Origin of the sequence: Streptomyces sp. NPDC048185, assembly GCF_043202495.1 — a bacterium.
In the GTDB taxonomy this organism is placed as follows: domain Bacteria; phylum Actinomycetota; class Actinomycetes; order Streptomycetales; family Streptomycetaceae; genus Streptomyces.
Genome location: NZ_JBIDAN010000001.1, coordinates 336,307 through 392,928, shown reverse-complemented (window position 1 = coordinate 392,928; position 56,622 = coordinate 336,307). Strand labels below are relative to the sequence as shown.

Annotated in this window: 54 protein-coding genes and 1 riboswitch (2 of these 55 cut by a window edge); of the genes, 36 read left to right on the top strand and 18 right to left on the bottom strand. The window is 73.0% G+C overall.

The features are described 5' to 3' along the window. Window positions 1–1,011: the 5' portion of a glycosyltransferase 87 family protein gene (locus ACGF3H_RS01820; RefSeq protein ID WP_362499812.1), read on the bottom strand. Its footprint begins 240 nt before the window's first position; the window shows 1,011 of its 1,251 coding nt (coding positions 1–1,011); its start codon is at window positions 1,009–1,011; its stop codon lies off the left edge, out of view. Between the two features lie 132 nt (window positions 1,012–1,143). Here ACGF3H_RS01820 and ACGF3H_RS01815 point away from each other — a divergent pair, with 132 nt between their 5' ends. Then, a complete protein-coding gene (locus ACGF3H_RS01815) occupies window positions 1,144–2,286 on the top strand; it encodes a glycosyltransferase family 4 protein (RefSeq protein WP_362499813.1) in 1,143 nt (380 codons plus the stop codon). Between the two features lie 39 nt (window positions 2,287–2,325). Further along, a complete protein-coding gene (locus tag ACGF3H_RS01810) occupies window positions 2,326–2,544 on the top strand; it encodes a hypothetical protein (RefSeq protein WP_362499814.1) in 219 nt (72 codons plus the stop codon). Between the two features lie 51 nt (window positions 2,545–2,595). On the opposite strand, the gene ACGF3H_RS01805 is transcribed toward ACGF3H_RS01810, so the two are convergent. Then, on the bottom strand, window positions 2,596–4,392 hold the full coding sequence (locus ACGF3H_RS01805; RefSeq protein ID WP_362499815.1) for an AMP-dependent synthetase/ligase: 1,797 nt from the start codon (window positions 4,390–4,392) through the stop codon (window positions 2,596–2,598). 351 nt (window positions 4,393–4,743) lie between these two features. Between ACGF3H_RS01805 and ACGF3H_RS01800 the strand changes: the two genes are divergently transcribed. The 6 genes from ACGF3H_RS01800 (at window position 4,744) to ACGF3H_RS01775 (ending at window position 9,796) form a co-directional block, all read left to right on the top strand. Then, window positions 4,744–5,499 carry a metallophosphoesterase gene (locus tag ACGF3H_RS01800; protein WP_362499846.1) on the top strand — a complete coding sequence of 252 codons (756 nt, stop codon included), beginning with the start codon at window positions 4,744–4,746 and terminating at the stop codon, window positions 5,497–5,499. Window positions 5,500–5,616: 117 nt separating this feature from the next. Then, complete coding sequence (locus tag ACGF3H_RS01795) at window positions 5,617–6,057, top strand: SRPBCC family protein (RefSeq protein ID WP_362499816.1); 441 nt, start codon at window positions 5,617–5,619, stop codon at window positions 6,055–6,057. A 108-nt stretch (window positions 6,058–6,165) separates the two neighbouring features. Beyond that, the gene (locus tag ACGF3H_RS01790) at window positions 6,166–7,338 is read left to right on the top strand and encodes an ArsA-related P-loop ATPase (RefSeq protein ID WP_362499817.1); all 1,173 of its coding nucleotides are present in this window, start codon (window positions 6,166–6,168) and stop codon (window positions 7,336–7,338) included. A 57-nt stretch (window positions 7,339–7,395) separates the two neighbouring features. Further along, window positions 7,396–7,902, top strand: coding sequence for a DUF5304 domain-containing protein (locus ACGF3H_RS01785; protein ID WP_362499818.1), 507 nt, complete (start codon window positions 7,396–7,398; stop codon window positions 7,900–7,902). Window positions 7,903–7,957: 55 nt separating this feature from the next. Further along, a complete protein-coding gene (locus ACGF3H_RS01780; RefSeq protein WP_189228211.1) occupies window positions 7,958–8,911 on the top strand; it encodes an ROK family glucokinase in 954 nt (317 codons plus the stop codon). Window positions 8,912–9,049: 138 nt separating this feature from the next. Then, complete coding sequence (locus ACGF3H_RS01775; protein ID WP_362499819.1) at window positions 9,050–9,796, top strand: endonuclease/exonuclease/phosphatase family protein; 747 nt, start codon at window positions 9,050–9,052, stop codon at window positions 9,794–9,796. Window positions 9,797–9,825: 29 nt separating this feature from the next. Here ACGF3H_RS01775 and ACGF3H_RS01770 read toward each other — a convergent pair whose 3' ends face one another. Continuing rightward, on the bottom strand, window positions 9,826–10,488 hold the full coding sequence (locus tag ACGF3H_RS01770) for a hypothetical protein (RefSeq protein ID WP_362499820.1): 663 nt from the start codon (window positions 10,486–10,488) through the stop codon (window positions 9,826–9,828). Further along, window positions 10,481–11,284, bottom strand: a complete 804-nt coding sequence (locus ACGF3H_RS01765; protein WP_362499821.1) for an alpha/beta fold hydrolase — start codon at window positions 11,282–11,284, stop codon at window positions 10,481–10,483. The genes ACGF3H_RS01770 and ACGF3H_RS01765 overlap by 8 nt, the downstream gene beginning before the upstream one ends. A gap of 193 nt (window positions 11,285–11,477) precedes the next feature. Here ACGF3H_RS01765 and ACGF3H_RS01760 point away from each other — a divergent pair, with 193 nt between their 5' ends. The 5 genes from ACGF3H_RS01760 (at window position 11,478) to ACGF3H_RS01740 (ending at window position 16,360) form a co-directional block, all read left to right on the top strand. Continuing rightward, window positions 11,478–12,272: a lysophospholipid acyltransferase family protein gene (locus ACGF3H_RS01760; protein WP_362499847.1), complete on the top strand. Its 795-nt coding sequence runs from the start codon at window positions 11,478–11,480 to the stop codon at window positions 12,270–12,272. A gap of 25 nt (window positions 12,273–12,297) precedes the next feature. After that, window positions 12,298–13,548, top strand: a complete 1,251-nt coding sequence (macS, locus tag ACGF3H_RS01755; protein ID WP_362499822.1) for a MacS family sensor histidine kinase — start codon at window positions 12,298–12,300, stop codon at window positions 13,546–13,548. Next, on the top strand, window positions 13,545–14,222 hold the full coding sequence (locus tag ACGF3H_RS01750) for a response regulator transcription factor (RefSeq protein ID WP_362499823.1): 678 nt from the start codon (window positions 13,545–13,547) through the stop codon (window positions 14,220–14,222). Before macS ends, ACGF3H_RS01750 begins: the two co-directional genes overlap by 4 nt. Before the next feature lie 52 nt (window positions 14,223–14,274). Then, window positions 14,275–15,303 carry a 6-phosphofructokinase gene (locus ACGF3H_RS01745; RefSeq protein WP_362499824.1) on the top strand — a complete coding sequence of 343 codons (1,029 nt, stop codon included), beginning with the start codon at window positions 14,275–14,277 and terminating at the stop codon, window positions 15,301–15,303. Between the two features lie 61 nt (window positions 15,304–15,364). After that, on the top strand, window positions 15,365–16,360 hold the full coding sequence (locus ACGF3H_RS01740) for a 2-hydroxyacid dehydrogenase (protein ID WP_362499825.1): 996 nt from the start codon (window positions 15,365–15,367) through the stop codon (window positions 16,358–16,360). Here the strand turns inward: ACGF3H_RS01740 and ACGF3H_RS01735 are convergent. After that, window positions 16,312–18,201, bottom strand: a complete 1,890-nt coding sequence (locus tag ACGF3H_RS01735; protein ID WP_362499826.1) for an anthranilate synthase family protein — start codon at window positions 18,199–18,201, stop codon at window positions 16,312–16,314. The genes ACGF3H_RS01740 and ACGF3H_RS01735 overlap by 49 nt on opposite strands. Window positions 18,202–18,304: 103 nt before the next feature. After that, window positions 18,305–18,361 (bottom strand): trp operon leader peptide, encoded by a 57-nt coding sequence (locus ACGF3H_RS01730; RefSeq protein ID WP_362499848.1) that lies wholly within the window; start codon window positions 18,359–18,361, stop codon window positions 18,305–18,307. 104 nt (window positions 18,362–18,465) lie between these two features. Between ACGF3H_RS01730 and ACGF3H_RS01725 the strand changes: the two genes are divergently transcribed. Both ACGF3H_RS01725 and ACGF3H_RS01720 read left to right on the top strand, forming a co-directional pair. Beyond that, on the top strand, window positions 18,466–19,818 hold the full coding sequence (locus ACGF3H_RS01725; RefSeq protein WP_362499827.1) for a class II 3-deoxy-7-phosphoheptulonate synthase: 1,353 nt from the start codon (window positions 18,466–18,468) through the stop codon (window positions 19,816–19,818). Window positions 19,819–19,987: 169 nt separating this feature from the next. Further along, entirely contained in the window at window positions 19,988–20,221 is a 234-nt protein-coding gene (locus ACGF3H_RS01720) for a (2Fe-2S)-binding protein (protein ID WP_362499828.1), read from the top strand. On the opposite strand, the gene bfr is transcribed toward ACGF3H_RS01720, so the two are convergent. Continuing rightward, a complete protein-coding gene (gene bfr, locus ACGF3H_RS01715) occupies window positions 20,218–20,721 on the bottom strand; it encodes a bacterioferritin (RefSeq protein ID WP_362499829.1) in 504 nt (167 codons plus the stop codon). The two genes, ACGF3H_RS01720 and bfr, sit on opposite strands and share 4 nt — an antisense overlap. A gap of 182 nt (window positions 20,722–20,903) precedes the next feature. Between bfr and ACGF3H_RS01710 the strand changes: the two genes are divergently transcribed. After that, on the top strand, window positions 20,904–21,551 hold the full coding sequence (locus ACGF3H_RS01710; RefSeq protein ID WP_362499830.1) for a sulfite oxidase-like oxidoreductase: 648 nt from the start codon (window positions 20,904–20,906) through the stop codon (window positions 21,549–21,551). An 18-nt stretch (window positions 21,552–21,569) separates the two neighbouring features. Here the strand turns inward: ACGF3H_RS01710 and ACGF3H_RS01705 are convergent, their stop codons facing one another. From ACGF3H_RS01705 to thiO, 5 genes are all read right to left on the bottom strand, one after another. Beyond that, window positions 21,570–22,448, bottom strand: a complete 879-nt coding sequence (locus ACGF3H_RS01705; protein ID WP_362499831.1) for a deoxyribonuclease IV — start codon at window positions 22,446–22,448, stop codon at window positions 21,570–21,572. A gap of 47 nt (window positions 22,449–22,495) precedes the next feature. Further along, a complete protein-coding gene (gene pknB / locus ACGF3H_RS01700) occupies window positions 22,496–24,445 on the bottom strand; it encodes a Stk1 family PASTA domain-containing Ser/Thr kinase (protein WP_362499832.1) in 1,950 nt (649 codons plus the stop codon). A 193-nt stretch (window positions 24,446–24,638) separates the two neighbouring features. Further along, window positions 24,639–25,436, bottom strand: a complete 798-nt coding sequence (locus ACGF3H_RS01695; protein ID WP_362499833.1) for a thiazole synthase — start codon at window positions 25,434–25,436, stop codon at window positions 24,639–24,641. Window positions 25,437–25,439: 3 nt separating this feature from the next. Next, complete coding sequence (gene thiS, locus ACGF3H_RS01690; protein WP_362499834.1) at window positions 25,440–25,640, bottom strand: sulfur carrier protein ThiS; 201 nt, start codon at window positions 25,638–25,640, stop codon at window positions 25,440–25,442. Continuing rightward, a complete protein-coding gene (gene thiO / locus ACGF3H_RS01685) occupies window positions 25,637–26,848 on the bottom strand; it encodes a glycine oxidase ThiO (protein WP_362499835.1) in 1,212 nt (403 codons plus the stop codon). The genes thiS and thiO overlap by 4 nt, the downstream gene beginning before the upstream one ends. Next, window positions 26,846–26,957, bottom strand: a riboswitch (TPP riboswitch). (Overlaps the previous gene by 3 nt.) 51 nt (window positions 26,958–27,008) lie before the next feature. Between thiO and ACGF3H_RS01680 the strand changes: the two genes are divergently transcribed. From ACGF3H_RS01680 to ACGF3H_RS01655, 6 genes are all read left to right on the top strand, one after another. Continuing rightward, window positions 27,009–27,359, top strand: a complete 351-nt coding sequence (locus ACGF3H_RS01680; RefSeq protein ID WP_362499836.1) for a hypothetical protein — start codon at window positions 27,009–27,011, stop codon at window positions 27,357–27,359. Window positions 27,360–27,391: 32 nt separating this feature from the next. Continuing rightward, window positions 27,392–28,633 (top strand): FAD-dependent oxidoreductase, encoded by a 1,242-nt coding sequence (locus tag ACGF3H_RS01675; protein ID WP_362499837.1) that lies wholly within the window; start codon window positions 27,392–27,394, stop codon window positions 28,631–28,633. A 66-nt stretch (window positions 28,634–28,699) separates the two neighbouring features. Then, complete coding sequence (locus ACGF3H_RS01670) at window positions 28,700–29,065, top strand: Rv2175c family DNA-binding protein (protein WP_077797631.1); 366 nt, start codon at window positions 28,700–28,702, stop codon at window positions 29,063–29,065. A gap of 126 nt (window positions 29,066–29,191) precedes the next feature. Further along, window positions 29,192–29,848 (top strand): thiamine phosphate synthase, encoded by a 657-nt coding sequence (thiE, locus tag ACGF3H_RS01665; protein WP_362499838.1) that lies wholly within the window; start codon window positions 29,192–29,194, stop codon window positions 29,846–29,848. A gap of 122 nt (window positions 29,849–29,970) precedes the next feature. Continuing rightward, entirely contained in the window at window positions 29,971–30,894 is a 924-nt protein-coding gene (gene metF, locus ACGF3H_RS01660) for a methylenetetrahydrofolate reductase [NAD(P)H] (protein ID WP_362499839.1), read from the top strand. Between the two features lie 56 nt (window positions 30,895–30,950). Beyond that, complete coding sequence (locus ACGF3H_RS01655; protein ID WP_362499840.1) at window positions 30,951–31,901, top strand: hypothetical protein; 951 nt, start codon at window positions 30,951–30,953, stop codon at window positions 31,899–31,901. A 40-nt stretch (window positions 31,902–31,941) separates the two neighbouring features. On the opposite strand, the gene ACGF3H_RS01650 is transcribed toward ACGF3H_RS01655, so the two are convergent. Together ACGF3H_RS01650 and ACGF3H_RS01645 are read right to left on the bottom strand one after the other, a co-directional pair. After that, window positions 31,942–33,432, bottom strand: a complete 1,491-nt coding sequence (locus ACGF3H_RS01650) for an NAD(P)/FAD-dependent oxidoreductase (protein WP_362499841.1) — start codon at window positions 33,430–33,432, stop codon at window positions 31,942–31,944. A 454-nt stretch (window positions 33,433–33,886) separates the two neighbouring features. Next, the gene (locus tag ACGF3H_RS01645) at window positions 33,887–34,516 is read right to left on the bottom strand and encodes a helix-turn-helix domain-containing protein (protein ID WP_362499842.1); all 630 of its coding nucleotides are present in this window, start codon (window positions 34,514–34,516) and stop codon (window positions 33,887–33,889) included. A gap of 186 nt (window positions 34,517–34,702) precedes the next feature. On the opposite strand from ACGF3H_RS01645, the gene ACGF3H_RS01640 reads away from it, so the two are divergent. From ACGF3H_RS01640 to ACGF3H_RS01630, 3 genes are all read left to right on the top strand, one after another. Beyond that, complete coding sequence (locus ACGF3H_RS01640; RefSeq protein ID WP_362499843.1) at window positions 34,703–35,281, top strand: SAV_6107 family HEPN domain-containing protein; 579 nt, start codon at window positions 34,703–34,705, stop codon at window positions 35,279–35,281. A 130-nt stretch (window positions 35,282–35,411) separates the two neighbouring features. After that, entirely contained in the window at window positions 35,412–36,239 is an 828-nt protein-coding gene (locus ACGF3H_RS01635; RefSeq protein ID WP_362499844.1) for a methyltransferase, read from the top strand. A gap of 279 nt (window positions 36,240–36,518) precedes the next feature. After that, window positions 36,519–36,929 (top strand): DUF3040 domain-containing protein, encoded by a 411-nt coding sequence (locus tag ACGF3H_RS01630; RefSeq protein ID WP_362499845.1) that lies wholly within the window; start codon window positions 36,519–36,521, stop codon window positions 36,927–36,929. 193 nt (window positions 36,930–37,122) lie between these two features. On the opposite strand, the gene ACGF3H_RS01625 is transcribed toward ACGF3H_RS01630, so the two are convergent. From ACGF3H_RS01625 to ACGF3H_RS01610, 4 genes are all read right to left on the bottom strand, one after another. After that, complete coding sequence (locus ACGF3H_RS01625) at window positions 37,123–39,465, bottom strand: DUF3488 and transglutaminase-like domain-containing protein (protein WP_362494897.1); 2,343 nt, start codon at window positions 39,463–39,465, stop codon at window positions 37,123–37,125. Between the two features lie 334 nt (window positions 39,466–39,799). Next, window positions 39,800–41,164 (bottom strand): DUF58 domain-containing protein, encoded by a 1,365-nt coding sequence (locus ACGF3H_RS01620; RefSeq protein WP_362494651.1) that lies wholly within the window; start codon window positions 41,162–41,164, stop codon window positions 39,800–39,802. Beyond that, window positions 41,164–42,237, bottom strand: coding sequence for an AAA family ATPase (locus tag ACGF3H_RS01615; RefSeq protein ID WP_393583167.1), 1,074 nt, complete (start codon window positions 42,235–42,237; stop codon window positions 41,164–41,166). The genes ACGF3H_RS01620 and ACGF3H_RS01615 overlap by 1 nt, the downstream gene beginning before the upstream one ends. Before the next feature lie 259 nt (window positions 42,238–42,496). After that, a complete protein-coding gene (locus ACGF3H_RS01610) occupies window positions 42,497–43,087 on the bottom strand; it encodes a carbonic anhydrase (RefSeq protein WP_362494653.1) in 591 nt (196 codons plus the stop codon). Window positions 43,088–43,474: 387 nt separating this feature from the next. Between ACGF3H_RS01610 and rsmH the strand changes: the two genes are divergently transcribed. The 11 genes from rsmH to ftsZ all read left to right on the top strand — a co-directional run. Continuing rightward, window positions 43,475–44,407: a 16S rRNA (cytosine(1402)-N(4))-methyltransferase RsmH gene (gene rsmH / locus ACGF3H_RS01605; protein ID WP_393583286.1), complete on the top strand. Its 933-nt coding sequence runs from the start codon at window positions 43,475–43,477 to the stop codon at window positions 44,405–44,407. Between the two features lie 58 nt (window positions 44,408–44,465). Continuing rightward, entirely contained in the window at window positions 44,466–44,930 is a 465-nt protein-coding gene (locus ACGF3H_RS01600; protein ID WP_362494659.1) for a hypothetical protein, read from the top strand. Then, entirely contained in the window at window positions 44,927–46,894 is a 1,968-nt protein-coding gene (locus tag ACGF3H_RS01595; RefSeq protein ID WP_362494661.1) for a penicillin-binding protein 2, read from the top strand. Before ACGF3H_RS01600 ends, ACGF3H_RS01595 begins: the two co-directional genes overlap by 4 nt. 185 nt (window positions 46,895–47,079) lie before the next feature. Beyond that, entirely contained in the window at window positions 47,080–48,600 is a 1,521-nt protein-coding gene (locus ACGF3H_RS01590; protein ID WP_362494664.1) for a UDP-N-acetylmuramoyl-L-alanyl-D-glutamate--2,6-diaminopimelate ligase, read from the top strand. 28 nt (window positions 48,601–48,628) lie between these two features. Further along, window positions 48,629–50,044, top strand: coding sequence for a UDP-N-acetylmuramoyl-tripeptide--D-alanyl-D-alanine ligase (gene murF / locus ACGF3H_RS01585; protein WP_362494666.1), 1,416 nt, complete (start codon window positions 48,629–48,631; stop codon window positions 50,042–50,044). Beyond that, on the top strand, window positions 50,044–51,135 hold the full coding sequence (mraY, locus tag ACGF3H_RS01580; protein WP_189228554.1) for a phospho-N-acetylmuramoyl-pentapeptide-transferase: 1,092 nt from the start codon (window positions 50,044–50,046) through the stop codon (window positions 51,133–51,135). The genes murF and mraY overlap by 1 nt, the downstream gene beginning before the upstream one ends. Before the next feature lie 8 nt (window positions 51,136–51,143). Next, a complete protein-coding gene (gene murD, locus ACGF3H_RS01575) occupies window positions 51,144–52,550 on the top strand; it encodes a UDP-N-acetylmuramoyl-L-alanine--D-glutamate ligase (RefSeq protein ID WP_362494668.1) in 1,407 nt (468 codons plus the stop codon). A gap of 75 nt (window positions 52,551–52,625) precedes the next feature. Then, the gene (gene ftsW, locus ACGF3H_RS01570; RefSeq protein ID WP_362494671.1) at window positions 52,626–53,996 is read left to right on the top strand and encodes a putative lipid II flippase FtsW; all 1,371 of its coding nucleotides are present in this window, start codon (window positions 52,626–52,628) and stop codon (window positions 53,994–53,996) included. Window positions 53,997–54,002: 6 nt separating this feature from the next. Continuing rightward, complete coding sequence (gene murG, locus ACGF3H_RS01565; RefSeq protein WP_362494674.1) at window positions 54,003–55,097, top strand: undecaprenyldiphospho-muramoylpentapeptide beta-N-acetylglucosaminyltransferase; 1,095 nt, start codon at window positions 54,003–54,005, stop codon at window positions 55,095–55,097. 24 nt (window positions 55,098–55,121) lie between these two features. Next, complete coding sequence (gene ftsQ, locus ACGF3H_RS01560; protein ID WP_362494677.1) at window positions 55,122–55,916, top strand: cell division protein FtsQ; 795 nt, start codon at window positions 55,122–55,124, stop codon at window positions 55,914–55,916. A gap of 287 nt (window positions 55,917–56,203) precedes the next feature. Continuing rightward, window positions 56,204–56,622 carry the beginning of a cell division protein FtsZ gene (gene ftsZ, locus ACGF3H_RS01555; protein WP_362494680.1) on the top strand. Its footprint extends 784 nt past the window's final position, so only the first 419 of its 1,203 coding nucleotides appear in the window; the start codon lies at window positions 56,204–56,206; the stop codon falls past the right edge of the window.

Here is a 56,622-nt window from a genome sequence, read left to right as displayed (position 1 = left end):
CACCCGCATCCGGCCGGCCCGGAAACATCCGCAGACCGCCCCGACGCCGATCAGCCACACCATGTACTGCGGGCTGATCACCCGGCTGGTGACCGTGAACATCAGCACCGCCACGAAGGCCGCGTCCGCCGCCGTGTGCGCCTCGAACCGGGACGCCGCCACCCGCCACAGCAGCAGCCAGCCGAACGCCGCGCCGGTCAGCGCCAGCGCGGCCGTGCTCACCGTCTCCACGTGCGGGCCGAGGAACTCCACGGAGCCGTAGTTGAGCAGCACCTGCCCCTCCCAGCCGGCGTGCCGGGCGACGTGGAAGACCAGCGAGCCCAGCGACTCCACCTCGGTGCCCCGGTCGCGCTGGAACGTCAGGAAGGCGAACGCCCCCGGCATCGCCGCCGCGAACAGGGCCGCCAGCCCGGCACCGGTCAGCGCGGCGGCCACCCACGTCGCCCGCCGGCGGACGCCCAGGAGGACCAGCACGGGCCACACCTTCAGCAGCGCCCCGAGAGCCGCCAGCATCCCCGCCGCCCGCGGATGCCGGCCCGCGGCCAGCAGCGCGGCCACCGCGACGGCGGTGACCATCACGTCGTAGCGGGCGTACACCGTCGGCCCGAGCAGCGGCACGCCCACCACCCACACCCAGGCGCCCAGCGCCGACCGGCCGGCACCGCGGCCCCCGTACCGCAGCAGGACGAGGACGACCAGGTCGGCCGCGCAGGCCAGGACGAAGAAGGCCGTCGGGTAGTCGAGGAAGGGCAGCAGCGCCGGGGAGAGGATCGGGAGGGCGGCGGCGGGCGGGTACTGCCAGGTGACGTCGTCCGACGGAAACGTTCCGCCGGACAGGACGTCGTACCAGCCCCGGTAGATGACCGACACGTCGCTGGTGACGTCCGGGCCCGGGAAGACCCACACCTTGAGCACGAACAGCAGCAGCACCAGCCGCGTCGCGGCCCAGGCGGCGAGCAGCCCGGCCGCCGGCAGCCAGGCCGGGGACCGCCCCGTGTCCGTCGTCTCCACGTCACTCCGCCCGTTCCGCGCCCGTCCGCGCCCGTCCTGCTGGTCGGGCCATGATGTCCCGAACACCTGTCTGTGTGCCAGCGGCACGGCCGGGCCCCGCCCCCTGCCGCCCGTTCGGTAGGGTCGGCGGCGATGCGCAAGACCTTGATCGTGACGAACGACTTCCCGCCCCGCCCGGGCGGCATCCAGGCCTTCCTGCACAACATGGCGCTGCGCCTGGACCCCGAGCGGCTGGTCGTCTACGCCTCCACCTGGAAGCGGAGCCGCGAGGGCATTGAGGCCACCGCCGCCTTCGACGCCGAGCAGCCCTTCACCGTCGTCCGGGACCGTACGACGATGCTGCTGCCGACGCCGGGCGCCACCCGGCGGGCGGCCGGGCTGCTGCGCGAGCACGGGTGCACGTCGGTCTGGTTCGGGGCGGCGGCGCCCCTCGGTTTGATGGCGCCCGCCCTCCGGAAGGCGGGCGCCGAGCGGATCGTCGCCACCACCCACGGCCACGAGGCCGGCTGGGCCCAGCTGCCCGCCGCCCGGCAACTGCTGCGCCGGATCGGGGAGTCGACGGACACGATCACCTACCTCGGCGAGTACACGCGCTCGCGGATCGCGGGCGCGCTGACGCCCGCGGCGGCCGCGCGGATGGTGCAGTTGCCGCCGGGCGTGGACGAGAAGACCTTCCACCCGGACAGCGGCGGTGACGACGTGCGGGCCCGGCTCGGGCTGACCGACCGGCCCGTCGTGGTCTGCGTCTCGCGGCTGGTGCCGCGCAAGGGCCAGGACACGCTGATCCGGGCGATGCCGCGCATCCTCGCCGCCGAGCCGGACGCCGTCCTGCTGATCGTCGGCGGCGGCCCCTACGAGAAGGAGCTGCGCCGCCTCGCCCAGGACACCGGCGTCGCCGCCTCCGTCCGCTTCACGGGTGCCGTGCCGTGGGCCGAGCTGCCCGCGCACTACGGCGCCGGCGACGTCTTCGCCATGCCGTGCCGCACCCGGCGGGGCGGGCTGGACGTCGAGGGACTCGGCATCGTCTACCTCGAGGCCTCCGCGACCGGCCTGCCCGTCGTCGCCGGCGACTCGGGCGGCGCCCCGGACGCGGTGCTCGACGGCGAGACGGGCTGGGTCGTCCGCGGCGACTCGCAGGACGAGACCGCCGACCGGGTCACCGCCCTCCTCGCCGACCCGGAGCTGCGCCGCCGGATGGGCGAGCGGGGACGGTCCTGGGTCGAGGAGAAGTGGCGCTGGGACCTGCTCGCGGACCGCCTGAAGGCCCTGCTCTGACGCCGCGTCAGGGCGCGATCCACGGAAGGCACGAGAGCCATGGCCGAGCAAGGGCCCGAGATCATCGCACGCGAGATCCTGCGCCTAGACGCCCTGTCCGAGCGGGAGGGGCACCGCATGGGCAAGGAATGGCGCAAGCGTACGCAGACCCGCCGGGAAGCCCTCGTGTGGGCGCTGCACGTCGTGCTGACGAGCGACCCGACCACGCCTCCGGGGGATGCCGCGGAGAGTTTCCTGGGCGCCCTGGCAGGTCGCTGAACGAGCGTGGGGGAGGCGCCTCGCCCGTGAGGCGGGAGGCGCCCGGCCCGGCTACTTGGCGTAGAGCGCCTCGATCTCGTCGGCGTAGTCCTTCGCCACCACGTTCCGCTTCAGCTTCAGCGACGGGGTCAAGTGCCCCGACTCCTCCGAGAACTGCGCGCCGAGAACCCGGAACTTCCGGACCGACTCGGCCTTGGACACCGCCGCGTTGCCGTCGTCGACCGCCGACTGGATGGTGGCGAGCAGGTCCGGGTCGTCCCGCAGCGACGCCGCCGTCGAGCCGGCCGGCTTGCCGTGGTCCGCGCACCAGCGGCCGAGGAACTCCTCGTCCACGGTGACCAGCGCGCCCACGAACGGCCGCCCGTCGCCGACCACCATGCACTCCGCGACCAGCGCGTGCGCCCGGATGCGGTCCTCGATCACGGCCGGGGCGACGTTCTTGCCGCCGGCCGTGACGATGATCTCCTTCTTGCGGCCGGTGATGCGCAGGTAGCCGTCCTCGTCGAGGGTGCCGATGTCCCCGGTGTGGAACCAGCCGTCGGCCAGCGCCTCCGCGGTCGCCCCCGGGTTGTTCCAGTACTCCTTGAACAGGTGCTCGCCGTGCAGCAGCACCTCGCCGTCGTCGGCGATCCGCACCACCGAGCCGGGCAGCGGCTGGCCGACCGTGCCGATCTTCTGCCGGTCCCAGGGGTTGAAGGCGGTGGCCGCGCAGGACTCGGTCAGGCCGTAGCCCTCCAGCACCGTGAAGCCGATGCCGCGGAAGAAGTGGCCGAGGCGCTCGCCGAGCGGCGCGCCGCCGGAGATGGCGTACTCGCCGCGCCCGCCGAGGACCGTGCGGAGCTTGCTGTAGACGAGCTTGTCGAAGACCTTGTGCTTGATCTTCAGGCCGACGGACGGGCCCGCCGGGGTGTCCAGCGCCTTGCTGTAGGCGATCGCCGTGTCGGCGGCCTTGTCGAAGATCTTGCCCTTGCCGTCGGCCTGCGCCTTGGCGCGCGCCGAGTTGTAGACCTTCTCGAAGACGCGCGGCACGCCCAGGATCAGCGTGGGCCGGAACGCGGCCAGTTCGTCGGTGAGGTTCTTGATGTCCGGGACGCAGCCCAGCTTGATCGGCGCGATCATCGGCGCGACCTGCACGAGGCGGCCGAAGACGTGCGCGAGCGGGAGGAACAGCAGGACGGAGCACTCGCCCGTGCGGAACAGCGGGCGCAGGCGCTCGACGACGTTGCCGCACTCGGCGAAGAAGCTGCGGTGGGTGAGCACACAGCCCTTGGGGCGGCCGGTGGTGCCCGAGGTGTAGACGATGGTCGCCGGGTCGTCGGCCTTCGCGATCGAGCTGCGCTCCTCGACCGCCTCGTCCGTGACGTCCCCGCCGAGACGTTCCAGTTCCGCCACGGCCCCGGCGTCGATCTGCCAGACGTTCTTGAGGGCGGGAAGCTGCTCGCGGACCGACTCCACGGCGGCGGCGTGCCCGGCCGACTCCACGACGCACGCCGTGGCGCCCGAGTCGCTGAGGATCCACTGCACCTGCTCCGGCGAACTGGTCTCGTACACCGGCACGGTGATCGCGCCCGCGCTCCAGATCGCGAAGTCCAGCAGGGTCCACTCGTAGCGCGTACGGGACATCAGCCCGACCCGGTCGCCCGGCTGGACACCGGAGGCGATGAGGCCCTTGGCGGCGGCGTGGACCTCGGCGAGGAAGGCGCGGGCGGTCACGTCCTGCCAGGCACCGCCGGCCTTGCGGGCGATGACGGCGACATCGGGGTGCTGCGCGGCGTTTCTGCGGACGATGTCGGTCAGATTTCCGTCCGCAGGGACCTCGTACAAAGCCGGAAGGCTGAACTCGCGCAAGACTGCTGCTCCTCATAGGGCGCCGGCGCCACGACGTTGTGCGATGCGACGGTGCGGTCCAAGGCTCGGGCAAGTGCTCGGGAAAACACATGCGGCTTTCACATGTTGAAAACCAGAGCACGACTGGACTGCCCGGACGTTACCCGCCGGTATGGCGTCTCCGACAGGGGGTCCCCGCGAGATGTTCGCTGCGTCACACGGATGGGGTTTCCTTGGCGCAGAGTAGTCGACGCCTCGACCGACCAGCCAGTAACCGCAGGTCCGGCCGCCACTGTTCACGCATGGCGCACACACTTACGCTTGATCGCCATGGCACCCACACCGGCCGGCAACACGACGACACGCGTCCACGTGGTGAGCGACGTGCACGGCAACGCACGCGACCTGGCCAGGGCCGGCGACGGCGCCGACGCCCTGATCTGCCTGGGGGACCTGGTCCTCTTCCTCGACTACGCCGACCACTCGCGGGGCATCTTCCCCGACCTGTTCGGCAAGGACAACGCCGACCGCATCGTGGAGCTGCGCACCGCCCGCCGCTTCGCCGAGGCGCGGGAGCTGGGGGCCCGGCTGTGGGCGGGCGTCGGCGACGACCGGGCACGGCTGATCGAGCGGGCCGTGCGCGGGCAGTACGCCGAGCTGTTCGCCGCGTTCCCCACACCGACGTACGCCACCTACGGCAACGTCGACATGCCGCAGCTGTGGCCGGAGTACGCCGGACCGGGCACGACCGTGCTGGACGGGGAGCGCGTCGAGATCGGGGGCCGGGTCTTCGGCTTCGTCGGCGGCGGCCTGCGCACCCCGATGCGCACGCCGTACGAGATGAGCGACGAGGAGTACGCCGCGAAGATCGAGGCCGTCGGCGAGGTGGACGTGCTGTGCACGCACATCCCGCCGGAGGTGCCGGAACTCGTCTACGACACGGTGGCGCGGCGCTTCGAGCGGGGCAGCCGCGCGCTGCTGGACGCGATCCGGCGGACCCGGCCGCGCTACGCCCTCTTCGGCCACGTGCACCAGCCGCTGGTGCGGCGGATGCGCATCGGGGCGACCGAGTGCGTGAACGTCGGCCACTTCGCGTCGACGGGGAAACCCTGGGCGCTGGAGTGGTGAGCCCGCGCGGCCGGACTGTCGCAGGCAGGTGGTGACATCCGCTTCGCCCGTGCGCGATAGCCTTCACGCGGCACACACGATCCTCAGTACCGGCCCGCATCTGGAGGAGCCACGGCGATGGCGGAACACACCAGCTCGAGCATCACGATCGAGGCGGCACCGGCCGACGTCATGGAGGTGATCGCCGACTTCGCCCGCTACCCGGACTGGACCGGTGAGGTGAAGGAGGCGCAGGTCCTCGCGAGCGACGCGCAGGGCCGTGCCGAGCAGGTGCGACTCGTCATGGACGCCGGGGCGATCAAGGACGACCAGACGCTGGCCTACACCTGGACGGGTGCGCACGAGGTGTCCTGGACGCTGGTCAAGTCCCAGATGCTGCGCTCGCTCGACGGCTCCTACCTGCTCCGGCCGGCGGGCACGGGCACGGAGGTCACGTACCGGCTCACGGTCGACGTCAAGATCCCGATGCTCGGCATGATCAAGCGCAAGGCCGAGAAGGTCATCATCGACCGGGCGCTGGCAGGCCTGAAGAAGCGCGTGGAGTCGGCCCCGAAGTAACCGGCACCGCCGTCGTCCCCGGCCGGTGCCGGCGACGCGCCGCCGGCGGGGCGGCGCGGCAGGTCGGCGCGGTCGCCCGGCGCGGCCGCGGAGGTAGCGTTCAGCCTCATGCGCACCATCCTGATCACGGGCCCGGGCGGCAGCGGGCGTACGACCCTCGCGGCCGCCACCGCGCTCGCCGCCGCCCGTGCCGGCACCCGCACCCTCCTGCTCGGCGCCGACCGGGACGACACCCTCGGCGCCGCGCTCGGGATGCGCACCGGCCCGGAACCGGCCCCCGTCGAACCCGGCCTCACGGTCCGGCGGCCCGACGCCGCCCAGGGCTTCCGGGACGGCCTCGCCGCGCTCCAGGACCGCGCCGCCTCCGCTCTCGACCTGCTCGGCGCCGCCCGCCTGGACGCCGAGGAGCTCACCCCCCTGCCCGGCGCCGAGGAGCTCGCCCTGCTGCGCGCCGTGCGCGACGCCGCCCTCGCCGAGGCGCACGACCTCCTCGTCGTCGACCTCCCGCCCGCCCCGCGCGCCCTCGCCCTGCTCGCCCTCCCCGAGGAACTGCGCCGCTACCTGCGCCGCCTGCTCCCGCCGGAGCGACAGGCCGCCCGCGCCCTGCGTCCCGTCCTCGGCCGGCTCGCGGGCGTCCCCATGCCCGCCGAGTCGCTGTACGAGGCCGCCGGCCGCTGGGACCTGGAGCTGGCCGCCACCGAGGCCGTCCTCGCCGACCGGAACACCGTCGTACGGCTCGTCGCCGAGCCCGGCCCCGCCGGCGCCGACGCCGTCCGCACCGCCCGCCTCGGCCTCGCCCTGCGCGGCCTGCGCACCGACCTGCTGGTCGCCAACCGCGTCCTGCCCGAGGACGCCCCCGCGGACAGCCCGCTCGCCGGTCTCCTCGCCCAGCAGCGCAAGGCACTGGCGGAGTGGCAGGGCACGTACGACGTCCGCGCCGTCGCCCACCTGGGGCGCGACCCGCGGGGCACGGACGACCTGGCCGCCCTCGACGTGCCGGGCGTCAACCAGGAGGTCACCCCGGTCGAGTGGCGCGTGTCCGACCGGCTGGCCGACGACGGCGTCCTCGTCTGGCACATCCCCCTGCCCGGCGCCATACGCGACGATCTCGACCTGGTGAGGCGCGGCGACGAACTGGTCGTCACCACCGGCCCGTTCCGCCGGATCGTGCCGCTGCCGTCCGCGCTGCGCCGCTGCACCGTCGACGGCGCCGCCCTGCGGGAGGGCACCCTCGCCGTCCGGTTCGCGCCGGACCCCGGGCTGTGGCCGCGGGGACGCTGATCCCGCCACGCCCGTTCGGGTAACGTCGTAAGGACGAACCGTAGTCAGGAGTCCGTCATGAGCGAAGATCTCCCCCCGTCCGAGGCCGCTCGCCACGACGAGGCCGACGCGGTCGGGCCGGCCGACGCCGACGCCTGGGCGACGGCGTGCGCCGAGGACCTGGAGGCCGAGAAGGCCCGCCGCCGCGCCGAGTACGGGCCGCAGCCGGGCTCGGCCGCCGAGGAACTGCGCAGGCTCGTCGACACGGTCGCGGAGAAGCTGTCCGGCCTCCAGTCCCCGCTGCTCGGCCAGGTCGCCGGACCCGCCGCCCAGCAGGTGGTCCGGCAGGTCGTCCAGCAGGCCAAGGCCGCCGTCGAGCCGGTCATCGAGCGCAATCCGGCTGTTTTCGACCATCTCGCGGCGGCCGGCGGTGAACTCCTCGCCGCCTACCGCTCCGCCGTCCAGAACCAGGAGCGGCGCTGGACCACCGGGACGACGGGCGTCAACGACCCTCGTGACCTGGACGAACCCCGTGACGACGGCGACGAGGGCACCGGCGGCGGCCAGCGTATCGACTTGGACTGAGGCCCCCCTCGGGTACGGTTGGCCGTAGCGGGGCTCGACCGGAACTGAGGGATTCATGGGACTCACCATCGGCGTCGACATCGGCGGCACGAAGATCGCGGCCGGCGTGGTCGACGAGGAAGGCAACATCCTCTCTACCTTCAAGGTGCCGACCCCCACCACGCCCGAGGCCATCGTGGACGCCATCGCCTCGGCGGTGGAGGGCGCACGCGCGGGGCACGAGATCGTCGGCGTGGGCATCGGCGCCGCCGGGTACGTCAACCGCCAGCGCTCCGAGGTCTACTTCGCGCCGAACATCGACTGGCGCAACGAGCCGCTCAAGGAGAAGGTCGAGGCCCGCGTCGGGCTCCCGGTCGTCGTGGAGAACGACGCCAACGCCGCGGCCTGGGGCGAGTACAAGTTCGGCGCGGGCAAGGGCCACCGCAACGTCATCTGCATCACCCTCGGCACCGGCCTGGGCGGCGGCATCATCATCGGCAACAAGCTGCGCCGCGGCCACTTCGGCGTGGCCGCCGAGTTCGGCCACATCCGCATGGTGCCGGACGGCCTGCTGTGCGGCTGCGGTTCGCAGGGGTGCTGGGAGCAGTATGCCTCCGGCCGCGCCCTCGTGCGCTACGCCAAGCAGCGCGCCAACGCCACCCCCGAGCGCGCCGAGGTGCTGCTCGCGCTGGGCGACGGCACCCCCGACGGCATCGAGGGCAAGCACATCTCGGTCGCCGCGCGGCAGGGCTGCCCGGTCGCCGTCGACTCCTACCGCGAGCTGGCCCGCTGGGCCGGCGCCGGCCTCGCCGACCTGGCCTCGCTCTTCGACCCGTCCGCCTTCATCGTCGGCGGCGGCCTCTCCGACGAGGGCGACCTGGTCCTGGACCCGATCCGCAAGTCGTACAAGCGCTGGCTGGTCGGGGGCAACTGGCGCCCCGTCGCCGACGTCATCGCGGCCCAGCTCGGCAACAAGGCCGGCCTGGTGGGCGCGGCCGACCTGGCCCGCGAGCCCGACCCGATCATGTAAAAGGCGCTCACGGCACGCCTCCAGGGGCGCGGGGCGGAGTCCCTTCGGGGCTCCGCCCCGCGGGCGCGACGAGCCACGACGCACCGGCAGTCGCCCACGCTCCTCGCGCCCCGAGCCGTGGGGCGTACTGTGATCCACATGGAGCCGCTCCCCAACTCCCGCACCGAACCCGACGGTTCCGCCGTCGTCCGGGTCCTCAGCTACAACATCCGCTCGATGCGCGACGACACCGACGCCCTCGCCCGCGTGATCGCCGCCTGCGCCCCCGACCTCGTCCTCCTCCAGGAGGCCCCCCGCTTCTTCCGCTGGCGCAAGAAGCTCGCCCGGCTCGCCGCGGCCTCCGGGCTGGTGATCCTCTCCGGGGGCGCCACGGCCGCCGGACCGGCCCTCCTGTGCTCCCTGCGGGCCACCGTGGAGCGCACCGAGGACGTCCTGCTCCCGCTCACCCCCGGACTGCACCGCCGGGGCTTCGCCACCGCGGTGGTCCGCTTCGGCGGGGCCCGTCTCGGTGTCGTGAGCTGTCACCTGTCGCTGCAGAAGGACGAGCGGCACGCGCAGGCGGGCCTGCTCCTCGACCAGGTCGCGAAGATGGGCGTGGAGCACGTCGTGGCGGGCGGCGATCTGAACGAACGCCCCGGCGGCCCCGTCTTCCGGCGGCTCGGCGACGGGCTGCGGGACTGCTGGACCGTCGCGCCCTGGGGCGGCGAGTACACCTCCACCGCCACCGACCCGCACCAGCGCATCGACGCGGTCCTCACCACCGAGGGCGTCGAGGTGCTCGGCTGCGGGGTGCCGGCGGGGCTCCCCGGGGTGGCCGAGGACGACCTGAGGGCGGCCACGGACCACCTCCCGGTCCTGACCGCCCTCCGCGTGCCCGCGGCCTGAGAGCCTCCGCGCCCGGGCCGCCGCCGGCCTCAGACCACCGCGCCCCGCCCCGGGTCGTCGTCGTCCTCGTCGCCCGTGCGCATCCGCATGACCAGCGTGGCGAACCCGCCGAGGAAACCGCCGATGCCCAGGGTCTTCAGCCACCAGGTCATGTCCCAGCCGAGCACCACCGCCAGCAGGAGCAGCACCGGGCCGCCGATCACACCCAGCCAGGCGAACTTCGCCGTGGTGTCGCCCTCGGGCAGCGGCGGCGGCTCCGGCGGCACGAAGTGGCCCTCGTCGTCCTTGCCGAGATCGTCGTCGGAGGGCTCGGCCAGGCTGTGGTCGCGCGGCCCGACCCCCGGGGCGAAGGCGACGGAGCTGCCCAGCGGACGGGCCGACGCGGGCCGCTCCGGCTCGGGGCCGTCGTCGTTCGTCTCCGGCTCCAGGAGAGCCAGGTCCTCCACCGACTTGAACGGCTTGGCGCCCGGCGGGTCCGGCGGCTCCTCCCCGTACCCGGCGACGATCGCCGCCCAGGCCGCGTCCTCGTCGAAGGGCACGGACTGCTCCTCCGGCGCGCGCTCCTCCCCGGGGCCCGGCCCCTCGCGGCCCTCCCGTTCGACGTCCCGCTCGCGGTCCCGCTCCACGTTCCGCACCTCCTCCCGCTCTCCCCGCTCCTCCCGGTCCTCGCGGTCGGAGTCGTGCTCAGTCACCTGCGGCCGTCCCTTCCTCACCGGGGCCGGGCCCCGGCTCCTTGACGGAACCGGGCGCCAGCCGGCCGATGAACGCGATGCTCTCCGCGAAGATCCGGTCCGCGTCGTGGTCCAACGTCGCCACGTGGTAGCTCTGTTCCAGCAGGATCTCCGTCACGTCCGTCGACGACACCCGGCCGAGGACGCGCGCCGAGTCGGCCGGCGGCACCACATGGTCCTGAGGGCTGCGCAGCAGCAGCAGCGGCTGCGTGACCTGCGGCAGATCGCCGTCGGCGAGGCGGAAGAACGTACGCAGCGAGTGGGCCGCGTGCAGCGGCACCTTGTCGTACCCCAGCTCGGTGCCGAGCGGCTTGGCGATGTCGCTGGCGATGCCCCTGGTCGCGGGGAGCACGTGCCGCAGCACCGGCAGGGCGTGCTGGGCCACGCCGTGCATCCGGTTCGCCGGGTTGACGACCACGACGCCCGACACCGCGTCGCCGTGCTTCGCGGCCAGCCGCAGCGCCAGGGCCCCGCCCATCGACAGGCCGGCCACGAACACGCGTGAGCAGCGCTCCCGCAGGGCGCGCAGCTCGCGGTCCACCTCCGCGTACCAGTCCTGCCAGCCGGTGACCTGCATGTCCTCCCAACGGGTGCCGTGCCCGGGCAGCAGCGGCAGCGCGACGGTCAGGTCGCGCTCCGCCAGGTACCGGGCCCATGGGCGCAAGGACTGCGGGGAACCGGTGAAACCGTGGCAGAGGAGGACGCCGGTCTCCCCGCCCTCGTGGCGGAACGGCTCGGCTCCGGGCAGGACCGGCACGTCTCGGTCTCCTGTCGTCAGGGGGCCGGCACAGCCGGACCGTCGTAAGCGATTGACGCGTGTGCGGTACTTGCGGGTACTTCACCGTACGCGACCGCACTGACACCGACCAGGGCCGTCGGGGCCATTGACGGTGCTCCGGGATAGGGTCTGACCCACAGACACAGGAGGCACTCGGTTGTTGTACGGCGCGATGAAGGTCACCGTCGGGGGTTCGCTGAAGCTCGCCTTCCGGCCCTGGGTGGAAGGCCTGGAGCACATCCCGGCCGACGGCCCCGCCATCCTGGCGAGCAACCACCTGTCGTTCTCCGACTCGTTCTTCCTGCCGGCCGTCCTCGACCGCAAGGTGACCTTCATCGCCAAGGCCGAGTACTTCAACACGCCCGGGGTCAAGGGCCGGCTGACCGCCGCGTTCTTCAAGGGCGTCGGCCAGCTCCCCGTGGACCGCTCCGGCGCGCGCGGCGCCGGCGAGGCCGCCGTCAAGAGCGGCATAGAGGTCCTGGAGCGGGGCGAGCTGTTCGGCATCTACCCGGAGGGCACGCGGTCCCCGGACGGCAGGCTGTACCGCGGCAAGCCCGGCGGCCTCGCCCGCGTGGCGCTCGCCACCGGCGCCCCCGTGATCCCGGTCGCCATGATCGACACCGAGAAGATCCAGCCGCCCGGCAAGGTGGTGCCGAAGCTGATGCGCCCCGGCATCCGCATCGGCAAGCCCCTGGACTTCACCCGCTACCAGGGCATGGAGCACGACCGCTTCGTGCTCCGCGCGGTGACCGACGAGGTCATGTACGAGATCATGAAGCTCTCCGGCCAGGAGTACGTCGACATGTACGCGACCGCCATGAAGCGGCAGCTCGCGGATGCGGCGAAGGCCGAGAAGGAGGCGGGCAAGGCCGCGAAGGCGGCGCTCGCCCAGGCGGAGAAGGAACAGACCGCGAAGGAGAAGGCGGCCGAGCGGGACGGGGCCGCCGAGCAGGGGACCGAGCCCTAGCCGGGCCGGCCGGGGGGCGGGGGACATGGCCAGGCGCGAGCGAGTCATGAGGATGTCGGTCGAGCAGCCGCTGTGGCGCGCGCTCGCCGGTTACCGCGTGCTCACCATGCTGTACGCGATCGGCTTCTTCACCACCGCATGGTCCGGCTTCGCCCGCCCCTGGCTCGCCGTGGCCTACTACGCCGTCCTCTTCGTCTGGACCCTGGCGACCCTCCCCAAGGTCTCCGGCGCCGCCGGCTGCACCAAGCGCTTCCTCGCCGCCGACCTCACGATCGCGCTCACCGGCATCCTGCTCACCCCGTTCGCCGACGCGCACGAGCGGGTCATGGACGGCGGGCCGACCCTGCCGTCGATATGGACCGCCGGCTCCGTCCTGGCCTTCGCCATCAAGGGCGGCTGGCGCTGGGCGGCCGTCGCCTCCACCCTCGTCGCCGTCGCCAACCTCGTCGAACGCGGCACCCCGGCCCGCGACACCGTCCACAACGTGATCCTCGTCTGGGTCGCCTCCATCGCCATCGGCTACGTCGTCGAGGTCGCCCGCGCCTCCGAGCGCACCCTCGCCCGCGCGCTGGAGATCGAGGCGGCGACCAGGGAGCGGGAGCGGCTCGCCCGGGACATCCACGACAGCGTCCTCCAGGTCCTCGCGATGGTGCAGCGGCGCGGCGCCGTCATCGGGGGCGAGGCGGCAGAGCTCGGACGCATGGCCGGTGAGCAGGAGGTCGCGCTGCGCACCCTGGTCTCCGGCGGGCTGGTCCCCGTCTCCCGGGTGTCGGAGGACACCACCGAGGGTGCCGTCGTCCGCGAGGTGGAGGAACCGGACGAGGACGCCCCGGCGGGACCCGTCGACCTGCGCGCTCTGCTCGCCCCGTACGCCGGCGCCCGGGTGAACCTCGCCGAGCCCGGCGCCCCGGTGCCGCTGGCCCCGGTCGCCGCACGGGAGCTCGCCGCCGCCGTGGGGGCCGCCCTGGACAACGTCCGCCGGCACGTCGGCGAGGACGCGCGCGCGTGGATCCTCGTCGAGGACGAGCCGGACGAGGTGGTCGTCACCGTCCGCGACGAGGGGCCCGGCATCCCCGAGGGACGGCTCGCCGAGGCCGAGGGCGAGGGGCGGCTCGGCGTCGCCCTCTCCATCCGGGGCCGGCTGCGCGACCTCGGCGGCACGGCCGAGCTGATCTCGGTGCCCGGACAGGGCACGGAGGTCGAACTGCGGGCGCCGAAGGCGCCGGGCACAACCACGGACACCGGCGGCACCGCACGGGGGAAGGCAGAACGATGACCGAGCGACAGGAACCGATCAAGGTCATGGTGGTCGACGACCACCCGATGTGGCGGGACGCCGTGGCCCGGGACCTCGCCGAGTCCGGCTTCGAGGTGGTCGCCACCGCCGGCGACGGCGACCAGGCGGTGCGCCGCGCCCGGGCCGCCGCACCCGACGTCCTCGTGCTCGACCTCAACCTCCCCGGCAAGCCCGGCGTGCAGGTGTGCAAGGAGGTCGTCGGCGCCAACCCAGGGCTGCGCGTCCTCGTCCTGTCCGCGAGCGGGGAGCACGCCGACGTGCTGGAGGCGGTGAAGTCCGGCGCGACCGGCTACCTGCTGAAGTCGGCCTCCACCGAGGAACTGCAGGACGCGGTGCGCCGCACGGCCGCCGGCGACCCCGTCTTCACCCCGGGCCTGGCCGGGCTGGTCCTCGGCGAGTACCGCCGCCTCGCCTCCGAACCGGCGCCCGCCCCGGAGACCGGCGAGCCCGGGGCGCCCCGGCTCACCGACCGCGAGACCGAGGTGCTGCGCCTGGTCGCCAAGGGCCTGAGCTACAAGCAGATCGCCGAACGCCTCGTCATCTCCCACCGCACCGTGCAGAACCACGTCCAGAACACCCTCGGCAAGCTCCAGCTGCACAACCGGGTGGAACTCGTGCGGTACGCGATAGAACGGGGTCTGGACGACGACTGACCCCGCGCGGGACAGTGACCCCGACCACCCGCCGTGGCAAAGGGGTTGAGCGATGAAGGTCGGAGTGCTGACCGGAGGCGGCGACTGCCCCGGGCTCAACGCCGTCATCCGGGCCGTCGTGCGCAAGGGCGTGCAGGAGTACGGCTACGAGTTCACCGGCTTCCGGGACGGCTGGCGCGGCCCGCTGCGGGGCGACACCGTGCGCCTCGACATCCCGGCCGTGCGCGGCATCCTGCCCCGCGGCGGCACCGTCCTCGGCTCCTCGCGGACCAACCCCTTCCAGCACGAGGACGGCATCCGGCGGATCAAGCGGAACCTCGCGAAGCTCGGCGTCGACGCGCTCGTCACCATCGGCGGCGAGGACACCCTGGGCGTCGCCGCCCGCCTCTCCGACGAGTACGGCGTCCCCTGCGTCGGCGTGCCCAAGACGATCGACAACGACCTGTCGGCCACCGACTACACCTTCGGCTTCGACACGGCCGTCGGCATCGCCACCGAGGCCATCGACCGGCTGCACACCACCGCCGAGTCCCACATGCGGGTCCTGGTCGTCGAGGTCATGGGCCGGCACGCCGGCTGGATCGCCCTCCACTCGGGCCTGGCCGGCGGCGCCAACGTCATCCTCATCCCCGAGCAGCGCTTCGACATCGAGCAGGTGTGCGCCTGGGTGACCTCGCGGTTCCGGGCCTCGTACGCCCCGATCGTGGTCGTCGCCGAGGGCGCGATGCCCAGGGACGGCGACATGGTGCTCAAGGACGGGTCGCGGGACTCCTACGGGCACGTCCGGCTGTCCGGCGTGGGCGAGTGGCTGGCGAAGGAGATCGAGAGACGGACCGGGAAGGAGGCCCGGACGACCGTCCTCGGCCACATCCAGCGCGGCGGCACGCCCAGCGCCTTCGACCGCTGGCTGGCGACCCGGTTCGGCCTGCACGCGGTCGACTGCGTCCACGACGGCGACTTCGGCACCATGGTCGCCCTGCGCGGCACGGACATCGTCCGCGTCCCGATCGCCGAGGCCACGGCCCGGCTCAAGACGGTCGACCCGAAGCTCTACGAGGAGGTCGGGGTCTTCTTCGGCTGACCGGCGGCCGCGGGCGGGGCGCCGTATATTCGGCCCGGAGCCCAGCGGAACGGGAGCGGTCATGCAGATCCTGGCCTTCGGCGTCCAGGCCGACGAGAAGCCCCTGATCGAGCAGGCCTTCCACGGCCGGCACGACATCCACTGCCTGGACGTCTTCCTCACCGCGGACACCGCCCCCATCGCGGCCGGCCACGAGATCGTCTCCACGTCCGTCAACGCCGACCTCGGCGGGCCCGTCCTGGAGATCCTCGCGGCCGGCGGCACCCGGATGGTCGCCCAGCGCTCCACCGGCTTCAACAACGTCGACCTCGACACCGCCGAACGGCTCGGCATGACCGTCGCCCGGGTCTCGTCCTACTCGCCGCACTCGGTCGCCGAGTTCGCCTGGACCCTCGCCATGGCCGTCAACCGCCGCGTCGTGCGGGCCTCCACCCGCACCCGCGACTTCGACTTCCGCCTGCACGGACTGATGGGCCGCGACCTGCACGGCCGCACCGCCGGCGTGCTCGGCACCGGCAAGATCGGCGAGGCCTTCACCCGCATCGCCCACGGCTTCGGCATGCGGCTGCTCGGCTGGGACGTCACCGAGAACCCCGCCTGCCTGGAGCTGGGCATGCGCTACGTCCCCAAGGACGAGCTGCTGGCCGAGTCCGACCTGGTCAGCCTGCACGTCCCGCTGATGGCCGAGACCCAGCACCTGATCGACGCGCGGGCCCTGAAGGCGATGAAGGACGACGCGATCCTGATCAACTCCAGCCGCGGCGGCCTGATCGACACCGGGGCCCTGGTCGGCGAGCTGCGCGCGGGCCGCTTCACCGGGGTGGGCCTGGACGTGTACGAGGCGGAGGCGGGCCTGTTCTTCCTCGACAAGTCCCTGGAGGCCATCGCCGACGACACGCTGGCCCGCCTCGTCACCTTCCCGAACGTCCTGGTCACCTCGCACCAGGCGTACTACACCGAGGACGCCGTCCGGCAGATCGTCGACGCCACGGTGCGCAACGTCCTCGACTACCGGGCCGGCCGCCGCTCGGAGAACGTGCTCGTGCCGCGCAGCTGACCGGCCAGCTCCCGCACGATCGCCGCGCCGTTCAGCGTCAGCACCGACTCCGGATGGAACTGCACGCCGGCGAAGCCCGGGCCCCGCAGCGCGTGCACCTCGTGCCCGGCGCTCCGGCTCACCTCCACCCCGTGCGCGGCCAGTTCGGTCGCCGCCTCGTCGTCGCAACGGGCCACGAAGCTGTTGTAGAAGCCGACCGTCTCCCGCCTCCCGAACAGGTCGATCTCCGTCTGCGCCCCCTGGTACGGCACCTCCTTGCGGTCGATGTCCAGGCCCAGCTCGGCCGCGATCAGCTCGTGTCCCAGGCAGACCCCGAGGACACCGTGGCGGCCGCCCCCGAGCACGTCGGCGGTCAGCGCGCGCAGGAAGCGCATCTTGGGATCGGCGGCGTCGGACGGATCACCGGGGCCGGGCCCCAGCACCACCGGGCCGTCGTGCCCGAGCACCGCCTCGCGCAGCCCCGGCTCGTCGTACCGCCGGACGGTGACGCCCAGCCCGGCCGAGCGCAGCACGTGCGCGAGCATCGCGGTGAAGGTGTCCTCCGCGTCGACGACCAGGGCGTGCCCGGCCAGCGTGTCCGACGGCTCCTGCATCCGCAGCCAGAACGGTGCCAGCGAGGCCCGGCGCCCGTCCAGCGCCGCCCGCACCCGGGGGTCGTCGGCCAGCTTCGGCCGCTCGGCCTCGGCACGCGGGCGGGCCGGGCGCACCCCCAGCGCCGCCAGCACCCCGGCCGCCTTGGCGTGCGTCTCGGCGACCTCGCCCGCCGGGTCCGAGCCCCGCACCAGCGTGGCGCCGACCGGCACCCGCAGCCGTCCGCCCGCGTCGATGTCGGCGGTACGGATCAGGATGGGGGAGTCGAGGGTCTGCGCCCCGCCCGCGTCCCGGCCGAGCAGCGCCAGCGCCCCCGCGTAGTAGCCCCGCCCCCCGGCCTCGTGCCGCTCGATGACCCGGCAGGCGTTCTGCACCGGCGAACCGGTGACCGTCGCCGCGAACATCGTCTCCCGCAGCACCTCCCGCACGTCCAGCGAGGACCGGCCGCGCAGCTCGTACTCGGTGTGTGCGAGGTGCGCCATCTCCTTCAGCCGGGGCCCGACGACGACACCGCCCATGTCGCCGACGGTGCACATCATCTTGAGCTCCTCGTCGACCACCATCGACAGCTCCTCGGTCTCCTTGCCGTCGGCGAGGAAATCCAGCAGGTGCTCGGGGGTCGGCCCCTCGGCGGGATAGCGGTACGTCCCGCTGATCGGGTTCATGACGACGGTGCCGCCGGACATCCGCACGTGCACCTCGGGGCTGGCCCCCACCAGCGTCCGGTCCCCGGTGTGCACCACGAACGTCCAGTACGCCCCCCGCTCGCCCTCCAGCAGCCGCCGGAACAGCGCCAGCGCGTCGGCGCGCCCGAACCCGGCCACGCGCCCCTCGTACGTCCGCCGGATGACGAAGTTGGCACCCTCGCCGCGCCCGATCTCCTCGTCCAGCACCCGCGCGACGATCCGCGCGTACTCCTCGTCGTCCACGTCGAAGCCGCCGTCCGCCACGCGGACGTCGTGCGCGGGCAACTGCTCCAGAGCGTCGGCGAGCGGGACGTCGTACCGCTCCTCGGGGGTCAGCACCAGCAGCGGTGTGCCGTCGTCGCGCACGTCGAAGCCGCGCTCGCGGATCTGCCGGAAGGGCACCAGCGCCAGCCCCTCGTCGGGCAGGCCGGCGAGCCGGTCGTGCTCCGTCACCGGGCCGAGCAGCAGCTCCACGGTGTCGTGCGCGTGGCCCGGGGTGCGGCGGCGGAGCAGGGCGAACGGGCGGTCACCGGCGGCCAGGGCGCGCAGGTCGAACTGAAGCATGGGTCCGTGTCCTTCTCTTCTCTCGGTGAGAGGGACGGCCCGGTCGCGAAAACACCGAAGGCCGCCTCTCGGGCGGCCTTCGCGAAGTCTTGCGTACGCGCAGTCAGTGGGCCGCCGGAGGAGCGGTCCACCACCAGGTCTGGATCGAGTGCGCGAACATACACCGCAGCGTACCCCACGGCGGCCTGTCCACAAGGCGTTACGCGTGTCTCACTCTTCGGGCACGGGGCGGGAGCGGCCGTCCGACCCCGTAGTGTTGAGGCCGTGACCGTGAACGCTAAGACCAGCGCGAGCGCTGGCAACACCTGGCGAGACCTGCCCGCGGCGCAGCAGCCCGAGTACCCCGACACCGAGGCTCTGCGCGCAGTGATCGCGGACCTCGAGTCGTATCCGCCGCTCGTCTTCGCGGGCGAGTGCGACCAGCTGCGCGCCCGGATGGCGGCCGTCGCCAAGGGAGAGGCGTTCCTCCTCCAGGGCGGCGACTGCGCCGAGGCCTTCGACGCGGTGTCCGCGGACCACATCCGCAACAAGCTCAAGACCCTGCTCCAGATGGGCGCCGTGCTCACGTACGCCGCCTCCGTGCCCGTGGTGAAGGTCGGCCGGATCGCCGGTCAGTACTCCAAGCCGCGCTCCAAGCCGACCGAGACCCGCGACGGCGTCACCCTGCCGACCTACCGCGGCGACTCCGTCAACGGCTTCGACTTCACCGAAGAGGCCCGCGTCCCGGACCCCGAGCGGCTCAAGCGCATGTACCACGCGTCGGCGTCCACGCTGAACCTGGTGCGCGCCTTCACCACCGGCGGCTACGCCGACCTGCGCCAGGTGCACGCCTGGAACCAGGACTTCGTGAAGTCGTCCCCGTCCGGCCAGCGCTACGAGCAGCTCGCCCGGGAGATCGACAGCGCGCTGAACTTCATGCGGGCCTGCGGCACGGACCCGGAGGAGTTCAAGACCGTCGAGTTCTACTCGTCGCACGAGGCGCTGCTGCTCGACTACGAGTCGGCGCTCACCCGCGTCGACTCCCGCACCGGGCAGCTCTACGACGTCTCCGGCCACATGGTGTGGATCGGCGAGCGCACCCGGCAGCTGGACCACGCGCACATCGAGTTCGCGTCCAGGATCCGCAACCCGATCGGCATCAAGCTCGGCCCGACGACGACGGCCGAGGAGGCGCTGCAGTACATCGAGCGCCTGGACCCGGACCGCGAGCCGGGCCGGCTGACCTTCATCGTCCGGATGGGCGCGGACAAGATCCGCGACAAGCTCCCCGAGCTGGTCGAGAAGGTCACCGCGTCCGGTGCCGCCGTCGCCTGGATCACCGACCCGATGCACGGCAACACCTACGAGGCGGCCTCCGGCCACAAGACCCGCCGCTTCGACGACGTCCTCGACGAGGTCAAGGGCTTCTTCGAGGTCCACAAGTCGCTCGGCACCCACCCGGGCGGCATCCACGTCGAGCTCACCGGTGACGACGTCACCGAGTGCGTGGGCGGCGGCGACGAGATCTTCGTCGACGACCTGCACCAGCGCTACGAGACGGCCTGCGACCCGCGCCTGAACCGCAGCCAGTCGCTCGACCTGGCGTTCCTGGTGGCGGAGATGTACCGGGACCAGTGACGGTCCGCCCCCCACCGGGGCGGCAGGGACACGGAATGGGGCGCGGGTCACACACGATCCGCGCCCCCTCCGCTTTTGCCGTCCCTGTGTGATGGGTAAGGTTAGGTTTGCCTCACCGATCAGGGCCTCCGGTCGTCGGTACGGCACGACCTTGTACCCCGCTCGGGAGGTGAACCGCGTGTTCGTCTGCAGCTGCTTCGGTGTCACCGAGGAACAGGTGAGGAACCACGCGGAAGCCGGCGCCTGCACGCCCCGGCAGATCGCCTCCGCCTGCAAGGCCGGCACCGACTGCGGCGGCTGCGTACGGCGCATCCAGGCGCTGCTCGGCCGTGGCGCCTGCCCCCGCCGCCAGCTCGCCGACCAGGGCGAACCGGTCCTCTCGGAGCTTCCGGAAGCCGCCTAGACCAGCTTCGGCCCCGACGGGTCCGGCTGGGTCTGCTCGATGACCGTGGACAGGTAGAGCGACTCGCCCAGCTTGTCGATCAGCTCCAGCTGGGTGTCCAGGTAGTCGATGTGGTGCTCCTCGTCGGCGAGGATCGCCTCGAAGACGTTGGCCGACGTGATGTCGTTCTTGTTGCGCATCACCTCGACGCCCCGGCGCAGCCGGTCGATGGCCTCGACCTCGATCTCCCGGTCGGCCTGGAACATCTCCGTCACGCTCTGGCCCACCCGCACGTGGAAGAGGCGCTGGTAGTTCGGCAGGCCGTCGAGGAGCAGGATGCGGTCGGTGAGCAGCTCGGCGTGGCGCATCTCGTCGAAGGACTCGGCGCGCGTGTACGTCGCGAGCCTGTGCCAGCCCTTGTGGTCCTGCAGCTTCGAGTGCAGGAAGTACTGGTTGATCGCGGTGAGCTCGGCGGTCAGCTGCTCGTTGAGGAACTCGATGACCTCGGGGTCGCCCTGCATCGCGTAAGGCTCCTTCCACGCGGGAACTGGCGGGTTGCGCCGCATGATTGCACCGGCATCGAAGATCGTCCAGTAAGTCTTGACTTAGTAAGTACGTACATGTTTAGTAAGATATGTTTCCTTCTGTCCCATGTAAGGGGGTCGTGTCAGGGGCATCGGTCCGGGTCTGTCAGGATGGAGGCATGGGTCAGCCGGTGGAACAGGGTTCGGGAGAGGGCGGTTCGGGAGAGACGCCGCAGTTCGAGCTTCCGCCGGGACAGCGGCTCCAGCGCGGCTGGCCGGTCACGCACTACGGGCCGGTCCCCAAGTTCCGGCCCGAGCGCTGGGAGTTCCGGGTCTTCGGCTCCACCGCCGACGGCGACAAGCACTGCTGGACCCACGAGGAGTTCACCGCACTGCCGTACACGACGGTCGTGGCCGATCTGCACTGCGTGACGAAGTTCAGCATGCTCGGCGCCGAGTGGGGCGGAGTCCCGGCCCGCACGATCCTCGAGCTCGCCCCGCCCGGACCGGCCGTCACCCACGTGATGGTGTGGGCGGAGTACGGGTTCAGCTCCAACCTGCGGCTGGCCGACTTCGCCGCCGAGCGCACCCTCTTCGCCACCCACAAGGACGGCGAGCTGCTGACCGCCGAGCACGGCTTCCCGCTCCGTCTGGTCGTCCCCCACCTGTACGCCTGGAAGGGCCCGAAGTGGGTCCGCGGCATCGAGTACATGACCGCGGACCGCCGCGGTTTCTGGGAGGAGCGCGGCTACCACAACATCGGCGACCCGTGGCGGGAGCAGCGCTACTCCTACCAGGAGGAGCCCGGGGACGGCCCCGAGCTCTGAGCCCCGAGCGGCCCCGGATCAGCCGTCGCGCAGCTTCTTCAGGCGCTCGACGTCCGCGGCGTGCCCCTCCTTGCCGCCCGGCGTCTCGATGACCAGCGGCACGCCCTCGGTCGCGGGGTGCGTCATCAGCGCCCGGAACGGGTCCTCGCCGATGTGACCGGCGCCGATGTTCTCGTGCCGGTCCTTGTGCGCGCCCGCCACGTCCTTGGAGTCGTTGGCGTGGATCAGCTTCAGCCGGCCCTCGCCGACCGTGTCCACCAGCAGGTCCAGCGTCCGGTGCATGCCGGCCGGGCCGGTCAGGTCGTGACCGGCCGCGAAGATGTGGCAGGTGTCCAGGCACACACCCAGCTTCGGGTGGGCGTCCAGCGCCTCGAAGTACGGTCCGAAGTCCCAGGTCCGCGAGCACAGGGAGGCGCCCTGGCCGGCGGTCGACTCCAGCAGCAGGTACGGATCGTCGTCGTGGGTCAGCTCGTCCAGCAGCGGGAGCATGAACTCCCGCACCTGCTTCAGCGCCACCGAACGGTCCCGGCCGCCGGTCGCGCTGCCGGTGTGCACGACCACCCCGAGCGCCCCGATGTCGCGCCCGCGCCGCAGCGAGTGCCGCAGCGACTCGACCGACCGCTCCACCGTCGCCTCGGTGTGCGAGCCGAAGTTGATCAGGTACGGCGCGTGCACGTACGCCGGGATCGCCTCGGTGGCGCAGGCCTCCCGGAACGCCTCGTCCTGCTTCGGGTTGCCGGCCGGGGTGGCCCAGCCGCGCGGGTTGGCCACGAAGACCTGCACGGCCTCCGCCCGCAGGTCACGGGCGTAGGACAGGCCGACGGAGTGCAGGCCGCCGGCGACGGGCACATGACCGCCGACGGGGTTGCGCGACGGAGCGGACTGTTGACTGTTCACCCGTTCAGGGTGTCATGCCCGGTCGGGCGTCCGGACCGTGAGAGCCGTCACCTGATGGTGATCTTGATGGTCGACCCCTTGGGCGCCGTGTCGCCGCCGTCGACGGACTGGTCCTTGACGGTGTCGCCGAACAGCCCGAGCAGCCCGCGGTCCTCCTTCACCCCGAACCCGGCGTCCTCCAGCTTGCGCTTCGCGTCGTCCACGCTGTCGCCGGTCACGTCCGGGACCTCGATCATCTCGGGGCCCTTGGACACCGTCAGCGTCACCGTGTCACCCTCGGCGGCGCGGCTGCCGGGGTCCGGCGTCTGCCGGGCGACCTGCCCCTTGTCGTACTCGGAGGTGACCTGCTCGGTGGCGACCTTCACCTTCAGACCGGCGTCCTCCAGCTCCGCCCTCGCGTCCGCCAGGTCGTCGCCGGTGACGTCCGGCACGTCGATCGGGCGGCCCTTGCTGACGACGAGCGCCACGGCGGAGCCCGCGCGCACCTCGGTGCCCGTCTTCGGGTCCGTGGAGATCACGAAGCCCCTGGGGACGTCGTCGCTGAACTCCCGGGTCACCATGCCCGGCTCCAGTCCCTCGTCCTCGAGCACGGTCCGCGCCCGGTCCAGCTTGTAGCCCTGCACGTCCGGCAGCTCCACGGTGTCGGGACCGTCGGAGATCGTGAACGACACCGAGTCGTTCTTCCGGATCCGGGTGCCGACCCCGGGGTCGGTGCTGATGACGGTGCCGCGCTCGACCGTGTCGCTGTACGCGTGCTTGACCGTGCCGACGTCCAGCCCGGCCTCCTCCAGCCGGTCCTCGGCCTGCGCCCGGGTCTTGGACAGCAGCGGCGGCACCTTGGTGAACTGGCCGGAATTGATGTACCAGAAGCCCGTGCCGGCGCCGAGGACCAGCAGCACGGCGACGACGATCGCCAGCGGACCGCGTCTCACCTGGGGGCGACGGCGCCGGGGCGGCGGAGGGGGAGCCGTGAACCGGCTGGTGCGGTGGACCCCGTCCGCCGTGGCCTCGCCGGCCGGGACGCCGTCCTCGTCCTCGTTCACCGGCAGCGGCCTGGGCACGGTGAGCGCGCGCGGGATCACGCTCGTGCGGTCCTCGGCGTTGTCGTGGTCCGCGGCGAGGGCCTGCGGCGGCACGGCGTCCAGTTGCTCGGCGCTCAGCGCCGCACGCGCCTCGCGGGCCTGCGCCAGCAGCGCGACGGCGTCGTGCGGGCGGACCTCCGGGGTGCGCGCGGTCGCCGACGCGACGAGGTCGTCCAGCGCGTACGCCATCCCCGGGACGGCGGCCGACGGCGGCGGCACGTCCTCGTGGAGGTGCTTGTAGAGGATCTGGGCGGGGGAGTCCCCGTCGTGCGGCTTGCCGCCGGTCAGCATCTCGTACAGGACGACACCGCACGCGTAGACGTCGACCCTCGGGTCGGCGGCGCCGTGCTCGATCTGCTCGGGCGCCAGGTAGGAGACGGTGCCCAGGACCGACCCGGTGGTGCTGGTGACCGTGTTCACGGCCCGCACCAGCCCGAAGTCGGCGACCTTGACCCGGCCGTCGTCCCCTATCAGCACGTTCTCCGGCTTCATGTCCCGGTGCACGAACCCGGCCCGGTGCGCGGCGCCGAGCGCGGCCAGCACCGGCTCCAGGATGTCGAGCGCGGCCCGCGGCTGCAGCGCCCCGCGCTCGCGCAGCACGTCGCGCAGGGTGCAGCCGGCGATGTACTCCATCGCCAGATAGACGTACGCCCCCTCGGCTCCCTGGTCGAAGACCTGGACGACGTTGGGGTGGTCGAGCCGGGCCACCGACTTGGCCTCGCGGATGAACCGCTCGACGAAGATGGCGTCGGTGGCGAGCGTCGGGTGCATCACCTTCAGCGCGAGCACGCGGTCCAGGCGGGTGTCCACGGCCCGGTAGACCGTGGCCATCCCGCCGACCGCGATCCGCGCCTCGACGCGGTACCGGCCGTCGAGCACCTGCCCGACCAGAGGGTCCTGAAGGGTCGTGTCCACGCAGGCGAGTGTACGAGCCACCACGGACACCCCGCGGTCGTCCAGCCCCGTCACGGCGGTACTGAAGCGCACCTGTGACGCTTCCCACCCACCGCACGCCGCCGACGGCGCCCGGCCCCCACGGGCGAGGTCCACCTTTTGTCCGACGGGAAACGGGTGATGCGCGGGTGGGAGAACGAGCGACACCGCGGGGTCACCGGAAAGCGGGCCGCTCCGGATCCAGCACCGCCAGGCCCTCCGCGGGAGACGACGCCTCCGCGAAGTGCCGCCGCGGAATCCGCCCGGCCCGGCGCGCCAGCCGCCCCGCCTCCACCGCCGCGCGCATCGCGCCGGCCATCAGCACCGGCTCCTGCGCCCGCGTCACCGCCGAGGCGAGCATCACGCCCGCACACCCCAGCTCCATCGCCAGCGCCACGTCCGACGCCGTACCGGCCCCCGCGTCCAGGATCACCGGCACGCGCGCGTGCTCCACGATCAGCTGGAAGTTGTGCGGGTTGCGGATGCCGAGCCCGGACCCGATCGGCGACCCGAGCGGCATGATCGCCGCGCACCCGACGTCCTCCAGCTTCCGGGCCAGGACCGGGTCGTCGTTCGTGTACGGCAGCACCGTGAAGCCGTCGTCCACCAGCGTCTCCGCGGCGTCCAGCAGCTCGATCGGGTCCGGCAGGAGGGTGCGCTCGTCGGCGATGACCTCCAGTTTGACCAGGTCCGTGCCGAGGGCCTCGCGGGCGAGGCGGGCGGTGAGGACGGCCTCCCCCGCGGTGAAGCAGCCGGCCGTGTTCGGCAGCACCCGGATGCCGAGCTTCTCCAGGACCGACAGCACCGACCCGTGCACGGACGGGTCCACCCGGCGCATCGCGACGGTCGTCAGCTCGGTCCCTGACGCCACCAGCGCGTGCTCCAGCACGTCCAGGCTGGGGGCGCCGCCGGTGCCCATGATCAGGCGGGACGTGTAGGCCGTACCGCCGAGGAGGAAGGGATCGTCGGCCATGGGTCAGCCTCCTTGGACGGCGGTGAGGACTTCGACGCGGTCGCCGTCGGACAGCGCGGTGGCGGACCACTGCGCGCGCGGGACGACGGTCTCGTTCAGGGCGGCGGCCACGCCGGACGGCGCCGCGGTGAGCGTGCCCACCAGGGCGTCCAGGGCCGTGCCGGGAGCCACCTCGCGCGGCTCCCCGTTGACGGAGATGTTCATGCGGTCTGCTCCGTGAGGACGGTCTGCTGCGAGAGTGCGGGGGCGGCGCCGAAGCGCCGGGGAGTGAAGGGACGGGCCTCCTCCGGCAGCTCCCCGGTGGTCAGGACGTGCGCCATGACGTCACCGGTGACCGGGGTCAGCAGCACGCCGTTGCGGTAGTGGCCGGTGGCCAGCAGGAGCCCCTCGAGTCCGGTCGGGCCGAGCAGCGGGGCGTTGTCGGGGGAGCCGGGGCGCAGGCCCGCGCGGGTCTCCGTCAGGGGCAGCTCGGTGATGCCGGGGACCAGCTCGTGGGCGTCGCGCAGCAGCTCGTAGACACCGCCCGCGGTCACCGTCGTGTCCCAGCCCAGCTCCTCGCTGGTGGCGCCGACGACCAGCTCGCCGCTCTCCCGGGGCACCAGGTAGAGGGGGTTGCCGCGCACCACGGCCCGCACCGTCCGGCTCAGCAGCGGCCCGTGCGCCCGCGGCATGGTCAGGCGCAGCACCTGGCCCTTCACCGGCCGCACCGCGGGCAGCACGGCCTCCGGCACGCCCGCCAGGCGCCCGCTCAGGCTGCCCCCGGCCAGCACCACTTGCCCGGCCTCCAGCACCGAGCCGCCGGCCGTGACGACGCCGGTCGCCCGGTCCCCGGCGACCGCGAGCCGGTCGGCCCACACCCGGTGGAAGACCACACCCGCGCGCTCGCAGGCGGCCACCAGCGCGCCGGCCAGCCGCCGGGGGTCGATCTGGTGGTCGCCGTCCACCCGCAGCCCCCCGCGCACGCCCGGCGCCAGCATCGGCTCCAGACGCCGGCACTCGCGCCCCGACAGCCACTCGGACTCCAGCCCCGAGCGCTCCTGCAGCGCGTGCAGCTCCCGCAGGTGGGCGCGGTCGTCGGCGTCCAGCGCGACGGCCAGGGTGCCGCAGCGGCGGTAACCGAGGTCGTGGCCCGTCAGGTCGGTCAGCTCGGCGGCGAACTCCGGATAGCGGCGGGCCGAGGCGAGGTTCAGCCCGAGCAGCGTCTGCTCGCCGTAGTGCAGTTCCGTGACGGCGGCCAGCATCCCGGCGGCCACCTGGGCGGCGCCGCCGCCCGGCTCGGGGTCCACGAGAGCCGTGGCGAGCCCGCGCTGCGCGGACCGCCAGGCCGTGACCAGGCCGATGATCCCGCCGCCCACGACGAGGACGTCGGACGTGCGGGGTGGTACGGACGGTGCGATCGATGGGGACGGCATGGGCGTCCAGCCCCTCCCTTCGCCGGCATGACCCGGATCAGGTTCGTACGGTCGGAGGCCGCCAGCCTCCCTCTCAGCCCGGTGCGTCCGGGCTCCCGCGAGTGCTTTACGTTGGCCACCCTAGCCCGCACCACGCCGAACTCGTAAGGGAGCCTCCACCGTGGCCCGTTCGCTCGACGGTCTCGTCCTCGCCCCGGTCGCCGACCAGGCCCCCGGCCAGGTGGGGACCCGCACCCGGTTCACCTACCACGAGGAGGACGGCGAGGTCTGGGCCGAGTACACGGGTGGCGACGTCGTCCGCGGCCGGCTGGTGGGCACCCGCGCGGGCGACCGGCTCGACTTCCGGTACGTACAGCTCAGGACCGACGGCAGCACGTCGTCGGGGCACTGCGTGTCCACGGTCGTCGACCTGCCCGACGGGCGGGTGCGGCTGGAGGAGACCTGGGAATGGGAGTCGCGGCAGGGCAGCGGTACGAGCGTTGTGGAGGAGATCACCGCGCACGAGGACTGACCGGCGAATTGCCGGGTGTCTAAGGTGATCAGGTGAACGAGCAGACGCAGGAGCGGGGAGCGGACGCGGAGCGTCGCGTGGTCGTCGTCGGTGCGGGCATGGCGGGCGTGCAGACCGCGGTCGCCCTGCGCGAACAGGGCTTCACCGGCACCGTTACGCTGATCGGCGCCGAACCCCACCAGCCGTACGACCGCCCCCCGCTGTCCAAGGCCGTCCTGCTCGGCACGGCCGAGGGCTCCGCCTTCGACGTCGACTTCGAGGCGCTCGGCATCGAGCTGCGGCTCGGCTGCGAGGCGCTGCGCCTGCGCCCCGGCGCGCACGTCCTGGACACCTCCGCCGGGCCCGTGCCCTACGACGTCCTCGTCGTCGCGACCGGCGCCGAACCGGTCCGGCTGCCCGGTGCCGAGGGCGTCCCCGGCGTCCACCTGCTGCGCACCCTGGACGACGCCGAGCGGCTGCGCCCGGTGCTGGCCCGGCAGCACGACATCGTGGTCGTCGGCGCGGGCTGGATCGGCGCCGAGTTCGCCACCGCCGCGCGCGAGGCGGGCTGCGCGGTGACCGTCGTGGAGGCCGCCGGCCGGCCGCTCGCCGGCGCGGTGCCCGCCGAGGTCGCCGCCCCCATGACCGCCTGGTACGCCGACGCGGGCGCCGAACTGCGCACCCACGCGCGCGTGGAGCGCGTCGAGCCCGGTCACGTCGTCCTCGACGACGGCTCGCGGCTGCCCGCCGGTGCCGTCGTCGTCGGCATCGGCGCCCGCCCCGCCACCGCCTGGCTCGCCGGTTCCGGCGTCGAGCTCGGCGCGCACGGCGAGATCCTGGCCGACGACCGCCTGCGCACCTCCGTGCCCGACGTCCACGCGGTCGGCGACTGCGCCTCCTTCCCCTCCGGCCGCTACGGCGAGCGCCTGCTCGTCCACCACTGGGACAACGCCCTCCAGGGCCCGCGCACGGTCGCCGCCGACATCGTCGGCGCCGCCACCGGCGAGGCCCCGGCGGTGTACGACCCGGTGCCGTACTTCTGGTCCGAGCAGTTCGGCCGGTTCGTCCAGTACGCGGGCCATCACACGGCCGCGGACACCACGCTGTGGCGCGGCGACCCCTCCGGTGCCGCCTGGACGGTCTGCTGGCTGCGCGACGAGCGGCTGATCGCGCTGCTGGCGGTGGGCCGGCCCCGGGACCTGGCCCAGGGCAGGCGGCTGATCGAGGCGGGCGCCAGGATGGACCCGCGGCTGCTCGCCGACCCCGCGCGGCCGCTCAAGGCGGCGACGGCGTAGTCCGCCGTCGGCGGGTTGGGCCGGGTCCGGCTTCCGACTGTCAGTGCCAGATGGCAGGCTGGAGACGTGACCGAGATTGACGCAAAGATCGATGCTCTCGTACCCGCCTGGCTCACCGTCCCCGACATCGCCGAGATGCTCGGCGTCGAGGTGACCCGCGTGCGGCAGCTGATCAAGGAAGGCCAGCTCATCGCCGTACGCCGTGGCGAGAACCGAGCGCTGCACGTCCCGGCGGCCTTCATCGACGGGGACAAGGTCGTCAAGGGCCTGGTCGGGACCCTGACCCTGCTCCGGGACGACGGCTTCACGGTCGAGGAGATGCTCGAGTGGCTCTTCACGCCCGACCCGACCCTGCCCGGCACCCCCGCGCAGGCGCTGAGCGAGAATCGCGGCACGGAGGTGAAGCGCCGCGCCCAGGCGCTCGCCGTCTGACCTGACACCGCCCGGCGTACGGGCCGCGACACCCGCGGTCCGTACGCCACGGCCGCCACCGGCGCGGCCGTCTGCCACGCGCCGCCCGCCGCGGCCCGTACGTCACCGATCTGGGGGGACACACGCATGTCCGAGACCGCCGCCACCGCACGAGCCCGGCTCGCCGACGCCCGGCTCTACCTGTGCACGGACGCCCGCAGGAGCCAGGGCGACCTGCCCGAGTTCCTGGACGCGGTGCTGGCCGGCGGCGTCGACATCGTCCAGCTGCGCGACAAGGGCATGGAGGCCGCCGAGGAGCTGGAGCACCTGGAGGTCTTCGCCGAGGCCTGCGCCCGCCACGGCAAGCTCCTCGCGGTCAACGACCGGGCGGACGTCGCCCACGCCGCCGGCGCCGGCGTGCTGCACCTCGGACAGGGCGACCTGCCGGTGCCCGCCGCCCGCGCGATCCTCGGCGACGACGTCCTCGTCGGCCGCTCCACGCACGCCGAGTCCGAGGCCGCCGCGGCCGCCGCGCAGGAGGGCGTGGACTACTTCTGCACCGGCCCGTGCTGGCCGACCCCCACCAAGCCCGGCCGGCACGCGCCCGGCCTCGACCTGGTCCGGTACACCGCGTCCCTCGGCACCGACCGCCCCTGGTTCGCCATCGGCGGCATCGACCTCGGCAACCTCGACGAGGTGCTGGACGCGGGCGCCCGCCGGGTCGTCGTCGTCCGCGCCGTCACCGCGGCGGACGACCCCGGCGCGGCGGCGGCCGAGTTCGCGAAGCGCCTGCGCCAGGCGTAGGCAGCGACCGTTCCGTGCGGTTGCCGTGGGCATGTGTCCAAGGGATGGACAACAAGTCGACAATACGGACAAATCTCCCGCATCCGGTTGGGAGGCCGCCACTCCCTGGCTAACCTGCCCGTATGGCCCTCGGAACCGCATCCACCAGGACTGATCGCGCACGCACCGTGCGGGACATCCTCGCCGCCGGCAAGACGACGTACTCGTTCGAGTTCTCCGCGCCGAAGACGCCCAAGGGCGAGAGGAACCTGTGGAGTGCGCTCCGGAGGGTGGAGGCGGTCGCCCCCGACTTCGTCTCCGTGACCTACGGCGCGGGCGGCTCCACCCGCGCGGGCACGGTCAAGGAGACCGAGCAGATCGTCGCCGACACGACCCTGACCCCGGTCGCCCACCTCACCGCGGTCGACCACTCCGTCGCGGAGCTGCGCAACATCATCGGCCAGTACGCCGACGCGGGGATCCGCAACATGCTGGCCGTGCGGGGCGACCCGCCCGGCGACCCGACGGCCGACTGGGTCCCGCACCCCGAGGGCCTCACGTACGCCGCCGAGCTGGTCAGGCTGATCAAGGAGTCGGGCGACTTCTGCGTGGGCGTGGCCGCCTTCCCGGAGATGCACCCGCGCTCCGCGGACTGGGACACCGACGTGACGCACTTCGTCGACAAGTGCCGGGCCGGCGCCGACTACGCGATCACGCAGATGTTCTTCCAGCCCGAGTCGTACCTGCGCCTGCGGGACCGGGTCGCCGCGGCCGGCTGCGACACCCCGGTCATCCCCGAGGTCATGCCGGTGACGAGTGTGAAGATGCTGGAGAGGTTGCCGAAACTCAGCAACGCCTCGTTCCCGGCCGAGCTGAAAGAGCGCATCCTCGCGGCACAGGACGATCCGGCGGCTGTACGCTCCATTGGCATCGAGTTCGCCACGGAGTTCTGCGCACGGCTGCTGGCCGAGGGTGTGCCCGGACTGCACTTCATCACGCTCAACAACTCCACGGCGACGCTGGAAATCTACGAGAACCTGGGCCTGCACCACCCCCCGCGGGCCTAGACCGGCCGCACGTATTTGCGACACACTGCGTAACGGCCACTGGGAGAGGGGCGTACATGGGCTGGACGGTCCTCTACATCGCGTTCGGCATCGTCGCGCTGTGGCTGCTCGGTGAGGTGCTGCTGCAGTACAAGGCGCGGCTGCGCTGGCGGCTGCTCGCCTTCGGCGGGTTCGCCTGCGTGGTGGCCGGTGTGCTGATGTCGAACGTGCTCGTCATCGGACTGGGCGCGGCGGCCTTCGCCGTCGGCCAGACCTACGTCACCCTGTCGTTCCGCCGCGGCTTCGAGGCCGGATGGGCAGTCAACGCCCCGGCGGGCCTGGTGGGCGGCAAGCGCCGCCCCGAACGGAGGCGCCGGGAACCGACGTTGGAGGTCTCCGGCCTGGAGGCGGAGGACACCCCCGCCGGCATCCCCGAGGACCGCGCGCAGGACCACGACGGCCTGGCCCACGACGGCCTGACCCACGGTCACGACGACTACGACCGGGACGACGTGTTCACCCCGGCCCGCCCCGCCGAGACCACCGCCGTCTACGCGCCGCAGCCCATGCCGGACGACACCGGTGCGTACGGCGTGTACGGCGACGGCTACGGCCAGGACCAGCAGACGCCGGTCACCCAGGGTGCCGACCAGTCCTACGCCTACGACTACTCCGGCTACGGCCAGCAGGGCTACGGCTACGACAACGGCCAGCAGCAGTACGCCGCCTACTCCGACCCGTACATCGGCACCCACACCTACGGCGGCGGGTCGTACGACACCGGCGGCTACGACACCACCGGCACGGCGCAGTACGACCCGCAGGGCTACGGGCAGGGCCAGTACCCCGGCGGCACGCCCGGGGGCTACGGCGGCGAGACCCCGCCCGGCGGGGTGTGGGTGCCGCAGCAGCGCACCGGCGACGATCCCTACGGCGGCGAACTCCCGCCGGAGCAGGCCTATCCGTACCAGGACAACGGCCGGCCGCAGGGCCCGAGTCAGGGGTACGACGAGCAGTACCGCTTCTGACGCCACCCGGGCCCGGTCACGGGCCCGGCCGTCCGCCCGGTCACTGCGAGCCCCGGAACTCCGGTCCCTCCACGACGAGTCCGGCCACCAGCGCGCCCGACATGCCCGCGTGCGGCAGCCCACCGCCGGGGTGCGACCAGCCGCCCACCGTGAACAGCCCCGCGAGAGCCGTGCTGTTGCCCGCGTGCAGCAGCCGGCCGTCCGCCGCCGCCAGCGCCGGGGCCGGCACCGCGCCGCCCGCCGCACCCGTCTGAGCCGCGATGTCGGCCGGGGTGCGCACCTCCTGCCACACAAGACGGTCACGCAGCCCCGGCACCACCCGCTCGGCGACGGCGACTAGACGCTCGGCGCAGCCCTCCGCGTCGGTACCCGCGGGCACCACCGACGTGAGCGTGACCGCTTCGTGGTCCGGACCGGGAACCAGCCCCGGGTCGTCGGGCCGCAGGACCGTGACGGTCGGCCCCGCGGGCACACCCGGCGCGGCACCGAACAGGGAGTCCAGCTCGCCCGCGCGGTCCCGGGCGTGCACCACCGTCCGGTGCGCCGTGCCCTCGGGGCGGGCGCCCCGCAGCGCCAGCAGCACCGTGACCCGGCTCGCCGCCACGCGCTGCGGCGGAACCTCACCCGCGGCGCGCACCACCGTGTCCCCGGCGAGGCGGTCCAGCACGCCCGGTGCCACACCGGCGACCACGAACTCGGCCTCGGCCGCCTCACCGCCGGCCAGCTCCACGCCCGCCACCCGGCCGTCCTTCTCGACGATCCCCGTGACCTCGGTGTCGAAGCGGAACTCGACCCGGCGGTCCCGGCACCGCTCGTACACCGCCCGCGCCAGCTCCCGCAGACCGCCCCGCACGTACCACATGCCGAAGGCGTGCTCCATGTACGCCAGCACGGCCGCGTTGGCCGGGACGGTCCGCGGGTCGAGGCCGTGCGCCAGCGCGTGGCTCTCCAGCAGGGCGGTGAGCCGGGCGTCCCGCAGCTCCCAGGCGGCGACCTCGGCGAGCGTGCCCGCCCGGCGGGTGCGCAGCAGCCGCTTGTGGGGGACCGCCGGATAGGGCTCGCGTTCGGCCAGCACCTGCCAGTCGGGCCACAGGGGCTCCTCGAGGAGCGGCCGGCGGGTGCGGTCCCACCCTTCCCGGGCCCGCACCAGGAAGTCGCCCCAGCGCTGTCCGGCGGGCGGGCCGAGCGCCTCGTCCAGGGCGGCGACCACGCCCGCCCGCGAGGCGTTCGGCAGGGAGACCTCCGCGCCGTCCGCGAACACGTGCCGTGACGACGGGTCGACCTGGACCAGCTCGACGCGGGACTCCAGCGGCTCCTTGCCGGTCTTGACGAACAGGTCCCGCCAGACCGCGGGCAGGGGCAGCAGACCCGGGCCGGTGTCGAAGGAGAAACCGTCCCGCTCGAAGCGGCGCACCGCCCCGCCGTACGTCCCGGTCCGCTCGTACACCGCCACCCGGTGGCCCGCGACGGCCAGCCGGGCGGCAGCCGCCATCGCGCCCATCCCGGCGCCGATCACCGCAATCCGTGCCATGCCAGGGACTTTATCCGCCACCGGCGACAGCACGGCCCGAGGGGCCGAGAGGGCCCCGGGGCGCCGCTGAGTACCCCGACGGGCGTGCGGGTGACCGGCCGGTGCCGCGCCCCGGTGGGCACGGGTGCGCAGGGCTGAGTACCCGTACCTAGCCGGGGAGATGAGTACGCGCGCGGATGGGGCCCGGCCCGCGATGACGAGAGAGTAAGGGCACGGAGAGGGGCACGGCTCCGGTACCGGCGGCACGGGGCGCCGGAACGGGAGCCGGGCCCGCGATCCGTCCTTCCGCCGGCCGCGGCCGGCGGGAGCGAGGCACGGGGGATCCCGGGGGACGACCGAGAACGGGGGCCCACCGGGGGATGTACGGGGGAGCAGGAGAAGGCGCCGGTCCGGCAGTGGCCCGCGGGGGACGCGGCCACCGCCGGACCGGCGTCCTCCGTGTCGGGCCCGCCCCTCAGCGGCGGCCGCTCACCCGCCCCTGGAGCAGCCGGGACAGGGCCGCGTGCACCTCGTCGAGGGACCGCTCCGGCTGGAACGACTTCCAGTCCAGCGCCGCGACCAGGACCATGCCGACCAGCGCCGCCGCGGTCAGCGGTACGTCGATCTCCTCGCTGAACTCACCGCTGTCCACCCCGTCGCGCAGCACGCCCTCCACCACGGCGACGGCCTGCTGCCGGACCACCAGCAACGTGGACTGCCAGGCCCGGTTGGTCCGCCACAGCTCGGCCACGTAGAGCTGGGTGAAGGCGGGATAGCGGTCGATGAAGACGAGCCCGGCGCGGATCATCGCGTCCAGGGCGTCGACCCGGCCCCGGCCCTCCCGCGCCGCGCCCTCCGCCGCCTCCCGCAGCGAGGCCGTCAGGAGCCCGACGCCGTGCCGCAGCAGCTCCTCGAAGAGGACGGACTTGCTGGCGAAGTTGTAGTAGACCGTGCCCTTCGCGACGCCGGCGCGCTCGGCGATCTCGTCCACGGTGGTGGCGGAGAAGCCCTGCTCGGCGATGAGGGTGACGGCCGCCTCGTAGAGCTTCTGCCGGGTGGCTTCGCGCCGGCTGCCGCCCCGCGAGGAGGTGCTGCTGCTTTCCATGGTCCCGATTCTCACAGCACCCTGCCGGCGGCCGTGACCGCAGGGCCCGGGCACCCACCCGGCCTCGAACGCGCGATCGCATCAAAAGGCCAGGTCGGAACGGATTGTCAGTGGCATACCGCACGATGGGCACATACGGCACCTCCTGCCCGGACGTGCCGTCACGGAGACGACAGGAGGATCGTCATGGCCCACTCGTCCGCAGCCGCCGCCCGGCGGCCCCGCGCAGCCGGCCCTGCCCCCTCACTGAACGGCCCGGCGAGCGACGTGCACCCCGTGCTCCGCCGGGCATCCGCCCCGCCCGCCGCCCTCGACCTGCTCGCCCAGGCCCGCGCCGGACTGGAGCAGGCCGGCGTCCTCGAAACGCCGAACGAGCGGTACGCCACGGCCCACCTCGCCGCCCTGCGCACCGCCGCCGCCGTGCTCGCGGCGCGCGGCAGGCCCGAGGCCACCCCGCGGGCCCGCGCCCGCATCCGGAGCGCCTGGGAGGTGCTCCCCGAGATCGCGCCGGAGCTCGCCGAATGGAGCGCCCTGTTCGCCTCGGGCGCCCGGCGCCGTGCCCGGGCCGAGGCGGGCATCCAGGGAGCGGCCGGCAGCCGGGACGCCGACGACCTGATACGCGACGTGTCGATGTTCCTGCGCATCGTGGAGCGGATGCTCGTCCTCCAGCCGGTCCTTCCCCAGCCCCGCCCCGACGCGGAGAGCCCGGACCCGGGCCGCCCGCCGGGTGCGCAGGCGGCCGCGGGCGGCGGGTACCCGGAGTGACCGGCCGGAGCACCGGAGGCAATAGGGTGGGAGACGCCTGAAGCCTGCCCCTTCCCGCACCCGGGCCGGGGAGGCAGCCCGTTCGCTCCGCCCCTGCCAGAGGCGGTGCCGCGCCGAGGAGTCAACTGCCGTGTCGGACCCGATGCGCCCGCCCGCCTCCCCCCACCACGCCCAAGCGGCGTCGCTGCGCTCCGACCCCTCCCGGTCCCGCGCCGCACTGCGCACGGCCGTGGTCTGGGAGGTCCTCCAGGACGCCCTCGACCGCCGGGTCAAGGCCACGGGCCGCCAGGCGCTGGACGTCCTGGACACCGGCGGCGGCAGCGGCAACTTCGCGGTGCCCCTGGCCCGCCTCGGTCACCGCGTCACCGTCGTCGACCCCAGTCCCAACGCGCTCTTCGCCCTGGAGCGCCGGGCCGCCGAGGCCGACGTCGCCGACCGGGTCCGGGGCGTCCAGGGCGACGTCCACGGCCTCTTCGACGTCGTCGAGCGCGGCGGTCACGACGTGGTGCTGTGCCACGGCGTCCTGGAGTACGTGGACGACCCCGCGGAAGGCGTCCGCAACGCGGTGGCCGCCCTGCGCGCCGAGGGCGTCCTCAGCCTGCTCGCCGCCGGCCTGGGCGGCGCCGTGCTCGCCCGGGCCCTCGCCGGCCACTTCACGGAGGCCCGGCAGGCACTCGACGACCCGGACGGCCGCTGGGGCACGGGGGACCCGATGCCCCGCCGGTTCACCGCGGAGCAGCTCACCGGCCTGGTGGAGGACGCGGGGCTCAGGGTCGGCGCCGTGCACGGGGTGCGGGTCTTCGCCGACCTCGTCCCCGGTGTGCTGGTGGACACCGAGCCCGGCGCCCTGGACGCGCTGCTGCGGCTCGAGGCCGCGGCGGCCGAGCTCGCCGCCTTCCACTCCGTGGCCACGCAACTCCATGTGCTCGGTGAGACCCCCGGGACCGGAGAGGCCTGAGGGCCGACGCGGAGGGCAGGCCGCTGATCAGGGCCGCGGCTGCAGATGGAGTACGCCACAGGCCCCCCGAACGGGGGCACGGCGCCGTATGATCGAGGGAGACCGCCCGGCATGACGGGTCGGCCGCTGGGGAAAGGGAATGTCAGCGAGCCGGCGCGGCCATGACGGACTCCGGTTGGCCAATTGGTGTAGAGGGGCGGGTTTCACGGGGGCGATTCCCTGCCTATCCTGAAGGGACCCCCCGGGTCGCCCCGGCGACTGCACGATGAGGAGGACTCCGTGCCGCTCTCGGAGCACGAGCAGCGCATGCTCGAGCAGATGGAGCGAGCGCTGTACGCCGAAGATCCCAAGTTCGCGTCGGCGCTCGAGGGAAGCGGGCTGCGTACGTACACCCGGCGGCGGGTCTACCAGGCGGTCGCGGGCTTCCTCGTGGGAATTGCGCTCCTCATGGCCGGTATGGTCGCCAAGCAGGTCTGGCTCAGTGTGGTGGGTTTCCTCGTCATGCTGGGCTGCGCGGTCCTCGCCGTGACCGGCTGGCGCAAGGCCCCCAAGCCGGGGGAGCAGCCCGCCGCGGGCGCCGTCGGCGCCGGACCACAGGCACGCCGCCAGGCGCGGCAAAGACGCTCCATGATGGACCGCATCGAGGAGCGCTGGCAGCGCCGCCGGGACGAGCAGCAGGGCGGTCAGTAGCCGCGCCACCCACCATGACAGTCGCGTGAGGGGTGACCACCGGACCGGTGGTCACCCCTCACGCATGCCGGTGCACGCCTTCTCCGGAGGCGTGCACCGGCATGCGGGGTGGCGGACCGGGGCGAGGAAGGCACCGGGCCCGTCGCGTGAGCGACCGGGCCCGGTGCCCCTTCGTGCTCGTGCTCGGGGGCGCTCAGCCCCGCTGACCCGACGCCTTCCGCAGAGTCGGCCGGGCCGCCGAGACCCGCCGGCCCAGGGCCGCCCACCGGGCCGAGGCCGCCCAGAGCACCCGGACGGTGGAACGCGGTGCGAACCGTGCGCGCAGTGCCGTGCGACGGCTGACCGTGGCCCGCAGCCCGGTGCTCACGCGGCGCACGTCCTCGGCGAGACCCGCGGCAGGGCGTGGCCTGGGCGCGTAGAGAACCTGCTCCACGGCGTCCGCCACCCGGTGCACCCCGGCCGCCGCGGCCGCGTCGAGCTGCCCGAGCCGGACGAGCCGGGCCGCCGTCCCGCGCGGCGTCTGCGACTCCTCGGGCGGGATGCCGAAGTCCCAGGCCGTGTCGGTCAGCTCCTCCCATACCGCCAGGACGTGCGGCGCCACGTCCGCCTCGCTCCGCCCGTGCGCCCCCAGCCGGACCGACCGGATCCGCATCCGCCACAGCATCGGCGCCAGCGGGAGCACCAGCACCGCGAGCCCGCCCAACGACCAGGCCAGGACCGCGTACCACTCCGGTCCGCCGCCGTCCGTGACCGGTGCCGCCGCCGCGGACTCACTCGGGCAGGCCTCCAGCTTCCTCTGCCGGGCCGAGCAGCTCTCGCTCGCCGAGGGCGCCGCCGACGGCTCCGTCGGTGCGGCCCGGGACGGCAGCGCGGGGTCGGGGACCGCGTTGCCCGGCGTGTTCTCCACCGTGTAGGAGGGCACGCTGCCCCGCGTCGGCGTGGGCTCGAACCGGGTCCAGCCCACCCCCTCGAAGTACAGCTCGGGCCAGGCGTGCGCGTCCCGCAGCCCCACCGACACCGAGCCGTCCGCCTGCGGGGAGCCCGGCGCGAACCCGACCGCGACCCGCGCCGGGATGTCCAGGGAACGGGCCATCGCCGCCATGGCGAAGGAGAAGTGGACGCAGAAGCCCTGCTTGTCCTTCAGGAAGCGGGCGATCGCCTCCGAACCGCTGCCGACCTGGACCTGGGTGTCGTACTCGAAGCCACCGGTGACCGCGAAGTACTCCTGGAGCGCGACCGCCTGCTCGTACGGGTTCGACGCGCCCTCCGTCACCTCCCGGGCGGTCTGCGCGACCACCGGCGGCAGCGAGTCCGGCAGCTCGGTGTACTCCCGCCTCAGGGCCGCCGGCGGCCGCGGTGCCGTGGCCAGCTGCTCCGCCGTCGGCCGCACGTCCAGGCTCCGCACCTCGTACGTCAGCCCGCGCGTGTTCTGGCCGTGGTCGCCGACCAGCGTCATGCCGACGGGCTCGTAGCGCCAGTTGCCGTCGATCCGGACGCCGCTCGGCGGGTACGGCATCGGCAGCCAGTCCTGGGCGTACCAGTCCGCGGCCGAGATCGTCGTCTCGGTCTCCACCCGCTCGATGTCCGGGCCGAGACCGGCCGGAGTGGGGAACGTGCCTCCCGGCACGGCGGTGATGTTCCGTTTGGAGGGCTTCCAGGTGCTGCCGTCGAAGTCGTCCAGGGACACGATGCGCAGGTACAGGCCGGAGACGTCGTTCGAGTCGGTCTTCAGCGACAGGACCTGGCGGTCCTCGTCGACGTTGAGGCTGTCGCGCAGGGAGACCAGCGGGTTCACCGCGGAGATCGTGCCGCCGCCCCCGGTGCCGGAGCCGACGCCCGTCCCGGCGCCGTCCAGCAGCCCGCCGTCCATCGCGGGCAGCGCGAGCGGCACCGCCAGGGCCACGCCGAGCGCCAGCGCGCCGATGCGGCGCCCGGTGCGCACCGGGGCCACCGCGCCGCCGCGGTCGCCGCCCGGCAGGCGCGGTGCCCCGCCGAAGACCCGGCCCCACTGCGAGAGCCGCTCGCGGCCCTCGGTCAGCAGCAGCATCAGGTAGCCGGCCGCCGCGACCAGGAACCACAGCCAGTCGGCGCCGCCGTCGGACAGCCCCGCGGCCACCGAGTACAGGGCCAGCAGCGGCAGCCCTGCCGGTGCCGCGCTGCGGAAGGTCACCGCGAGCGTGTCCACCAGCAGGCCGATCACCAGCACGCCGCCGACCAGCATCAGACGGATGCCGTCGGAGCCGAGCGGTGCCGGGATCGCGTACCGCGCGATGTCGTCGCCGCCCTGCCGCAGCAGCTCGGCGAAGTGCCGGAAGGCCTCCGGGCCGGGGATCACCCCGGCGAGGGCCTGCCGACGGGCGAAGTCCAGGGTGAGCAGCAGCAGCCCGACCAGGGCCTGCGCGGCGATGGTCAGGGGCCGGGCCAGTGGCACCCTGCGGGCCGCGGCACCCACCCCCGACTGGATCGCCAGCAGGATCGCCGCCTCGAGGATCCAGAAGGCCGGGTCGACCAGGGGCAGCAGCGCGCACGCCGCCATCAGCGTGGCCGCCCACGCCCACAACGCCAACCGAGCCCGCCCGCTCACCACGCCCCCTCGTGCCGACGCCCCGCCACCGGGCCGCAGGATGCCGGCAGTGCCTCGGTGCTCACCGCGCCCCCTCGTCCCCCTTCGCCATGACGCCCCGCCGCCGGGCCGCAGGGTGCCGGTCGTGCCGCTGTGCTCAGCGTGCCCCCTCGTGCCCTCTCGCCATGAGACCCGGCCACCGGGCCGCAGGGTGCCGGTCGTCCCGTCGTGCTCGCCGCGCCCCCTCGTGCCCTCTCGTCACGACGCCTCGTCGCCGGGGCGCACGGTGCCGGTCGTGGGCGTGCGGTCATCGGGTGCCCTCCCCGCCGCTCGCCGCCGCGAGGCCCGTGCGTTCACGGTCCGCCAGCCGCCACAGCTCCTCCAGGCCGGCACCCCGCGGCACGCCCACGGCGCTCCAGCCCGCCTCGCGCAGCATCCGCAGCCGTTCCGCGCTCCCGTCCGACGGGCCGGGCACGTCGGACGGGTCCCGCCGCCACGCCCCGCTGTCCAGCACGAACGCGATCGCGCCGCCGCTGCGCTGCCGCATCCTGGCGGCCACGGCGGCCTGCTCCTCGTCCAGATCGCCGAAGAACGCCACCAGCAGCCCCTCGCTCCCGCCGCGCAGCACGTCGTAGGCCCGGGACAGGCCGGTGCCGCCGGAGTGGTCGATCACGGCGAGGGTGTCCATCATCAGCCCGGCCGCTTCGGCCGTTCCCTGGCTCACGCCTGCGAACCCGTCGGCGCTCTCGCCGGGCACCGCGTCGCCGGTGTCGGTGAGCAGCCGGACGGAGTAACCCCGCTCCAGCATGTGCACCAGCACCGACGCCGCACCCGCCACGGCCCACTCGAAGGCCGAGTCGGGGCCCGCGCCCTCGAAGGCCGCGCCCCGGGTGTCCAGGAGCACCGTGCACCGGGCGCGCTGCGGCTGCTCCTCGCGGCGCACCATCAGTTCGCCGTAGCGCGCGGTGGAGCGCCAGTGCACGCGGCGCAGGTCGTCGCCGTAGCGGTACCCGCGCGGGATCACGTCGTCCTCGCCGGCCAGCGCCAGCGAGCGCTGCCGCCCGTCGCCGTACCCCGTCGCCTCGCCGCTCAGCCGCACCGGCGGCAGCGGCTCCACGCGGGGGATCACGCTCAGGTCGTCGTACGTGGAGAACGACCGGGTCAGCTCGCACATGCCGAACGGGTCGGTCAGCCGCAACTGGAGCGGGCCCAGCGGATAGCGGCCGCGCAGGTCGGAGCGGACCCGGTAGGACACCTCCCGACGGCCGCCCGGCTCGACCCGGTCGAGCACGAAACGGGGACGCGGCCCGAGCACGTAGGGCACCCGGTCCTGGAGCATCAGCAGACCGGTGGGCAGCCGCGAGACGTTGTCGATGCGCAGATGGACCCGCGCCTCACTGCCCGCGGGCACCCGCCCGGGGGTGAGGCGGCGGCTGCCCGACACCCGGTAGCGCGTGCGGTACAGCACCGTCGCGCACACCAGCGGCAGCACGCCCAGCAGCAGCCCGACCCGCAGCAGGTCGTCCTGTCCGAGAACGAAGGCGCAGATCGCGGCGGCGATGCCGGCGGCCAGGAAGGAACGCCCGCGGGTGGTCAGGCCCGCCAGGGCGGTGCGGACGCCACCGCCCTCCCCGCGGTCGCCCTCCGCCCCGCCCGTCCCCCCGGCGTCCATCACAGCCTCCGCGGCGGCTGCCGGCCGTACGGCGGCTCACCACGGCCCATGCCGTAGCCGGTCTGCTGCTGGGGTGCCGCGGGCACCGGGGTGCGCTGCAGGATCTCCTGGACGACCTGTTCGGCCGTACGACGGTTGAGCTGGGCCTGGGCGGTGGGCAGCAGGCGGTGCGCCAGGACGGCGACGGCGAGCGCCTGCACGTCGTCGGGCAGCGCGAACTCCCGGCCGCTCAGGGCGGCGGACGCCTTCGCCGCGCGCAGCAGGTGCAGCGTGGCGCGCGGCGAGGCGCCGAGTCTGAGGTCGGGGTGGGTCCGCGTGGCGGCGACCAGGTCCACCGCGTACCGCCGGACCGGCTCCGCGACGTGGACGCCCCGGACCGCCTCGATCAGCTTGAGGATCTCGTGCGCGTGCGCCACCGGCTGCAGGTCGTCCAGCGGATTCACCCCGCCGTGCACGTCCAGCATCTGCAGCTCGGCCTCCGGGCTGGGATAGCCGATGGAGACCCGGGCCATGAAGCGGTCGCGCTGGGCCTCCGGCAGGGGGTAGGTGCCCTCCATCTCGACCGGGTTCTGCGTCGCCACCACCATGAAGGGGGCGGGCAGCTCGTAGGTCTGGCCGTCGATGGTGACCTGGCGCTCCTCCATCGACTCCAGCAGCGCGGACTGCGTCTTCGGCGAGGCGCGGTTGATCTCGTCGCCGATCACCACCTGGGCGAAGATCGCGCCCGGCTTGAACTCGAAGTCCCGGCGCTGCTGGTCCCAGATGGACACCCCGGTGATGTCCGAGGGCAGCAGGTCCGGCGTGAACTGGATCCGGCGCACGGAGCAGTCGATGGACCGCGCCAGCGCCTTGGCCAGCATGGTCTTGCCGACTCCCGGGACGTCCTCGATCAGCAGGTGCCCCTCGGCGAGCAGCACGGTCAGGGAGAGCCGCACGACCTCGGGCTTGCCCTCGATCACGCCTTCCACCGAACCGCGCACCCGCTCGACCACGGCGGTCAGGTCGTCCCCCACCCGCGCATACGGCCGGGCGGGGACGCCCCCATGGCTCGCCTGGTCCTCATAGGTCGTCACCCGGCCCTCCTCGGCCTTGCCCCGCGCTCCCTGGAAAGCGAGGGGTACCCCAGCATTCCTGGCCGGCCCCGTACGGCCGGCCGGCCCACCCCGAATCACGGACGCCGCGCGGAAACAGTTCCGCGCGACACCACTTCCCCGCATTCTTGCCGCCGTTACCGATTCGTGTCACTCGCCTGTGGACAACTGACCTCGATTTGTCGGTCCTTACGGCCTTTGCGGCGCTTGCCCGGCGAGAGCCGGCGGGCGGACGACCGGATCAGGCGGGGTCGACCTCGCGCAGCCGGCCCGTCTTCACGTCGTAGACGAAGCCGCGGACGTCGTCCGTGTGCGGAAGGAACGGCGAGGTGCGCACCCGTGCGAGGGACTGCCGCACGTCCTGGTCGACGTCCTGGAAGGACTCCACCGCCCAGACGGGGCGCTGGCCCACCTCTCGCTCGAGTTCGTGCCGGAAGTCCTCGGTGAGCGTCTCCATGCCGCACGCGGTGTGGTGGAGCAGGATGACGCTGCGGGTGCCGAGCGCCCGCTGGCTGATGGCGAGGGAGCGGATCACGTCGTCGGTGACGGCACCGCCGGCGTTGCGGATGACGTGGCAGTCGCCGTTGCGCAGGCCGAGCGCGGCGGTCACGTCCAGGCGGGCGTCCATACAGGCCACGACGGCGGCCTGGAGGGCGGGACGGCCTGCCAGATCGGCGTCGGAGAACTCGGCGGCGTAACGGGCGTTCGCCTCGACGAGCCGGTCGGTGGTGGATCCGGAGCCTGCGGGAACCGATGCAGAAGTCGTCATAACCATGACGTTACTGGTCACCCACGCGGCAGGCCCGCCGTGAAGCGGGACAAAGAACGTCATCGAGGCCCGTTGTGAGCCACTCCACAGCCCGGACGGGTGCCTCCGGGCGGGTGAAGTACCGTCCCGCCCGGATTCGTGCGCCCGGCGTCCACGACGCGCAGGCCGGTTGATTGACCGGGCGACAGGGTGGACTAAAGTGACGCGAAGCGGGAGGCGAGGCTCTCCCTGCTGGACTGAACACCCCGGAGACCTGGGCGATGTCCCACCAGATCTCCCCACGTGCGCGGCGCGTACGTACGGCTCGGCCTCCTCCCGCTCCCGGCCGGCTGACGCTTCCGGCGCCGGCAGGCCTCCCCTTCAGATGCGAGCGGGAGGGGACCCGGCGGTGCGTGACGCCGTGCCGGACCCGAGAGGCCGCCCCACTTGAGCCAGAGTCGACACGTCCCGGTGATGCTCCAGCGCTGCCTGGACCTGCTGGCACCCGCCCTCCAGGAGCCCGGTGCCGTGGTGGTGGACTGCACGCTCGGGCTCGGCGGGCACAGCCAGGCGCTGCTCGACCGCTTCCCCGAGGCCCGCCTGGTCGCCCTCGACCGGGACAAGGAGGCCCTGCGCCTGTCCGGCGAACGGCTCGCCCCGTACGGGGAGCGCGCCACCCTGGTGCACGCCGTCTACGACGAACTGCCCGACGTCCTCGACCGGATCGGCGTCCCCCGCGTCCAGGGCGTGCTGTTCGACCTGGGCGTCTCCTCCATGCAGCTCGACGAGGCCGGCCGCGGCTTCGCCTACGCCCAGGACGCCCCGCTCGACATGCGCATGGACCAGACGACCGGCATGAGCGCCGCCGAGGTCCTCAACACCTACCCGCCGGGCGAGCTCGTGCGCATCCTGCGGGCGTACGGCGAGGAGAAGCAGGCCAAGCGGATCGTCTCCGCGATCGTGCGGGAGCGTGAGAAGGAGCCGTTCAGCAACAGCGCCCGGCTGGTCGAGCTGATCCGCGCCGCGCTGCCGCAGGCGGCCAAGCGCACCGGCGGCAACCCGGCCAAGCGCACCTTCCAGGCCCTGCGCATCGAGGTCAACGGCGAGCTGTCCGTCCTGGAACGGGCGATCCCGGCCGCCGTCGAGGCGCTCGCCGTGGGCGGACGGATCGCGGTGCTGTCGTACCACTCCCTGGAGGACCGGCTGGTCAAGCAGGTGTTCGCGGCCGGTGCCGCCAACACCGCGCCGCCCGGACTGCCGGTGGTCCCCGAACGCTATGCGCCCCGGCTCAAGCTGCTCACGCGCGGTGCCGAACTTCCCACCGAGGAGGAGATCGCGGAGAACCGGCGAGCGGCACCGGCACGGCTGCGCGGAGCCGAGCGGATCAGGGAGTCCATCGGGTGAAACGAGTGAGGCGGGCCAGTCGGGTACGGGTGGGCCACCCGTACCGAGGGGAGGGCGAGTGAGCGGGAAACCCCAGCTGAAGGGGAGGGCCGCCCGGCTCGCCCGGATGCTCCCGCCCGGCGGCGGACGGCGAGCCGCCCGGGCGCCCTTCGTCCTCCTCGTCGTCCTCCTGCTGGGCGGCGGTCTCATCGGACTCCTGGTGCTGAACTCCGCCCTGAGCGAGGGCTCGTTCCAGCTGGACGACCTCGAACAGCAGACGAAGAGCCTCACCGACGAGGAACAGGCGCTGCAACGGGACATCGACGCCTACTCCGCTCCGCAGGCCCTCCAGTACCGTGCCCGCGAACTCGGCATGGTGCCCGGCGGAGACCCCGCCTTCCTCGCGCCCGACGGCACCGTCAAGGGCTCGCCCAGCCCGGCGGCGGCCGCCGCCCTCCCGCTCGTCCTCGCCCCGGAGGCGCTGGCCGGACGGCCCGCCGCCCAGGCGGCCGCAGCCACTCCGACCCCGACCCCCGGCAGGTGAGGGAAGTGTCCGACAGGGAACCGCCGCGCCGCCGCGTGCCCGGACCCGCGAGGCCCGTCCGTCCCGCCGCCCGGCGGCAGCCCGGACCCGGCGCCCGCCCGGCCCGCCGGCCCGGCCCGCCCCGGCCGGGCGCCCCCCGCACCATCCGGCTGGGCAGCCCCCGCCCCCGGCTGCGCATGATCGGCCTCGCGCTGACCCTCGTCCTGGCCGCCTTCGTCGTACGGCTGCTCCAGGTGCAGGCCGTCGACGCCGGCACCTACGCCGCCAAGGCCGAGCAGAACCGCTACGTCGTGCACACCCTGACCGCCGACCGCGGCGGCATCACCGACCGCAACGGCGTGGCCCTCGCCACCACCGTGGACGCCTACGACATCACGGCCGACCCCACGATGTTCACCCGCGAGGCACTGAAGACCGGTGACGGTCCCGAGCAGGCGGCGGCGCTCCTCGCGCCGATCCTCGGCACGGACCAGCAGGAACTGGTCGACCGGCTCCGCCCGGCGAACAAGAAGCTGCGGTACGTCCGGCTCGCCCAGCGGCAGACCCCGCAGGTCTGGAACCAGATCAAGGACCTGAAGGCCGCCCTCGGCAAGAAGGCCGAGACGGACAGCACCGCCGTCAACGTCCTCGCGGGCGTCCTCGCCGACCCCAGCAGCAAGCGCGTGTACCCGGGCGGCGACCTCGCCGCCGGCATCCTGGGCTGGGTCGGCGCCGACGGCAAGGGCGGCGGCGGCCTCGAACGGCAGCTGAACGGGACGCTGGCCGGCCAGGACGGCGAGATCCGCTACGTGCAGTCCGGCGGACGCCAGGTGCCCACCGCCGGCGCCTCCGAGACACGCGCGGTGCCCGGCAGCGACGTCGAGCTCACCATCGACCGCGACATCCAGTGGGCCGCGCAGGACGCCATCAGCGCGCAGGTGGAGAAGTCCAAGGCGGACGGCGGCTACGTCATCGTCCAGGACACCCGCACCGGCGAGATCCTCGCCATGGCCAACTCGCCCGGCTTCGACCCGGGCGACCTGGCCCACGCCGACCCCGACGCGCTCGGCAACGGGGCCCTCCAGGACGCCTTCGAGCCCGGCTCCACCGCCAAGGTGCTGTCGATGGCGGCCGTCCTGGAGGAGAACGTCGCCACGCCGACGACGCACCTCACCGTCCCCAACCGGCTCAAGCGCGGCGACCGGCTCTTCAAGGACGACATCGACCACCGCACCTGGTACCTCACGCTCAACGGCGTGCTCGCCAAGTCCAGCAACATCGGCACGATCATGGCCACCGGCGAGCTGGGCAAGACCCAGCAGGAGGCCAACAAGGTGCTGTACTCCTACTTGCGCAAGTTCGGCCTCGGCGCCTACAGCGGGCTCGGCTTCCCCGGCGAGACCAAGGGCATCCTGGCGCCGCCCGAGCAGTGGTCGACCTCGCAGCAGTACACGATTCCTTTCGGCCAGGGCGTCTCCGTGAACGCGCTCCAGGCGGCCTCCGTGTACTCGACGATCGCCAACGGCGGAGTCCGCGTCGAACCCACGCTCGTACGCGGCACCACGGCGGACGACGGGAACTACACCCCGGCCCCCGAGCCCGAGAAGACCCGTGTGATCAGCGAGAGGACCGCCAAGACCCTCGCGCAGATGCTGGAGTCCGTCGTCGACGACGAGGAAGGCACCGGTACCAAGGCGCGCATCCCCGGCTACCGCGTGGCCGGCAAGACGGGCACCGCCAACCGAGTGGATCCGGACACCGGCAAGTACCACGGCTACACCTCGTCGTTCGCCGGGTTCGCCCCGGCCGACAAGCCCCGCGTCACCGTCTACTGCGCCATCCAGAACGCCACCGCGGGCAACTACTTCGGCGGCCAGATCTGCGGCCCCATCTACAAGCAGGTCATGGAGTTCGCGCTGAAGACCCTCCAGGTCCCGCCGACCGGGGCCGCACCCGCCAACCTGCCGGTCGACTTCAAGCCCTGACCGGCGCAGACCCCCGCACTGAGCCAGCACCGAGCCACCAGGAACCATCCGTGACAACGATCACCCCGGATCCCGGGAACCAGAGCAGCCCCCGCCCCTCACTTCGCTCGGAGGAGGGTGGGCCCGGTACGCTCACCGCCGTGCCACACGCTGATCAGTCCCAATCCACCCAGAAGGGCCACCCCGTGACATATCCGGGACCGCCCCGGCCGGCGCAGGTATCCGCCACACCCCTCGCGGAACTCGCCGATCAGCTGGGTGTCACCGCGCCGGACAGCACCGCCGGGGTCACGGGCATCACCCATGACTCCCGCGCCGTCCGCCCCGGTGACCTGTACGCCGCCCTCCCCGGAGCCCGCGCCCACGGCGCCGACTTCGTCACCCAGGCCGCCGGTCTCGGCGCCGCCGCCGTGCTGACCGACCCGGCCGGCGCGGAGCGCGTCGCCGCCACCGGGCTGCCGGCGCTGGTCGTCGACGAACCGCGCGCGCGGATGGGCGAACTGGCGGCCACGATCTACGGCCACCCCGGCCGTGACCTGCTCCAGATCGGCATCACCGGCACGTCCGGCAAGACCACCACCGCCTACCTCGTGGAGGGCGGCCTGCGCACCGCGCGGACCACCGGCCTCATCGGCACGGTCGAGATGCGCATCGGCGACGAGCGCATCAAGTCCGAGCGCACCACGCCCGAGGCCACCGACCTCCAGGCCCTGTTCGCGGTCATGCGCGAACGCGGCACCGAGGCGGTCGCCATGGAGGTCTCCAGTCACGCCCTCGTGCTCGGCCGGGTCGACGCCTGCGTCTTCGACGTGGCGGTCTTCACCAACCTCAGCCCGGAGCACATGGAGTTCCACTCCGACATGGAGGACTACTTCCAGGCCAAGGCGCAGCTGTTCACGCCGGAGCGCAGCAGGCTCGGGGTGGTCAACACCGACGACGAGTACGGCCGCCGGCTCGCGAACGAGGCCACGGTCCCCGTCGTCACCTACTCCGCCGAGGGCCACCCCGACGCCGACTGGCGCGCCGAGGACGTCACGGTCGGGCCGCTGGACTCGACGTTCACCGTGGTCGGCCCCAAGGGCGAGCGGATCACCGCCAGGTCACCCCTGGCCGGTCCCTTCAACGTGGCCAACACCCTGGCCGCGATCGTCGCCCTGGCCGCCGCCGGCCTCGACCCGCACGCCGCGGCCGACGGCGTGGCCGCCGTCCCCGGTGTGCCGGGCCGGCTGGAGCGCGTGGACGAGGGCCAGCCCTACTTCGCGGTGGTCGACTACGCCCACAAGACCGACGCGGTCGAGTCGGTGCTGCGGGCCCTGCGCAAGGTGACCGAGGGGAAGCTGCACGCCGTGCTCGGCTGCGGCGGCGACCGGGACACCACCAAGCGGGAGCCGATGGGCGCCGCCGTGGCCCGGTTCGCCGACACGGCCGTACTGACCTCCGACAACCCCCGCTCCGAGGACCCCCTGGCCATCCTCGCCACCATGCTCCAGGGCGCGGCCTCCGTGCCCGCGCACGAGCGCGGCGAGGTCCAGGTCTTCGAGGACCGGGCCGCCGCGATCGCCGCCGCCGTCGCCCGGGCCGAGCCCGGCGACACCGTGCTGGTGGCGGGCAAGGGCCACGAGCAGGGCCAGGACATCGCCGGCGTGGTCCGCCCCTTCGACGACCGCCAGGTGCTTCGCGAAGCCATCCGGAAGACCCAGGGATGAAAATCCTGAAGACCCAGGGGATGAACTTGTGATCGCCCTCTCCCTCGCCGAGATCGCAGAAGTCGTCGGCGGGCAGATGCACGACATACCGGACGCGTCCGTCGAGGTCACCGGGCCGGTGGTCCGGGACTCCCGGGAAGCGGGACCCGGCAGCCTCTTCGTCGCCTTCGTCGGCGAGCGCGTGGACGGCCACGACTTCGCGCCGGCGGTCGTGGAGGCGGGTTCGGTGGCCGTGCTCGGCTCCCGCCCCGTCGGCGTGCCCGCGATCGTCGTGGACGACGTCCAGGCCGCCCTCGGCGCCCTCGCCCGCCACGTCGTACGGCGGCTCGGCACCACCCTCGTCGCCCTCACCGGATCCGCCGGCAAGACCAGCACCAAGGACCTCATCGCGCAGGTCCTCCAGCGCAAGGCGCCGACGGTGTTCACGCCGGGCTCGCTCAACAACGAGATCGGGCTGCCGCTGACCGCCCTCACCGCCACCGACGAGACGAAGTTCCTCGTCCTGGAGATGGGCGCCCGCGGCATCGGCCACATCCGGTACCTCACCGAACTCACCCCGCCCAGGATCGGCCTCGTCCTCAACGTCGGCAGCGCCCACATCGGCGAGTTCGGCGGCCGGGAGCAGATCGCCCAGGCCAAGGGCGAACTCGTCGAGGCGCTCCCGCCGGCCGAGGAGGGCGGCGTCGCGGTCCTCAACGCGGACGACGCCTACGTACGTGCCATGTCCTCCCGTACGAAGGCGAAGGTGATCCTTTTCGGAGAGTCCGACGAAGCGGACGTTCGCGCCGAGAACGTGCGACTCACGGACAGCGGACAGCCCTCCTTCAGGCTTCACACACCCTCCGGTGCAAGTGATGTGACCATGCGCCTGTACGGTGAGCACCACGTGTCGAACGCGCTCGCCGCGGCCGCCGTCGCCCACGAGTTGGGCATGTCCGCAGACGAGATCGCCACCGCGCTCTCCGAGGCGGGCTCCCTCTCCCGCTGGCGGATGGAGGTCACCGAGCGCCCGGACGGCGTGACGGTCGTCAACGACGCCTACAACGCGAACCCCGAGTCCATGAAGGCCGCGCTGCGCGCCCTCGTGGCCATCGGTAAGGGGCGTCGTACGTGGGCGGTGCTCGGCAAGATGGCCGAGCTCGGGGACGAGGCGCTCGCCGAGCACGACGCGGTCGGACGGCTCGCCGTCCGGCTCAACGTCAGCAAGCTCGTCGCGGTCGGGGGCAGGGAAGCCCGATGGCTGCAACTGGGCGCATATAACGAGGGTTCGTGGGGTGAGGAGTCGGTGCACGTGTCCGACGCACAGGCGGCGATCGACCTGTTGCGCAGCGAGTTGCGCCCGGGGGACGTCGTACTCGTGAAGGCGTCCCGTTCGGTGGGGCTGGAGAGCGTCGCCACGGCGCTGCTCGAGACCGGCGCCGAGGGTGAGGTCGCCGCCCGATGATGAAGCAGATCCTGTTCGCGGGAGTCATTGGCCTCTTCCTGACCTTGGTCGGCACCCCGCTGCTGATCAAGCTGCTGGCCCGCAAGGGCTACGGCCAGTACATCCGCGACGACGGCCCGCGCGAGCACGCCAGCAAGCGCGGTACGCCGACCATGGGTGGTATCGCCTTCATCCTGGCGACGGTCATCGCCTACTTCCTGGCCAAGGTGATCACGGGCTATCTGGACGAGGAGGCCGACGCGGGGCCGACCTTCTCGGGTCTGCTGGTGCTCGGCCTGATGGTCGGCATGGGCCTGGTCGGCTTCCTCGACGACTACATCAAGATCGTCAAGCGGCGTTCCCTGGGCCTGCGGGCCAAGGCGAAGATGGCCGGCCAGCTCATCGTCGGCATCGCCTTCGCGGTCCTCGCGCTCCAGTTCGCGGACAACCGCGGCAACACCCCGGCCTCCACCAAGCTGTCGTTCATCACCGACTTCGGCTGGACCATCGGCCCGGTGCTGTTCGTGGTCTGGGCGCTGTTCATGATCCTCGCCATGTCGAACGGCGTGAACCTCACCGACGGCCTCGACGGCCTGGCCACCGGCGCCTCCGTCCTGGTCTTCGGCGCCTACACCTTCATCGGCGTCTGGCAGTTCCAGGAGTCCTGCGCCAACGCGCTGACCCTGACCAACCCCGGCGCCTGCTACGAGGTGCGCGACCCGCTCGACCTGGCGGTGGTCGCCTCCGCGCTGATGGGTTCCTGCCTCGGCTTCCTGTGGTGGAACACCTCGCCGGCCAAGATCTTCATGGGCGACACCGGTTCGCTCGCCCTCGGCGGCGTGCTGGCGGGTCTCGCGATCTGCTCGCGCACCGAGCTGCTGATGGCCATCCTCGGCGGTCTGTTCGTCCTGATCACCATGTCGGTGGTCATCCAGGTCGGCTCCTTCCGCCTCACCGGCAAGCGCGTCTTCCGGATGGCGCCGCTTCAGCACCACTTCGAACTCAAAGGCTGGTCCGAGGTCCTTGTCGTGGTCCGCTTCTGGATCATCCAGGGCATCTGCGTGATCGTCGGACTCGGCCTCTTCTACGCGGGATGGGCAGCGGACAAGTGACCTCCTCGGTGCCTTCGGAATTCACCGGCAAGCACGTCACCGTCGCCGGACTGGGCGTCTCCGGCGTCCCGGCGGCCAAGGTCCTGCACGGCCTCGGCGCGCACGTCACCGTCGTCAACGACGGCGACGACGAGCGCGCGCGGACGCAGGCGGCCGAGCTCGAGGCGCTCGGGATCACCGTGCGCCTCGGCGACGGCGACACACTCCCCGAGGGCACCGAGCTGATCGTCACCGCGCCCGGCTGGAAGCCGGACAAGCCGCTGTTCGCGGCGGCGGGCCGGGCGGGCGTCCCGGTCTGGGGCGACGTCGAACTGGCCTGGCGCCTGCGCGGCCCCGACGCCGCGCCCTGGCTGGCCGTCACCGGCACCAACGGCAAGACGACCACCGTCCAGATGCTGGCCTCCATCCTGAGGGCGGCCGGCCTGCGCACGGCCGCCGTCGGCAACATCGGCGTCTCCCTGCTGGACGCGGTCACCGGCGAGGAGGAGTACGACGTCCTCGCCGTGGAGCTGTCCAGCTACCAGCTCCACTGGGCGCCCTCCCTGCGCGCCCACTCGGCCGCGGTGCTCAACCTCGCCCCCGACCACCTCGACTGGCACGGCTCCATGGAGGCGTACGCCGCCGACAAGGGCCGCATCTACGAGGGCAATCGCATCGCCTGCGTCTACAACGTCGCCGACAAGGCGACCGAGGACCTGGTCCGCGCCGCCGACGTCGAAGAGGGCTGCCGGGCCGTGGGCTTCACCCTGGGCACCCCCGGCCCCTCCCAACTCGGCGTCGTGGAGGGCATCCTGGTCGACCGCGCCTTCGTGGAGAACCGGCAGAAGAACGCCCAGGAGCTCGCCGAGGTCTCCGACGTCCGCCCGCCGGCCCCGCACAACATCGCCAACGCCCTTGCCGCGGCGGCCCTCGCCCGTGCCTTCGGCGTCCCCGCCGCCGCCGTCCGCGACGGACTGCGGGCCTTCACGCCCGACGCCCACCGCATCGCGCACGTCGCCGACGTGGACGAGGTGGCGTACGTGGACGACTCCAAGGCCACCAACACCCATGCCGCCGAGGCCTCCTTGGCGGCGTACGAGTCGATCGTGTGGATCGCGGGCGGACTGGCGAAGGGCGCCACCTTCGACGAGCTGGTCGCGGGGGCGGCGAAGCGGCTGCGCGGCGCCGTGCTCATCGGCGCCGACCGCGCGCTGATCCGCGAAGCCCTGGCGCGACACGCCCCGGAAGTACCCGTGGTCGACCTCGACCGGACCGACACTGGGGCGATGCTCCAGGCCGTCCAGGAGGCCCAGCGACTCGCGCGGCCCGGCGACACGGTGCTGCTGGCTCCGGCCTGTGCCTCCATGGACATGTTCATCAACTACAACAAGCGCGGTGACGCGTTCGCGGAAGCCGTTCGCGAACTCGGCGCCTGATCCGGCCGCTCCTGCGCCGGGTGATCTCGGGAGGACGCGTGGGACGGTCCAGGCCGATGTACAGCGGAGGCCGCGATGCCCGGTAGCCGCACCGGACGTCCGCCCGCGCAGCGTGCCGTCAAGCGGCCGCCCGCCGCGGGGCCGCCGCACGAGAACCCGGTCCTCGGCCTCTACCTCCGTCTCCGCCGCGCCTGGGACCGGCCGCTGACCGCCTACTACCTGATTCTGGGCGGCAGTTCGCTGATCACCGTCCTCGGTCTGGTGATGGTCTACTCGGCCTCCCAGATCACCGCGCTCCAGCTCTCCCTGCCCGGCTCGTACTTCTTCCGCAAGCAGTTCCTGGCCGCCCTGATCGGCGGCGGACTGCTGGTGGCCGCGATGCGGATGCCGGTGAAACTGCACCGGGCGCTGGCCTACCCGATTCTCGCCGCGGCCGTCGTCCTGATGATCCTCGTCCAGGTGCCGGGGATAGGGGTGGCGGTCAACGGCAACCAGAACTGGATCTCCCTGGGCGGCTCGTTCCAGATCCAGCCGAGCGAGTTCGGCAAGCTCGCCCTGGTGCTGTGGGGCGCCGACCTGCTCGCGCGCAAGCAGGACAGGAAGCTGCTGACCCAGTGGAAGCACATGCTCGTGCCCCTGGTGCCGGCCGCCTTCATGCTGCTCGGGCTGATCATGATCGGCGGCGACATGGGCACGGCGATCATCCTCACGGCGATCCTGTTCGGCCTGCTGTGGCTGGCCGGCGCGCCCACGCGGCTGTTCGCCGGGGTGCTCTCCGTCGCCGCGCTGCTCGGCGTGATCCTCATCAAGACCAGCCCCAACCGCATGGCCCGGCTGAACTGCATCGGCGCCACCGACCCCGGTCCGGGCGACTCCTGCTGGCAGGCCGTGCACGGCATCTACGCGCTCGCCTCGGGCGGACTGTTCGGATCCGGGATCGGCGCCAGCGTGGAGAAATGGGGCGAACTCCCCGAAGCGCACACCGACTTCATCTTCGCCGTCACCGGTGAGGAACTGGGCCTGGCAGGGACTCTGTCGGTGCTCGCCCTGTTCGCGGCTCTAGGCTATGCGGGTATCCGCGTGGCCGGACGCACGGAGGACCCCTTCGTCAGGTATGCCGCGGGAGGCGTGACCACCTGGATCACGGCCCAGGCCGTGATCAACATCGGTGCGGTCCTCGGGCTGCTGCCGATCGCCGGTGTCCCCCTCCCGCTGTTCTCCTACGGAGGATCCGCCCTGCTGCCGACCATGTTCGCCATCGGTCTGCTCATCGCCTTCGCACGCGACGAGCCCGGTGCGCGGGCGGCGCTTGCGCTGCGGCAACCTCGCTTTGGTAGAAAGCGGGGAACGGGGGGAACCGGAGGCCCCGGGCCCAAACGGAACCCCCGGAGTCGGAACACGATGCGACGGCGTGCCTCGGCGGCGCGTTCGTCCGGAGAGCGGTGAAATTCGGTGCATGTCGTACTCGCCGGCGGAGGAACCGCGGGCCACATCGAGCCCGCGCTCGCCCTCGCGGACGCCCTGCGCAGGCAGGATCCGACCGTGGGCATCACGGCCCTGGGCACGGAACGCGGCCTGGAGACCCGCCTGGTGCCCGAGCGCGGATACGAGCTGGCGCTGATCCCGGCCGTCCCGCTGCCGCGCAAGCCCACGCCCGAGCTGATCACCGTCCCGGGCCGGCTGCGCGGCACCATCAAGGCGGCCGAGCAGGTCCTGGAACGCACCAAGGCGGACGCCGTGGTCGGCTTCGGCGGCTACGTCGCCCTGCCCGGCTACCTGGCGGCCAAGCGGCTCGGTGTGCCGATCGTGATCCACGAGGCCAACGCCCGGCCCGGACTGGCCAACAAGATCGGCTCCCGGTACGCCGCCCAGGTCGCCGTCTCCACGCCCGACAGCAAGCTGCGCAACTCGCGCTACATCGGCATCCCGCTGCGCCGCTCCATCTCCACCCTGGACCGGGCCGCCGTGCGCCCCGAGGCCCGCGCCGCGTTCGGCCTCGACCCCAACCTGCCCACGCTGCTGGTCTCCGGCGGCTCGCAGGGCGCCCGCCGCCTCAACGAGGTGGTCCAGCAGGTCGCGCCCTGGCTCCAGCAGGCCGGCATCCAGATCCTGCACGCGGTCGGCCCGAAGAACGAACTGCCGCAGGTCCACCAGATGCCGGGGATGCCCCCCTACATCCCGGTAAGTTATCTGGACCGGATGGACCTCGCGTACGCCGCCGCCGACATGATGCTCTGCCGCGCGGGCGCGATGACCGTCGCCGAACTCTCCGCCGTCGGACTGCCGGCCGCCTACGTCCCGCTGCCCATCGGCAACGGTGAACAGCGGCTGAACGCCCAGCCGGTGGTGAAGGCCGGCGGCGGACTGCTGGTCGACGACGCGGAACTGACGCCCGAGTGGGTGCAGCACAACGTCCTGCCCGTGCTCGCCGATCCGCACCGGCTGTACGAGATGTCCCGCGCCGCCGCCGAGTTCGGCCGCCGGGACGCCGACGACCTCCTCGTCGGCATGGTGTACGAGGCGATCGCCGCCCGCGCACACCGCTGAGACGCATGACGGAAGGCAGGGAGCGTGGCCGGACCGACCACCGCCGAACGCGGTGAACGCCAGCAGGAGTCGTCCGGCCCGCCCGGTGCCAGGCGGTTCCGGCCGCCCCGTCTTCGTACGATCATCATCCTGGCCGTCGCCTTCGTGGTCGTCGGAGGCGTGACGCTCTGGGTGCTGTACGGGTCGAACTGGCTCCGCGTGGACCATGTGTCGGTCTCCGGTACCCGCGTCCTGACGCCGGCCCAGGTCCGCGAGGCGGCCGACGTGCCCGTCGGGGACGCGCTGGTGTCCGTCGACACCGAGGCGATCGCGGCCCGGCTCGGCTCGGCATTGCCCCGCATCGACGAGGTCGACGTGGTGCGTTCCTGGCCCGACGGAATCGCGTTGGAAGTGACGGAGCGCACTCCGGTTCTTGTGGTGCAAAAAGGCAAAAACTTCGTGGAAGTGGACGACGAAGGCGTCCGCTACGCCACGGTTCCCCGCGCACCGAAAAGCGTGCCCGCACTGAAATTGGAGCCCGTCCGCTCGGGGCCGGCCGCGGCGAGTCTGCGCCGTTTCGGCGAGGACCGCCTGGTGCGCGAGGCGGTCCGGGTCGCCGGAGCCGTCCCGGACGCGGTCGCACGGCAGACCCGCCTGGTCAAGGTCCGTTCCTACGACGACATCTCGCTGGAGCTGAGCGACGGCAGGACCGTGGCCTGGGGAAGCGGTGAACAGGGCGAGCGGAAGGGCCGGGCGCTCACCGCGCTGATGAAAGCGACGCCCGGGGCACGGCACTTCGACGTCAGCGTTCCCACCGCCCCTGCGTCATCGGGGAGTTGACGGGTATACGTGCAGGCCAGCACCCTGGTTGGGCAGCGCTACGGCTGATCACATAGGGTGAAAAGAAAAACGGGAGGTTCGGCGTGTTCGTTGAACGCGCGCCACTTGTCGACTTAGTGTCCTGTTCAGAAGACTCCAAGGAACAGACACACTGGTAACCCTAAACTTCAGCGTTAGGGTTCGGGTCGGCGCTACGGACCGTCCCATTCGGCATCAGTCGGCGGGTCGCGGGGCACCAGTGCTCCGGTGATCCGGCGACACGTAACTCGAGGCGAGAGGCCTTCGACGTGGCAGCACCGCAGAACTACCTCGCAGTCATCAAAGTCATCGGTGTCGGCGGCGGTGGTGTCAATGCCATCAACCGGATGATCGAGGTCGGTCTCAAGGGCGTCGAGTTCATCGCCATCAACACCGACGCGCAAGCTCTGTTGATGAGCGACGCCGACGTCAAGCTGGACGTCGGCCGTGAACTCACCCGCGGACTCGGCGCCGGAGCCAACCCGGCCGTCGGCCGCAAGGCCGCCGAGGACCACCGCGAGGAGATCGAGGAGGTCCTCAAGGGGGCCGACATGGTCTTCGTGACGGCCGGTGAAGGCGGCGGCACCGGCACCGGCGGGGCACCCGTCGTGGCCAACATCGCCCGCTCGCTCGGCGCCCTCACCATCGGTGTGGTCACGCGCCCGTTCACCTTCGAGGGACGGCGCCG

What these genes read in the sequence shown, in the direction of transcription:
- ACGF3H_RS01815 (WP_362499813.1), top strand. Translation starts at nt 1,144, where the DNA reads ATGCGCAAGACCTTGATCGTGACGAACGACTTCCCGCCCCGCCCGGGC.
- ACGF3H_RS01810 (WP_362499814.1), top strand. Translation starts at nt 2,326, where the DNA reads ATGGCCGAGCAAGGGCCCGAGATCATCGCACGCGAGATCCTGCGCCTA.
- ACGF3H_RS01795 (WP_362499816.1), top strand. Translation starts at nt 5,617, where the DNA reads ATGGCGGAACACACCAGCTCGAGCATCACGATCGAGGCGGCACCGGCC.
- ACGF3H_RS01790 (WP_362499817.1), top strand. Translation starts at nt 6,166, where the DNA reads ATGCGCACCATCCTGATCACGGGCCCGGGCGGCAGCGGGCGTACGACC.
- ACGF3H_RS01785 (WP_362499818.1), top strand. Translation starts at nt 7,396, where the DNA reads ATGAGCGAAGATCTCCCCCCGTCCGAGGCCGCTCGCCACGACGAGGCC.
- ACGF3H_RS01780 (WP_189228211.1), top strand. Translation starts at nt 7,958, where the DNA reads ATGGGACTCACCATCGGCGTCGACATCGGCGGCACGAAGATCGCGGCC.
- ACGF3H_RS01775 (WP_362499819.1), top strand. Translation starts at nt 9,050, where the DNA reads ATGGAGCCGCTCCCCAACTCCCGCACCGAACCCGACGGTTCCGCCGTC.
- ACGF3H_RS01760 (WP_362499847.1), top strand. Translation starts at nt 11,478, where the DNA reads ATGAAGGTCACCGTCGGGGGTTCGCTGAAGCTCGCCTTCCGGCCCTGG.
- macS (WP_362499822.1), top strand. Translation starts at nt 12,298, where the DNA reads ATGGCCAGGCGCGAGCGAGTCATGAGGATGTCGGTCGAGCAGCCGCTG.
- ACGF3H_RS01750 (WP_362499823.1), top strand. Translation starts at nt 13,545, where the DNA reads ATGACCGAGCGACAGGAACCGATCAAGGTCATGGTGGTCGACGACCAC.
- ACGF3H_RS01745 (WP_362499824.1), top strand. Translation starts at nt 14,275, where the DNA reads ATGAAGGTCGGAGTGCTGACCGGAGGCGGCGACTGCCCCGGGCTCAAC.
- ACGF3H_RS01740 (WP_362499825.1), top strand. Translation starts at nt 15,365, where the DNA reads ATGCAGATCCTGGCCTTCGGCGTCCAGGCCGACGAGAAGCCCCTGATC.
- ACGF3H_RS01735 (WP_362499826.1), bottom strand. Translation starts at nt 18,201, where the DNA reads ATGCTTCAGTTCGACCTGCGCGCCCTGGCCGCCGGTGACCGCCCGTTC.
- bfr (WP_362499829.1), bottom strand. Translation starts at nt 20,721, where the DNA reads ATGCAGGGCGACCCCGAGGTCATCGAGTTCCTCAACGAGCAGCTGACC.
- ACGF3H_RS01710 (WP_362499830.1), top strand. Translation starts at nt 20,904, where the DNA reads ATGGGTCAGCCGGTGGAACAGGGTTCGGGAGAGGGCGGTTCGGGAGAG.
- ACGF3H_RS01695 (WP_362499833.1), bottom strand. Translation starts at nt 25,436, where the DNA reads ATGGCCGACGATCCCTTCCTCCTCGGCGGTACGGCCTACACGTCCCGC.
- thiS (WP_362499834.1), bottom strand. Translation starts at nt 25,640, where the DNA reads ATGAACATCTCCGTCAACGGGGAGCCGCGCGAGGTGGCTCCCGGCACG.
- thiO (WP_362499835.1), bottom strand. Translation starts at nt 26,848, where the DNA reads ATGCCGTCCCCATCGATCGCACCGTCCGTACCACCCCGCACGTCCGAC.
- thiE (WP_362499838.1), top strand. Translation starts at nt 29,192, where the DNA reads ATGTCCGAGACCGCCGCCACCGCACGAGCCCGGCTCGCCGACGCCCGG.
- metF (WP_362499839.1), top strand. Translation starts at nt 29,971, where the DNA reads ATGGCCCTCGGAACCGCATCCACCAGGACTGATCGCGCACGCACCGTG.
- ACGF3H_RS01655 (WP_362499840.1), top strand. Translation starts at nt 30,951, where the DNA reads ATGGGCTGGACGGTCCTCTACATCGCGTTCGGCATCGTCGCGCTGTGG.
- ACGF3H_RS01650 (WP_362499841.1), bottom strand. Translation starts at nt 33,432, where the DNA reads ATGGCACGGATTGCGGTGATCGGCGCCGGGATGGGCGCGATGGCGGCT.
- ACGF3H_RS01645 (WP_362499842.1), bottom strand. Translation starts at nt 34,516, where the DNA reads ATGGAAAGCAGCAGCACCTCCTCGCGGGGCGGCAGCCGGCGCGAAGCC.
- ACGF3H_RS01640 (WP_362499843.1), top strand. Translation starts at nt 34,703, where the DNA reads ATGGCCCACTCGTCCGCAGCCGCCGCCCGGCGGCCCCGCGCAGCCGGC.
- ACGF3H_RS01625 (WP_362494897.1), bottom strand. Translation starts at nt 39,465, where the DNA reads ATGGCGGCGTGCGCGCTGCTGCCCCTGGTCGACCCGGCCTTCTGGATC.
- ACGF3H_RS01620 (WP_362494651.1), bottom strand. Translation starts at nt 41,164, where the DNA reads ATGGACGCCGGGGGGACGGGCGGGGCGGAGGGCGACCGCGGGGAGGGC.
- ACGF3H_RS01610 (WP_362494653.1), bottom strand. Translation starts at nt 43,087, where the DNA reads ATGACGTTCTTTGTCCCGCTTCACGGCGGGCCTGCCGCGTGGGTGACC.
- mraY (WP_189228554.1), top strand. Translation starts at nt 50,044, where the DNA reads ATGAAGCAGATCCTGTTCGCGGGAGTCATTGGCCTCTTCCTGACCTTG.
- ftsW (WP_362494671.1), top strand. Translation starts at nt 52,626, where the DNA reads ATGCCCGGTAGCCGCACCGGACGTCCGCCCGCGCAGCGTGCCGTCAAG.